The 57,671-nt window shown below is 31.6% G+C and carries 60 protein-coding genes and 3 tRNA genes (1 of these 63 running past the window's edge); 37 read left to right on the top strand and 26 right to left on the bottom strand.

The features are described 5' to 3' along the window. From ABMY20_RS11640 to ABMY20_RS11625, 4 genes are all read left to right on the top strand, one after another. Window positions 1-122: the 3' portion of a DEAD/DEAH box helicase gene (locus ABMY20_RS11640; protein WP_349265352.1), read on the top strand. The gene continues 1,111 nt to the left of window position 1, outside the view; 122 of the gene's 1,233 nt are visible here — the last part of the coding sequence; its start codon lies off the left edge, out of view; the stop codon is at window positions 120-122. 80 nt (window positions 123-202) lie between these two features. After that, a complete protein-coding gene (locus tag ABMY20_RS11635; RefSeq protein WP_047788311.1) occupies window positions 203-532 on the top strand; it encodes a metalloregulator ArsR/SmtB family transcription factor in 330 nt (109 codons plus the stop codon). 50 nt (window positions 533-582) lie between these two features. Next, window positions 583-1,053: a DUF6428 family protein gene (locus ABMY20_RS11630; protein ID WP_073182529.1), complete on the top strand. Its 471-nt coding sequence runs from the start codon at window positions 583-585 to the stop codon at window positions 1,051-1,053. A gap of 1 nt (window position 1,054) precedes the next feature. Further along, complete coding sequence (locus tag ABMY20_RS11625; protein WP_349265374.1) at window positions 1,055-1,681, top strand: protein-tyrosine-phosphatase; 627 nt, start codon at window positions 1,055-1,057, stop codon at window positions 1,679-1,681. Here ABMY20_RS11625 and rsmG read toward each other — a convergent pair. After that, the gene (gene rsmG / locus ABMY20_RS11620) at window positions 1,678-2,307 is read right to left on the bottom strand and encodes a 16S rRNA (guanine(527)-N(7))-methyltransferase RsmG (protein WP_047788308.1); all 630 of its coding nucleotides are present in this window, start codon (window positions 2,305-2,307) and stop codon (window positions 1,678-1,680) included. The genes ABMY20_RS11625 and rsmG overlap by 4 nt on opposite strands. 298 nt (window positions 2,308-2,605) lie before the next feature. Between rsmG and ABMY20_RS11615 the strand changes: the two genes are divergently transcribed. Further along, window positions 2,606-3,697: an acyl-CoA desaturase gene (locus ABMY20_RS11615; RefSeq protein WP_349265351.1), complete on the top strand. Its 1,092-nt coding sequence runs from the start codon at window positions 2,606-2,608 to the stop codon at window positions 3,695-3,697. Window positions 3,698-3,721: 24 nt separating this feature from the next. After that, entirely contained in the window at window positions 3,722-4,909 is a 1,188-nt protein-coding gene (locus ABMY20_RS11610) for a pyridoxal phosphate-dependent aminotransferase (RefSeq protein WP_173359302.1), read from the top strand. Window positions 4,910-5,301: 392 nt separating this feature from the next. Here ABMY20_RS11610 and ABMY20_RS11605 read toward each other — a convergent pair whose 3' ends face one another. Continuing rightward, a complete protein-coding gene (locus ABMY20_RS11605) occupies window positions 5,302-5,781 on the bottom strand; it encodes a retropepsin-like aspartic protease (protein ID WP_073182508.1) in 480 nt (159 codons plus the stop codon). A 36-nt stretch (window positions 5,782-5,817) separates the two neighbouring features. Here ABMY20_RS11605 and ABMY20_RS11600 point away from each other — a divergent pair, with 36 nt between their 5' ends. Together ABMY20_RS11600 and ABMY20_RS11595 are read left to right on the top strand one after the other, a co-directional pair. Beyond that, window positions 5,818-6,582, top strand: coding sequence for a TatD family hydrolase (locus ABMY20_RS11600; protein WP_073182507.1), 765 nt, complete (start codon window positions 5,818-5,820; stop codon window positions 6,580-6,582). Next, a complete protein-coding gene (locus ABMY20_RS11595) occupies window positions 6,575-7,069 on the top strand; it encodes a methylated-DNA--[protein]-cysteine S-methyltransferase (RefSeq protein WP_239178456.1) in 495 nt (164 codons plus the stop codon). Before ABMY20_RS11600 ends, ABMY20_RS11595 begins: the two co-directional genes overlap by 8 nt. A 55-nt stretch (window positions 7,070-7,124) precedes the next feature. Here the strand turns inward: ABMY20_RS11595 and ABMY20_RS11590 are convergent, their stop codons facing one another. Next, window positions 7,125-7,571 (bottom strand): nucleoside deaminase, encoded by a 447-nt coding sequence (locus ABMY20_RS11590; RefSeq protein ID WP_125344123.1) that lies wholly within the window; start codon window positions 7,569-7,571, stop codon window positions 7,125-7,127. Between the two features lie 94 nt (window positions 7,572-7,665). Between ABMY20_RS11590 and ABMY20_RS11585 the strand changes: the two genes are divergently transcribed. Continuing rightward, window positions 7,666-8,433, top strand: a complete 768-nt coding sequence (locus ABMY20_RS11585; RefSeq protein ID WP_349265350.1) for a UDP-2,3-diacylglucosamine diphosphatase — start codon at window positions 7,666-7,668, stop codon at window positions 8,431-8,433. A 44-nt stretch (window positions 8,434-8,477) separates the two neighbouring features. On the opposite strand, the gene ABMY20_RS11580 is transcribed toward ABMY20_RS11585, so the two are convergent. The 3 genes from ABMY20_RS11580 to ABMY20_RS11570 all read right to left on the bottom strand — a co-directional run bounded on the left by ABMY20_RS11580 (window position 8,478) and on the right by ABMY20_RS11570 (window position 16,105). Beyond that, window positions 8,478-11,342, bottom strand: a complete 2,865-nt coding sequence (locus tag ABMY20_RS11580) for a TonB-dependent receptor (RefSeq protein ID WP_349265349.1) — start codon at window positions 11,340-11,342, stop codon at window positions 8,478-8,480. A gap of 430 nt (window positions 11,343-11,772) precedes the next feature. Continuing rightward, window positions 11,773-13,122: a RagB/SusD family nutrient uptake outer membrane protein gene (locus ABMY20_RS11575; protein ID WP_349265348.1), complete on the bottom strand. Its 1,350-nt coding sequence runs from the start codon at window positions 13,120-13,122 to the stop codon at window positions 11,773-11,775. 19 nt (window positions 13,123-13,141) lie between these two features. Continuing rightward, window positions 13,142-16,105, bottom strand: coding sequence for a SusC/RagA family TonB-linked outer membrane protein (locus tag ABMY20_RS11570; protein ID WP_349265347.1), 2,964 nt, complete (start codon window positions 16,103-16,105; stop codon window positions 13,142-13,144). Between the two features lie 227 nt (window positions 16,106-16,332). Here ABMY20_RS11570 and ABMY20_RS11565 point away from each other — a divergent pair, with 227 nt between their 5' ends. From ABMY20_RS11565 to ABMY20_RS11515, 11 genes are all read left to right on the top strand, one after another. Then, the gene (locus ABMY20_RS11565; protein ID WP_047788275.1) at window positions 16,333-17,322 is read left to right on the top strand and encodes an AAA family ATPase; all 990 of its coding nucleotides are present in this window, start codon (window positions 16,333-16,335) and stop codon (window positions 17,320-17,322) included. Between the two features lie 75 nt (window positions 17,323-17,397). Then, window positions 17,398-18,264: a DUF58 domain-containing protein gene (locus ABMY20_RS11560; RefSeq protein WP_173359296.1), complete on the top strand. Its 867-nt coding sequence runs from the start codon at window positions 17,398-17,400 to the stop codon at window positions 18,262-18,264. Between the two features lie 9 nt (window positions 18,265-18,273). Continuing rightward, window positions 18,274-19,191, top strand: a complete 918-nt coding sequence (locus ABMY20_RS11555) for a hypothetical protein (RefSeq protein ID WP_173359295.1) — start codon at window positions 18,274-18,276, stop codon at window positions 19,189-19,191. After that, window positions 19,178-20,185: a VWA domain-containing protein gene (locus ABMY20_RS11550; protein ID WP_047788272.1), complete on the top strand. Its 1,008-nt coding sequence runs from the start codon at window positions 19,178-19,180 to the stop codon at window positions 20,183-20,185. Before ABMY20_RS11555 ends, ABMY20_RS11550 begins: the two co-directional genes overlap by 14 nt. A gap of 5 nt (window positions 20,186-20,190) precedes the next feature. Beyond that, window positions 20,191-21,228, top strand: coding sequence for a VWA domain-containing protein (locus ABMY20_RS11545; protein WP_172644826.1), 1,038 nt, complete (start codon window positions 20,191-20,193; stop codon window positions 21,226-21,228). Between the two features lie 8 nt (window positions 21,229-21,236). After that, the gene (locus ABMY20_RS11540; RefSeq protein WP_047788270.1) at window positions 21,237-22,061 is read left to right on the top strand and encodes a tetratricopeptide repeat protein; all 825 of its coding nucleotides are present in this window, start codon (window positions 21,237-21,239) and stop codon (window positions 22,059-22,061) included. A 51-nt stretch (window positions 22,062-22,112) separates the two neighbouring features. Next, window positions 22,113-23,876 carry a BatD family protein gene (locus ABMY20_RS11535; protein ID WP_073182500.1) on the top strand — a complete coding sequence of 588 codons (1,764 nt, stop codon included), beginning with the start codon at window positions 22,113-22,115 and terminating at the stop codon, window positions 23,874-23,876. Next, on the top strand, window positions 23,876-24,628 hold the full coding sequence (locus ABMY20_RS11530; RefSeq protein ID WP_253055466.1) for a CDC27 family protein: 753 nt from the start codon (window positions 23,876-23,878) through the stop codon (window positions 24,626-24,628). Before ABMY20_RS11535 ends, ABMY20_RS11530 begins: the two co-directional genes overlap by 1 nt. A 54-nt stretch (window positions 24,629-24,682) precedes the next feature. Next, window positions 24,683-24,982 carry a hypothetical protein gene (locus ABMY20_RS11525; protein ID WP_253055467.1) on the top strand — a complete coding sequence of 100 codons (300 nt, stop codon included), beginning with the start codon at window positions 24,683-24,685 and terminating at the stop codon, window positions 24,980-24,982. A gap of 183 nt (window positions 24,983-25,165) precedes the next feature. Further along, entirely contained in the window at window positions 25,166-26,746 is a 1,581-nt protein-coding gene (locus ABMY20_RS11520; protein ID WP_047788266.1) for a SulP family inorganic anion transporter, read from the top strand. Window positions 26,747-26,801: 55 nt separating this feature from the next. Next, window positions 26,802-27,431 carry a carbonic anhydrase family protein gene (locus ABMY20_RS11515; RefSeq protein WP_159610825.1) on the top strand — a complete coding sequence of 210 codons (630 nt, stop codon included), beginning with the start codon at window positions 26,802-26,804 and terminating at the stop codon, window positions 27,429-27,431. A 280-nt stretch (window positions 27,432-27,711) separates the two neighbouring features. On the opposite strand, the gene ABMY20_RS11510 is transcribed toward ABMY20_RS11515, so the two are convergent. Continuing rightward, on the bottom strand, window positions 27,712-30,012 hold the full coding sequence (locus ABMY20_RS11510) for a M20/M25/M40 family metallo-hydrolase (RefSeq protein ID WP_349265346.1): 2,301 nt from the start codon (window positions 30,010-30,012) through the stop codon (window positions 27,712-27,714). Between the two features lie 100 nt (window positions 30,013-30,112). Between ABMY20_RS11510 and ABMY20_RS11505 the strand changes: the two genes are divergently transcribed. After that, the gene (locus ABMY20_RS11505; protein WP_159610817.1) at window positions 30,113-30,580 is read left to right on the top strand and encodes a CBS domain-containing protein; all 468 of its coding nucleotides are present in this window, start codon (window positions 30,113-30,115) and stop codon (window positions 30,578-30,580) included. Here ABMY20_RS11505 and ABMY20_RS11500 read toward each other — a convergent pair whose 3' ends face one another. Further along, window positions 30,581-30,931 carry a hypothetical protein gene (locus ABMY20_RS11500; protein ID WP_073182750.1) on the bottom strand — a complete coding sequence of 117 codons (351 nt, stop codon included), beginning with the start codon at window positions 30,929-30,931 and terminating at the stop codon, window positions 30,581-30,583. Continuing rightward, on the bottom strand, window positions 30,921-31,463 hold the full coding sequence (locus ABMY20_RS11495; protein WP_349265345.1) for a GNAT family N-acetyltransferase: 543 nt from the start codon (window positions 31,461-31,463) through the stop codon (window positions 30,921-30,923). The genes ABMY20_RS11500 and ABMY20_RS11495 overlap by 11 nt, the downstream gene beginning before the upstream one ends. 167 nt (window positions 31,464-31,630) lie before the next feature. On the opposite strand from ABMY20_RS11495, the gene ssb reads away from it, so the two are divergent. The 3 genes from ssb (at window position 31,631) to ABMY20_RS11480 (ending at window position 35,833) form a co-directional block, all read left to right on the top strand. Then, window positions 31,631-31,966 carry a single-stranded DNA-binding protein gene (ssb, locus tag ABMY20_RS11490; protein WP_349265344.1) on the top strand — a complete coding sequence of 112 codons (336 nt, stop codon included), beginning with the start codon at window positions 31,631-31,633 and terminating at the stop codon, window positions 31,964-31,966. A gap of 180 nt (window positions 31,967-32,146) precedes the next feature. Beyond that, window positions 32,147-32,878 carry an energy transducer TonB gene (locus ABMY20_RS11485; RefSeq protein ID WP_073182492.1) on the top strand — a complete coding sequence of 244 codons (732 nt, stop codon included), beginning with the start codon at window positions 32,147-32,149 and terminating at the stop codon, window positions 32,876-32,878. 18 nt (window positions 32,879-32,896) lie between these two features. After that, on the top strand, window positions 32,897-35,833 hold the full coding sequence (locus tag ABMY20_RS11480; protein WP_349265343.1) for a TonB-dependent receptor plug domain-containing protein: 2,937 nt from the start codon (window positions 32,897-32,899) through the stop codon (window positions 35,831-35,833). Window positions 35,834-35,890: 57 nt separating this feature from the next. On the opposite strand, the gene ABMY20_RS11475 is transcribed toward ABMY20_RS11480, so the two are convergent. From ABMY20_RS11475 to ABMY20_RS11450, 6 genes are all read right to left on the bottom strand, one after another. Further along, the gene (locus ABMY20_RS11475) at window positions 35,891-38,014 is read right to left on the bottom strand and encodes a Tex family protein (protein WP_349265342.1); all 2,124 of its coding nucleotides are present in this window, start codon (window positions 38,012-38,014) and stop codon (window positions 35,891-35,893) included. 263 nt (window positions 38,015-38,277) lie between these two features. After that, window positions 38,278-39,705: a pyruvate kinase gene (gene pyk / locus ABMY20_RS11470; protein ID WP_239178438.1), complete on the bottom strand. Its 1,428-nt coding sequence runs from the start codon at window positions 39,703-39,705 to the stop codon at window positions 38,278-38,280. 3 nt (window positions 39,706-39,708) lie between these two features. Beyond that, a complete protein-coding gene (locus tag ABMY20_RS11465) occupies window positions 39,709-40,179 on the bottom strand; it encodes an IPExxxVDY family protein (RefSeq protein ID WP_047788248.1) in 471 nt (156 codons plus the stop codon). Between the two features lie 84 nt (window positions 40,180-40,263). Continuing rightward, window positions 40,264-41,001 carry a ribonuclease III gene (gene rnc / locus ABMY20_RS11460; protein ID WP_047788247.1) on the bottom strand — a complete coding sequence of 246 codons (738 nt, stop codon included), beginning with the start codon at window positions 40,999-41,001 and terminating at the stop codon, window positions 40,264-40,266. 6 nt (window positions 41,002-41,007) lie between these two features. After that, entirely contained in the window at window positions 41,008-42,258 is a 1,251-nt protein-coding gene (gene fabF / locus ABMY20_RS11455) for a beta-ketoacyl-ACP synthase II (protein ID WP_159509347.1), read from the bottom strand. Window positions 42,259-42,264: 6 nt separating this feature from the next. Beyond that, complete coding sequence (locus ABMY20_RS11450) at window positions 42,265-42,501, bottom strand: acyl carrier protein (protein ID WP_028891431.1); 237 nt, start codon at window positions 42,499-42,501, stop codon at window positions 42,265-42,267. A gap of 180 nt (window positions 42,502-42,681) precedes the next feature. Between ABMY20_RS11450 and ABMY20_RS11445 the strand changes: the two genes are divergently transcribed. Together ABMY20_RS11445 and ABMY20_RS11440 are read left to right on the top strand one after the other, a co-directional pair. Then, window positions 42,682-43,251, top strand: a complete 570-nt coding sequence (locus tag ABMY20_RS11445) for a phosphoribosylglycinamide formyltransferase (protein WP_349265341.1) — start codon at window positions 42,682-42,684, stop codon at window positions 43,249-43,251. Next, a complete protein-coding gene (locus ABMY20_RS11440) occupies window positions 43,244-43,882 on the top strand; it encodes a ribonuclease H family protein (RefSeq protein ID WP_349265340.1) in 639 nt (212 codons plus the stop codon). Before ABMY20_RS11445 ends, ABMY20_RS11440 begins: the two co-directional genes overlap by 8 nt. 56 nt (window positions 43,883-43,938) lie before the next feature. On the opposite strand, the gene ABMY20_RS11435 is transcribed toward ABMY20_RS11440, so the two are convergent. Then, the gene (locus ABMY20_RS11435) at window positions 43,939-44,286 is read right to left on the bottom strand and encodes a nicotinic acid mononucleotide adenyltransferase (protein WP_047788243.1); all 348 of its coding nucleotides are present in this window, start codon (window positions 44,284-44,286) and stop codon (window positions 43,939-43,941) included. 161 nt (window positions 44,287-44,447) lie between these two features. On the opposite strand from ABMY20_RS11435, the gene ABMY20_RS11430 reads away from it, so the two are divergent. From ABMY20_RS11430 to ABMY20_RS11420, 3 genes are all read left to right on the top strand, one after another. Next, on the top strand, window positions 44,448-44,648 hold the full coding sequence (locus tag ABMY20_RS11430; RefSeq protein ID WP_047788376.1) for a dodecin family protein: 201 nt from the start codon (window positions 44,448-44,450) through the stop codon (window positions 44,646-44,648). Between the two features lie 78 nt (window positions 44,649-44,726). Next, window positions 44,727-45,080, top strand: coding sequence for a DUF1304 domain-containing protein (locus ABMY20_RS11425; RefSeq protein WP_047788242.1), 354 nt, complete (start codon window positions 44,727-44,729; stop codon window positions 45,078-45,080). Between the two features lie 57 nt (window positions 45,081-45,137). Further along, complete coding sequence (locus tag ABMY20_RS11420; RefSeq protein ID WP_047788241.1) at window positions 45,138-45,944, top strand: mechanosensitive ion channel domain-containing protein; 807 nt, start codon at window positions 45,138-45,140, stop codon at window positions 45,942-45,944. Here ABMY20_RS11420 and tsaB read toward each other — a convergent pair. The 10 genes from tsaB to cyoE form a co-directional block, all read right to left on the bottom strand. After that, window positions 45,941-46,615, bottom strand: coding sequence for a tRNA (adenosine(37)-N6)-threonylcarbamoyltransferase complex dimerization subunit type 1 TsaB (gene tsaB, locus ABMY20_RS11415; protein ID WP_349265339.1), 675 nt, complete (start codon window positions 46,613-46,615; stop codon window positions 45,941-45,943). The two genes, ABMY20_RS11420 and tsaB, sit on opposite strands and share 4 nt — an antisense overlap. A gap of 98 nt (window positions 46,616-46,713) precedes the next feature. After that, a complete protein-coding gene (locus tag ABMY20_RS11410) occupies window positions 46,714-48,042 on the bottom strand; it encodes a TolC family protein (protein WP_047788239.1) in 1,329 nt (442 codons plus the stop codon). Between the two features lie 197 nt (window positions 48,043-48,239). After that, the gene (locus tag ABMY20_RS11405) at window positions 48,240-48,452 is read right to left on the bottom strand and encodes a hypothetical protein (RefSeq protein ID WP_047788238.1); all 213 of its coding nucleotides are present in this window, start codon (window positions 48,450-48,452) and stop codon (window positions 48,240-48,242) included. Then, window positions 48,445-48,969 (bottom strand): DUF420 domain-containing protein, encoded by a 525-nt coding sequence (locus ABMY20_RS11400; protein ID WP_349265338.1) that lies wholly within the window; start codon window positions 48,967-48,969, stop codon window positions 48,445-48,447. Before ABMY20_RS11400 ends, ABMY20_RS11405 begins: the two co-directional genes overlap by 8 nt. A 1-nt stretch (window position 48,970) precedes the next feature. Next, window positions 48,971-49,618, bottom strand: coding sequence for an SCO family protein (locus ABMY20_RS11395; RefSeq protein ID WP_047788236.1), 648 nt, complete (start codon window positions 49,616-49,618; stop codon window positions 48,971-48,973). Window positions 49,619-49,629: 11 nt separating this feature from the next. After that, window positions 49,630-50,277 (bottom strand): hypothetical protein, encoded by a 648-nt coding sequence (locus ABMY20_RS11390; RefSeq protein ID WP_047788235.1) that lies wholly within the window; start codon window positions 50,275-50,277, stop codon window positions 49,630-49,632. Between the two features lie 60 nt (window positions 50,278-50,337). Beyond that, entirely contained in the window at window positions 50,338-50,676 is a 339-nt protein-coding gene (locus ABMY20_RS11385) for a cytochrome C oxidase subunit IV family protein (protein WP_047788234.1), read from the bottom strand. A 20-nt stretch (window positions 50,677-50,696) separates the two neighbouring features. Continuing rightward, window positions 50,697-51,680, bottom strand: a complete 984-nt coding sequence (locus ABMY20_RS11380; protein WP_047788233.1) for a cytochrome c oxidase subunit 3 — start codon at window positions 51,678-51,680, stop codon at window positions 50,697-50,699. Between the two features lie 56 nt (window positions 51,681-51,736). Then, entirely contained in the window at window positions 51,737-52,321 is a 585-nt protein-coding gene (locus tag ABMY20_RS11375) for a cytochrome c oxidase subunit 3 (protein WP_047788232.1), read from the bottom strand. Then, window positions 52,321-53,259, bottom strand: coding sequence for a heme o synthase (gene cyoE, locus ABMY20_RS11370; protein WP_349265337.1), 939 nt, complete (start codon window positions 53,257-53,259; stop codon window positions 52,321-52,323). Before cyoE ends, ABMY20_RS11375 begins: the two co-directional genes overlap by 1 nt. Before the next feature lie 137 nt (window positions 53,260-53,396). Here cyoE and ABMY20_RS11365 point away from each other — a divergent pair. The 8 genes from ABMY20_RS11365 (at window position 53,397) to ABMY20_RS11330 (ending at window position 57,466) form a co-directional block, all read left to right on the top strand. After that, a tRNA-Gly gene (locus ABMY20_RS11365) sits at window positions 53,397-53,468 on the top strand. 23 nt (window positions 53,469-53,491) lie between these two features. Then, window positions 53,492-53,580: transfer RNA gene (locus tag ABMY20_RS11360), tRNA-Leu, on the top strand. Window positions 53,581-53,641: 61 nt separating this feature from the next. Then, a tRNA-Leu gene (locus ABMY20_RS11355) sits at window positions 53,642-53,727 on the top strand. A gap of 108 nt (window positions 53,728-53,835) precedes the next feature. Then, on the top strand, window positions 53,836-54,543 hold the full coding sequence (locus ABMY20_RS11350; protein ID WP_349265336.1) for a DUF547 domain-containing protein: 708 nt from the start codon (window positions 53,836-53,838) through the stop codon (window positions 54,541-54,543). A 73-nt stretch (window positions 54,544-54,616) separates the two neighbouring features. Then, the gene (locus ABMY20_RS11345; protein ID WP_047788229.1) at window positions 54,617-54,952 is read left to right on the top strand and encodes an arsenosugar biosynthesis-associated peroxidase-like protein; all 336 of its coding nucleotides are present in this window, start codon (window positions 54,617-54,619) and stop codon (window positions 54,950-54,952) included. 162 nt (window positions 54,953-55,114) lie between these two features. After that, the gene (gene arsS, locus ABMY20_RS11340) at window positions 55,115-56,170 is read left to right on the top strand and encodes an arsenosugar biosynthesis radical SAM (seleno)protein ArsS (protein ID WP_253055792.1); all 1,056 of its coding nucleotides are present in this window, start codon (window positions 55,115-55,117) and stop codon (window positions 56,168-56,170) included. Between the two features lie 152 nt (window positions 56,171-56,322). After that, the gene (locus tag ABMY20_RS11335) at window positions 56,323-56,838 is read left to right on the top strand and encodes a rhodanese-like domain-containing protein (RefSeq protein WP_047788227.1); all 516 of its coding nucleotides are present in this window, start codon (window positions 56,323-56,325) and stop codon (window positions 56,836-56,838) included. After that, a complete protein-coding gene (locus ABMY20_RS11330; protein ID WP_047788226.1) occupies window positions 56,831-57,466 on the top strand; it encodes a TIGR04282 family arsenosugar biosynthesis glycosyltransferase in 636 nt (211 codons plus the stop codon). The genes ABMY20_RS11335 and ABMY20_RS11330 overlap by 8 nt, the downstream gene beginning before the upstream one ends. Window positions 57,467-57,671: the final 205 nt, after the last annotated feature.

Genomic DNA, 57,671 nt, shown 5'->3' with positions numbered 1-57,671 from the left:
TAGAAGACCATCCATTCCCTCTAGCTAAACCAAAGAAGAAAAAACAACCCAATACCATTAGCAAACATAAAAAAGGAAGAAAATCAGAAGCTTCTAAAAAGAAGAAAAAACGCTGGTATTAAACTTTTTATAAAAAATTTAACTTTTAAAGTTTTGTAAAAACCATTACTTAATCGTAATATTGCAATTAAATATTTAATAAATGGGATTAACTAAATCTGAAATTTTTTCTGAAGAGCAAAACCAATTGGCCTCTATTGCGAAAGTATTAGGACACCCTGCTCGTATTGCCATTTTACAACATTTATTCAAACTGAATTCTTGTGTTTGTGGTGATTTAGTAAATGAAATAGGTTTAGCGCAACCTACTATTTCGCAACATTTAAAAGAATTAAAAAAAATAGGAATTATTAAAGGAACTATTGAAGGCACAAGTGTTTGTTATTGCATAAATCCAGCTAAATGGCAAGAAACAAAAACTTTATTATCTTCATTTTTAAATCTTGACATAAAAGACATGTCGTGCTGCTAAAAAAATTTAAACTTATTAATCGTAATATTGCAATATAAAAATATATTAAAATGAATTTATCTGAAATAAAAAAACATCTAGAAAACTTAAAAACTATTGCCTTTCAACTTCCTGATGGTAGTTTGGTCCCTAACCATTTTCATGTGACGGAAGTTGGTAGAGTTACTAAAAACTTTATCGATTGTGGTGGAGTGGTAAGAAATGAAGAAGTGGTTAACTTTCAGCTTTGGAACGCAAATGATTATGATCATCGATTACACCCTGAGAAACTAATATCTATTATAGAATTATCTGAAAAGACATTAAACATTTCACCTAACTTAGAAATTGAAGTGGAATATCAAGGAAGTACGATTGGTAAATACGGGCTAGATTTTGACGGAACCTACTTTTTACTAACAACAAAACAAACAGATTGTTTGGCGAAAGATAACTGCGGAATTCCACAAGAAAAACCAAGAGTAAAGCTATCTGACTTACAAAAACAAACTACTTGTGAACCTAACTCTGGATGCTGCTAATATGAAAACACAAACCTCAACACTATTTACTGAAATACAACAAACTCTTTCAAGTTTACCAACTGTTTCGGAAGAGCGAAAACAAGTTTTACAACCGCTTATAAGTTACATTCAAGAAAAACTGGATAATAAAGGACTTATAAACCTGAATTTTATTTGTACTCATAATTCAAGAAGAAGTCATTTGTCGCAAGTATGGGCACAAACGATGACTTTTTATTATCAAATACCAAATGTAAACGCATACTCTGGCGGTACAGAAGCTACAGAGATGAACGAAATAGTAGTAAACACTTTGGTTGATAACGGATTTCAAATTCAACAATTATCTGATGGAACAAATCCTATATACGCGGTAAAATATGCTGATAACGCATCACCTATTATAGGTTTTTCTAAAAAGTATGATAATGGCTTTAATCCAAGCTCAGCTTTTTGCGCTATCATGACTTGTTCACAAGCCGATGAGGGTTGTCCATTCATTGCTGGTGCTGATAAAAGAGTACCTGTTACTTATGAAGACCCTAAACTACATGATGGTACACCTTTAGAAAAAGAGAAATACTTAGAGCGTAGCCTACAAATTGCTGCTGAAATGCACTATGTTTTTTCTTCTGTAAAAGCTTAACCTTTATATTTCATAGGTAAATGCACCACTTTTTTAGTTTCGAAGAAATCTTCTTCAAAAAAGTCTGGTAAATCATAAATGGTGGCTTTAGGAAAGTTCGCAAGTTCTTCCGTAAGGTCACCACCTTTTAAATATAAAATTCCGTTTTTAAGTGCATGATTTTGTTTTTTATGCACTTTATTTTTCACCCAACGGTGAAATGTTTCCATTTGCGCTACTGCTCTACTTACTATAAAATCGTACGTATCATCAACTTCTTCAACACGCCCATGAGTTGTTTTCACATTCTGTAAACCTAAACCTTCAGCAACTTCATTTACTACTTTAATTTTCTTTCCGATAGAATCTACCAAATGAAATTGGGTTTCAGGAAATAAAATAGCTAACGGAATTCCTGGAAAACCTCCTCCTGTACCTACATCCATCACTTTGGCTCCAGCTTTAAACTCCATCACCTTTGCAATTCCTAACGAATGTAATACGTGACGTAAATACAACTCATCAATATCTTTACGAGAAACTACATTAATTTTTAAGTTCCAGTCTTCATACAATTCTTGCAACTTAGAAAATTGCTCTAATTGTGTTTCCGATAAATTGTCAAAGTATTTTTTTACAAGTTTCAAACCAATCTGTATTTAAATTAAGCACTTACTTTTTTAGGTAACCTATTGAGACATATTAATCAGTACAAAATACTACCTACTATAAAATTTCTTCTCTTTTGGTATTACAACAGACTCTGTCTATTCAATAATTCCTCTATAGGAGGATTCCATGAAGTGATTTTTTCCGTTGCAAAAATAAAAAACTAATTGGTATTGTTAATTTTTCTGCAAAAGATATTAATCTAGTTAAAAAGTTAAGCTTTAGCAATAACCGTGAACCAAAAACGTTTATTTTTGCGGTACAAACAAACAATAAATGAAGACAGTAAACTTCTCAAGAATAGACAAAGCCAAGTTTTTTAGAACTCTGAATAAAAGAGTTAACACTTACTTTAAAGAAAACAACATTAAGCGTACAGGTAACTGGAAACTATATTCAAAAGCTATCATTATGTTAGCTACTTTTATCATTCCATTCATATTAATTTTAACTGTTGATATGTCGCAATGGATAAAATTAGCTCTTGCTATTGTAATGGGTATTGGAATGGCTGGAGTAGGAATGAATGTGATGCACGATGCCAATCACGAATCTTTTTCTAGTAAAAAATGGGTAAATAAGCTTTTTGGAAGCAGTATTTATATTTTAGCAGGTAACGTGTATAACTGGAAAGTACAACACAATGTATTACACCATACTTATACTAACATTCAAGATCATGATGAAGATATGGATGCTGGTAGAATTATCCGTTTTTCAAAACACACACAATGGTTATGGATTCATAAATTCCAAAAATATTATTCAATCTTTTTATACGGATTGTTAACGATTAACTGGGCAATTACTACTGATTTTAAACAAATGCACAGTTACTTAAAGCGAAAGTTATCGTATGGAGAATTTCCAAATCCAGCTAAAGAATGGACAAAACTAGTAGTTTCGAAAGTTATTTATTATTCACTTTGGATTGTATTACCAATTGCAGTAATGAATGTTGCTTGGTGGAAAGTATTAATCGGATTTTTTGTAATGCACTATACTGCAGGAATCATTTTAAGCGTGGTTTTCCAATTAGCACACATTGTTCCTAAAACAGAAACTCCTTTACCAGATGAAGATGGTAATATGAAAAACACTTGGGCTATTCACCAATTATATACTACAGCAAATTTTGCTCCTAAAAATTGGTTTATTAACTTTTACACAGGTGGATTAAATCATCAAGTAGAGCATCACATTTTCCCAAATATTTCTCATATTCACTATAATAAATTAGCTCAAATTGTAAAAGAAACTGCTAAGGAATTTAACCTTCCTTATAATGAGTATAAAACTACACGTAAAGCAGTTATAGAGCATTTTAGACACTTAGCTGAATTAGGAAAAAAACCGCAATTAGCATAAATCAACATACAACATAACAACACAATGTCAAACGCATTATCAAACAGAATTCAAAGTTTACCAGTATCGCAAACTTTAGCAATGGCTGCTAAAGCGAGAGAATTAAAAGCTCAAGGTAAAGACATCATTAGTTTAAGTTTAGGAGAACCAGATTTTAACACTCCTGATTTTATTAAAAATGCTGCAATTGAAGCTATTAATCAAGATTATAACTCTTACACTCCAGTTGACGGGTATGTAGAGTTAAAAGAAGCTATTTGCGAGAAGTTTAAACGTGATAATAACTTAACTTATGCTCCAAACCAAGTAGTTGTTTCTACAGGAGCAAAACAATCTATTGCTAACGTAGCTCAGGTGTTATTAAACCCTGGTGATGAAGTATTATTACCGGCTCCATATTGGGTAAGTTATTCTGCAATTGCAACTTTGTGTGAGGCTAAGTTTACCGAAATTCCTTCTTCTATTGAAAACGATTTCAAAATCACTCCAGAACAATTAGAAGCCGCTATTTCACCAAAAACAAAAATGATTTTCTTTAATTCGCCAAACAACCCAAGTGGAACAATTTATAGCGAGGAAGAATACAGAGCATTGGCTAACGTATTAGAGAAGCATCCGGATATTTATATTTTATCTGACGAAATATATGAGCACATTAACTACGGAATAAAACCTTTTAGTTTTGCTGCTATTGAAAGTATGTACGATCGTACCATTACCGTGAACGGTTTAGCGAAAGCTTTTGCAATGACAGGATGGAGAATTGGTTACATTGGTGCTCCTGAGTGGATTGCTAAGGCTTGTACTAAAATGCAAGGTCAAATTACTTCAGGAACTAACTGTATTGCACAACGTGCTGCAATTACAGCTGTAAAAGCATCGCCAGAAAAAGTACAGTACATGGTAGATGAGTTTAAAAATCGTAGAGATTTAGTGTTACAGTTATTAGGAGAAATTGATGGATTTAAATTAAACGTACCTGAAGGTGCTTTTTACGTATTTCCAGACATTTCTTATTTCTTCGGAAAAACTATCCAAGGAAAAGAAATTAAAAATGCAAATGATTTTTCTATGCTATTATTAGAAAAAGCAAATGTAGCTACTGTAACTGGTGAAGCTTTTGGTGCACCAAACTGTGTTCGTTTATCATATGCTGCTTCTGAATTACAATTACGTGAAGCAATTAAAAGAATAAAAGAAGTTTTAAGCTAATTAATTTAAACAATTAAACATAAAAAAATCCGTAAGATGTTTCTTACGGATTTTTTTATGTTATTTTTTAATTAGATTCTTCGTTTTTATTTTTTTTAAAGAAAGTAACAATATATAAAACAATAATTGACAAAGGCAAAAATGTTGTTTTTAATCTCTGATAAGTAAAAAACTCATCATACTGCTTATTATAGATAAGGGAAGAAAGCTCCCACACATAAATAAGCAAACCAAATATTACCCAAACTAAAACAAAATAGTTAAAAAACAATTTATTTCTTTTCATAGCTATCACAGTATTTTATTATAAAAATATTCAAAATATCTTTATAGTTTTCATTCTAGTATTGAATCTATTTACATTATAAAAATTTATACATAGAGCCACAACATTAGAAAGGAACTTTTAATTTCCTTACTTTTTTCTTTTTAAGCTTCTTTAAATACAATGCCTTCTTGTTATAATCAATAAAGGCTTTTCCTTCCTCTAAAATATCTGCCCCTATAATTCCGTCTACCTCATCAGCATCGTGTTGTTTTAAAGCTGTATTTACATGTGTTAAGTCAAACAATACTAAATCACACTCATTCGCTTTCCACTTTCCTATTTTAAGAGAATTATTTCCAGACTTGTGTGTTTCCATATCCGTCGCTCCTGCTCCTGCAGCTTTTACTTCACTTTCTTCAGAAATAAGCTTGAAACGCTCTATTAAATCTAATCCAACACACGAATTAGAAGCGCCTGTATCTAAAATAAACCTTCCTTTAACACCATTTATCTCCGCATCTAACTCTAAATGATTTGTAATCATTTTTTTGAGTTTTATTTTAATGTATTTCTTTTTTCGTAATACTTTTTTCAAACTTGCCATTTCTTGTACTTTTGTCTCGTAAAGATACGGCAATAAATGATTACAGATACACATACCCACTTATATTCAAGTCAGTTTGACGAAGACAGAAATGAAATGATACAACGTGCTAAAGAAGCTGGAGTTTCTCGTTTCTTTATTCCTGCGATTGATAGTTCTTATACTGAACGTATGTTTGACTTGGAAAAAAACTATCCGAAAGATGTGTTTTTAATGATGGGGTTACATCCAACTTCAGTAAAAGAAAACTATCAAGAAGAATTAGTTCATGTAAAAGAATGGTTAGACCAACGTGATTTTTATGCGATTGGTGAAATTGGTATCGATTTGTATTGGGATAAATCATTTTTACCACAACAACAAGAAGCTTTTCGTACTCAAATTCAGTGGGCAAAAGAGAAAAAACTACCGATTGTTATCCATTGTCGTGATGCTTTTGATGAGATTTTTGAAGTACTAGAAACTGAAAAAGGAGATGATTTATATGGAATTTTTCACTGTTTTACAGGAACTTTAGAGCAAGCTGAAAAAGCAATTTCCTACAATATGAAATTAGGAATTGGTGGTGTAGCGACATTTAAAAATGGAAAAATTGACAAGTTTTTAAACCAAATAGACATTAAACACATTGTCTTAGAAACCGATTCGCCATACTTAGCACCTACTCCATACCGAGGAAAACGTAATGAAAGCAGCTACATTACTAATGTTGTGGATAAGTTAGTAGATATTTATGGATTGACTTTCGATGAAATTTCGGAAATTACAACACAGAACTCTAAAGACGTTTTTGGTGTCTAACTTACAAACCACATATTATAAAACTCCTATCGGGATCGCCAAAATTGAAGGTAATGAAAACGGAGTCCAGTCGATTTCAGTATTGGATGAAAATGCTTTGCCTACAATTAGCTTTCATAAAAAGACTCCATCATGTTTACAAAATTGTGTTATGCAATTGGATGAGTATTTTGCTGGAAAAAGAACAGATTTTGATCTACAATTGAATCCACAAGGAACAAGCTTTCAACAATCGGTTTGGAATGAATTATTAAACATTCCTTTTGGAAGAACTAGAACCTACTTAGAACAAACCAAACAATTAGGTGATGTAAAAGCAATTCGTGCTGTAGCTTCTGCTAACGGTAAAAACCCTATTTGGATCGTTATTCCGTGTCACAGAGTTGTAGGTTCTGATGGCTCGTTAACAGGGTATGCAGGCGGTGTTTGGCGTAAAAAATGGCTATTGGAGCACGAAAGCGGAGCAAAACAACAAACATTATTTTAAGTTATCAATCAATTCCCATTGATGAGATTCCTAAACAAGTTCGGAATAACTATCGTCAATTTAAATTGCGTTTTTCAATAAAAAATTTCTTCAACAAAAAACCGCATTCCTCTTCTAAAACCCCTGATATTACTTTTGTTTTTGGATGTAGTTTTGTTTTCAATACACTAAAACCAAGTTTTGGTTCACTTGCTCCGTATACTATTTTGCCTATTTGCGTCCAGTAACTTGCTCCTGCACACATTTGACAAGGTTCTAATGTAACATACAAAGTGCAGTCCTTTAAATATTTTCCACCTAGAAAATCTGCCGCAGCTGTAAAAGCTTGCATTTCGGCATGCGCTGTAACATCGTTTAACAGCTCAGTTAAATTATGCGCTCTAGCAATAATTTGATTATTAAAAACGATTACTGCACCTACAGGAACTTCTCCTTTATCAAAAGCTAACTCTGCTTCTTGTAAGGCTTTTTTCATAAAGTAAGTATCATCAAACGGATTCATATACGTGGATTCATGTAAGTTCTTAAACAAATGTAGCCAAAATTTGTTTGTGCTAACTCTAAGTAAAATACTTATTTTTACCAAAATTTACGATTTGATTTCAATCAACACTTCTGAGAATAAAAAAGTCTATTTTGCTTCCGATCAACATTTAGGAGCTCCAACTTCTAAGGCTAGTTTTCCTCGTGAACAAAAATTTGTTGCATGGTTAAACGAAGTTAAAAAAGATGCTGAGGCTATCTTTATTTTAGGTGATTTATTCGATTTTTGGTTTGAATATAAAACTGTCGTTCCTAAAGGCTTTGTTCGCGTTTTAGGTAAACTTGCTGAACTAAAAGATAGTGGTATCCCGATTTACTTTTTTGTTGGGAACCACGACTTATGGATGCGTGATTATTTTGAAAAAGAATTAAATATTCCTGTGTATCATTCTCCTCAAGAATTTAAAATCAACGATAAATTGTTTTTAATTGGTCATGGTGATGGATTAGGACCTGGGGATAAAGGATATAAACGCATGAAAAAAGTGTTTACATTTCCGCTATTTCAATGGATGTTTCGTTGGTTGCATCCAGATTTAGGTGTGCGATTAGGACAATATATGTCCGTAAAAAACAAACTGATTTCTGGTGATGAGGATGCTAAATTTTTAGGTGAAGATAATGAGTGGTTAGTACAGTATTGTAAGCGCAAACTAGAAACTAAACACCACGATTATTTTGTTTTTGGACACAGGCATCTTCCTCTAGAAATTCAACTTAAAGACAATAGTGTTTACCTTAACACTGGTGATTGGATTCAGTATTATACCTATGCTGTTTTTGAGAATGATAAGTTAGTTTTAAAAAAATATAACTCATAAAAAAACACCTCGAAAAGGTGCTTTTTTTATGGTTTATCCTAGTATTAATCTAATACAAAACGTAATCTAGCAAACAAATGTCTACCATTAGTTCCGAACTGTACAGAACGTCTTGAGTAGATAAAACGTCCACTAGACCTAAAAGCAGGATCGTTCTCATCTGGATAAACATCAAATAAATTATTTGCTCCTAATGTTAAACTTAGAGTCTTATTAAAATTATACCCAAAAGAAAGGTCTGTTAATACTTTTCCTCCAAATGTTGTATCTACATTAGGACTGTCATTATTAGTTGCTTCTTCAACTTCTCCAAAATAACTGTTTCTTAAAAAGATATTCCATTTATCATTAACATTTAAATTATGTGATAAATTCCCTTTTGTTGTAGGAACTGCAGACTCTAAATAAATTCTACTTGTTGGGTCAAAATAAACATCAGACAATCCAGCGTTTTCTATAGCAGTTGGAATATTCACTCCTTCTACATTCGTTTTCGAAAATGTAAATGCTAAAGTATTAGTTAACTTCATATTATCAGAAAGATCTGCTTTGTGATCTACAACAATATCTACTCCTTTTGTTTGAGTATCTACAGCATTTGCAAAAAATGCTGCTTGTGTAGCATTTGCTTGTTGGAACAATCTTTCTAACTCAGCGTCTCCATTATCATCAAAACTTCCTGTTAATATTACTCTGTCATCAATATTTATTATATATCCATCAACTGTAAACTTTAAGTTTGCACTTGGCACTTTTGCTGTAAATCCTGCCGAAAACCCAAAAGAAGTTTCTTCTTTTAATTTACCTATTCCTAAAATCCTTGCAACTCTCGAAGTGTTTGAAAACACCCCAACTTCATTTGGTATACCATCTACAAACAAGGTACTGGTTGAACTGTAAGATATTTGATGTAATGATGGTGCTCTAAACCCTGTTTGTAAACTAGCTCTTAAATTAAAGTTCTTAGAAGCTTTTACCCTAGATGCTATTTTTACATTTAAAGTACCTCCAAAATCTGAGAAATTCTCATAACGTACGGCTCCACTTAATAAAAAAGACTCTGTAAAATCTGCTTCTACATCTATGTAACCAGCTATAGAATTTCTAAATGAGTTTACTTCATTTTCTGGTTTAAATCCGGGAAACACTTGAATACCCCCTGGTCTTGAGTTACCAAAAAAATCTTCAGGAACCATTGAGTTAGGGTCTGTCGGATCATGTACATTACCTAATGTATTGTATTGCGCGTAGGATGCTTCCTCTCCTGCTACGATACCATAATTTTCTAAACGATATTCAGCACCAAAAGCTATATTTAAACCAGACATTACGTCTTCGTAAAACTTACTAAGATCAATATTTGTTGTGTTTTCACTTGAATAAAACCCACCTGAATTCGCTTCAAAAGGCGTTGAATTACCTAAAGATGCATTACTTGAATTGCTTATCAAATAGTTAAATTCATTTCTACCAAATGTATTTGAAAAATCTACATTCCAATCACCTAACTTTCCTTTTATTCCAACCGCATACGATTTGTCTTGAATGTTAGAATTTATTTCTGGTAAGAATCCATTCATATATGCTGGAGTGTATGCTCTAGATTGATTTGGCAACCTATAAAAACCTGCCGCATTACCATTTTTATAACTTAAGCCAGCATTACCATAAATAAACGTTTCATTTCCTAACGGGATTTCCATGTTCGCAAAAAATTGCGCTCCTCTTACCTTAGATTGCCCAACTCTCATATTAAAATCACTTCTTTTTAAGCCACGAGCTAACAATTCTGATTCAGTAACATCAGCTCCTAGAATTGTTCGCAACTCTTCTTTTGTTTCAGTACCACTTAATGTAATACCCGCATCACCAGCATAATTAAAAATATCATCTAAATCATCATCTAATAGATTTGAAACATTATACCCATCTGCAGCTGCAACTCTTTCAATAGAGTTATATGCATTAAATATTGAACCTTCCCATTCTTGCATTCTATTAGTCCATCCTCTAAAATCAAAGTTTCCAGTAAAATTTATAAACCCACCATCTTTACCAATTGGCACCCCATAATTTAATCCCAAGTTTAATTTTTCTCCATCTATCTCTCTTTCTGGACTACTTTCACTTGTAAAATTAGCACCTGTTGTTAGGTTAACTTCTAACTTATTTGTAGATTTTTTTAGGACAATATTTATGATTCCTGCAATAGCATCAGAACCGTATTGAGCGGCAGCACCATCTCTAAGAATTTCTATTCTTTCAATAGCCATTGAAGGAATTGTTGTCATATCTGTACCCACTGAACCTCTACCAAAAGTACCATTTACATTTACTAAAGCTGTTTTGTGACGCCTCTTCCCATTAATTAACACTAACACTTGATCTGGACCTAATCCTCTTAATGCTGCTGGCGCAATATGATCTGTACCATCTGAAATTGATTGAGGATTAGAGTTAAAAGAGGGAGCTGCATAATTTAAAATTTCTGTCACTGTAACTTGTGGTGCTGACTCTGTTAGTTTGGAAACATCTAACACATCAATAGCCACGGGAGAATCTATTGCGACCCTTCCTTTATTACGAGAACCTACAATTACTACCTCTTCTAAGGACTCACTTGACTCTTCAATTACAATTGTAAGATAAGAATCATCTGTAACTATTAATTCTTTCGTTCTAAAGCCCACTGAAGAAACTATAACAGTAGCAGGTAATTTACTTACTTTTAAAAAATATTCTCCATTATCATTAGTAGTTATACCATTAGTAGTTCCTTTTTCTATTACGTTTACAAAAGGCAAACCTATTCCATTAGTATCTGTAATTTTTCCTTTTATCGTTTGACCAATTATTGATGTAACCGACATCAATAAAACACAAACAAGTAGTTTTATTTTTTGCTTCATAACTGTATTTATTTTATTTTTTTATGTTAAAAAAGTTAATTTACTATAAACATACTAATATTTACAACTCACAACAAGAATATATATAAATAAATCATTCACAACACATTAAGAAAAAAGAATATTCATTAAAACCAATAAGAAACCTATGTATTTCAATAAAAATTCAACCTTCTTAAAACTATCATATATTTAGAATTTCTTCATCCTAATTTCTTTTAAAAACATTTGTTATCTTTTACTACTATTTTAATCCATCACACGAACACTTTTTATAAAATAGTTGGATATAAACACATAACTTTTTTGGTAATTGAATTTACATCCTATTTATTATTTTTTATAAATGAAGAAATAGCTCATAAAAAAAGACACCTTAATAAGGTGCCTTTTCATTATCAAATATCACAATTAAAAACAAACTATATTGTTAATTAGCATTCTCACTAAATGGTGTTGGAAAGGCATCAATAATATTATCTCCTGATCTATCTAGTGGGATATAGGTCGAATTCAATCTATTTAAACGCCTTAAATCAATCCATCGATGTCCCTCCCCTAGTAAAGAGTATCTTCTTTGTTTTAAAACTTCTTCTACTAACTCGCTATCTGAAGTTCCTCCAGAGTAATCTAGCAAACCTGCAGCATTTCTAACAATATTGATAGCAGTAATAGCCTCTGTATTGTTTGTACCTATATTAGCTTCAGCATACATTAAAATCAGTTCTTCATTCCTGACAAGATACACAGGATCTGTATTGCTTTTATACACAGAGATTTGATGGGTCCCTGTAAGACCATCATGAGAACCTGAGGTATCTAACAATGAAGATTTGCTAGACACACGAAGGTCACCTGTCTCTCCATCAGCTATCCATGAATTATGTACAACAAATTCATTTCCTTTTTGCTTTACATAAAACAAATCGTTTTTAATATCATTTCCTGTTAATCCAAAAACATGTGATACACCAAACGACATAGATTTATTTAAGTCAAAGAAAGATTCATTTAAAAAAGTTAACACTTCTGCCTTGTTGTTTTGATATAGTGCAACCCGTGCAGAAATTGCTCTATTAAACTTTAAAAAACCGCTTGGTAAGAGGGGTAACCTCTTACTTGAATCTGATGGATCCATAGGTTTTAAATCATTATACCCTGGACTAAATAGAAATAGAAAATTACTAGAGGACGCTTCTAAATCGCTTTTAGCTTCATTTAATAAATTTTTTATTGCAACTAAAGCTTCATCATAACCTACAAAAGAACCTAAGTTATTTGGATCTTCTACATCTAATCTAATTCCATTTGTATATTGCCTATTTGCTACCATTAAAAGAGCGTATGCCTTTATTGTCTTAGCATATCCATAATAAGAGCTTTTTTCTTCCTCAGAAAATCCAGCATTTGAGTTTTCTACAGCTGTAATTAAAACATTAGCTGCTTTAACAATTCTATACCAAGCCGCAAAAGAACGAGTTGTTAAAAACCCATTATTATCTAAAGGCCCTTTTAAAATCTCCCCTGTATATCTTGGGTCTGCTGTTGATAAATCGTAGTACTCTCTCGCTAAATAGCTTACCGTTTCATAATGAAAATCTAAATCACTTCTCATTACAGCCTCTAAACCAACTGCCAAAGCTTCGACATCAGCTGCGGAGGCACCATCTGTATACGAATCCAATGTTGGTGCATTTTGATTAGGTAATTCCTCTAATTCACAACTTTGAATAAAAGAAACAAAAACGATTAATATTAATTTATAGAATATATTTTTCATGATAATTTATTTTAGGAGATTAAAAGTTAACTTTTAGATGAAAATTAACAAACTTAGATGCAGGGTAAGGGGTTACTTCTACATTATTAGCTAATACATTATTTCCAAAGTTTGATGCTTCAGGATCATAACTATTATAATCAAAAATGTTGATTAAGTTTCTGCCTGATATCCCTACTTTTACTTTCTCTGCTCCTTTAAAAACCTCATCATTAAATGTATAAAAAAGACCTACTTCTCTTAATCGAAGATATCCTGCGTCTTCTATTAGAGGCTTAGTATTTCTAACATTTGCTTGCGCCAACCTATAAGGTCCATTGGTGAGCGTACCTGTAGGATCTAAATCAGTATCATCAAAATCCCACGTAGTTCCAGCATTATCATATAAAAAAGTTGTTAAATTAATACCGTCTCCTCCTTTTTTCCAGTGCCATAAAAATGATAAATCGAAGTTTTTATAACGTATGTTGTTTTGCCATGACATTTGAAAATCTGGTTCTGCATTACCATAAACAGCAAATCCATCTCCATCAGGATCAATTACAGCTATTTCTTCTGGAGTAAGTCCGCTAGGATAAGTCCCTACAATTTGCGTAGCACTCTTACCCTCTTGTATTAAAAAAGTTCCTAAGAAAGCTGCAAAACCTCCTTCTGTAAAGGCAGGAACGTCTAACTTATTAATTTTAGATTTGTTTTTCCACCATTTAAAGTTTGCATTCCAAGAAAAATCTTCTTTTTCAATAAAGTTCGCATTTAAGCCTAATTCTATACCTGTATTTTCAAGCTCTCCTCCATTTTTAATTTTTCTAGTAAAACCAGATGATGTTGGAAAATTTTCTTGAATAAGTAGATCGCTTATTTTTTTGTTGTATACCGTAGCCTCTAATGTAAACCTATTATCAAATAGGCCTAAATCTAATCCATATTCTAATTCTTTTTGACGTTCTGGACCTATGGCAGGGTCTCCTTTAAAAGTTCCAGGAGCAAAACCAGAGACACCTCCTATAAATTGTGGTGCAGCCAAAGTAAATTGATCATTAAAGTTAGGGAATCTTCCTGCTTCTCCATAGGCAATCCTAGGTTTTAAGCTAGTAATTTCTTTTATATTCCAAAAACTAAACTTATGTAAATTAATTGCTAAGTTTGCTTTAGGGTAATAATACATCTTATCTGAAATACCATTATTGGTTGACTTATCTCCTCTAATACCAATAGTACCAATTATTTTATCGTCATAATTTATTTCTTCCTGCACAAAAAACCCTGTATCTCTCTGAAGCCTAACAACTTGCTGAGACGATAAATTTTCCGCCAACGATAAACTTGTTAATGAGGTATTGAAACCTGTTCCTACACTAATAACAGTGTTACGGTCAAAATCTTGAAAAAAGGTTCCTGTTTGAGTTGTGAACTGTAACCCATTATTTAAACTTAAATTATGAACTAAAAAGGCAGATAAGTTATAATTAGTATTTCTCGTCGTTCCAGATATTGAAGCTCCTTTTAAAGTAGATCTATCTCTAAAATAAGTTAACTCTCTAGGGAAAATACTTGTTGTACGAAGTGTGTATTGATCAAACCCCGCTTCAAGCACTAGCTTAAGTCTATTTTTTTCTCCGTTAAGAATTTTGATATTAGACTTAGCACTACCAATAAACCTATTTACGTTTTCTCTATTAGTAGTTAGTGCTATTGTTTCTAATACATTTGAACCAGCACCTCCAAAAGGATAGACTCCATCTGTAGGAGATAAGTTTTCCCATGGATAAGTAAAAGCTAGGGCGTACCCTATAGTTCTATTGGCATTACCGTTATTAAAAAAACCTCTATCTGCTTGAGAGCTTATATAATTTGACGTGACATATAAATCTAACCAATCTGTAAATTTTTGACCTATATTTAAACGAGCCGCTGCTTTTTCATAGCCTGTATTTTCAACTAATCCAGGTTCATCTTTATAAGTTACTCCAAAAAAGTAATCGCTTCTTTCTGAACCTCCTGATGTTGTAAACCTTGTTGTTGTAGAAATTCTAGTATGATCAAATAGCTCTGCTTCATAGTCTCTTAGTTTTGCATTCGCTGGTCCTCCTAAAGCAACAACCTCTGAATCATCCCAGTCTCTTAAACCTAATAATCTTGTTGGACTTCTCAAGCCTACAGTTTGTGAAAAGGATACTCTAGGTTTACCTTCTTTACCTCTTTTTGTTGTAATAATAACAACACCTCCTGCCGCTCTTGATCCGTAGAGAGCTGCCGCTGAGGCACCTTTCAGTATTTCTACAGTCTCTATATCTTCAGGGTCAATATCTGCAATCCTATTAGAAGCGTCATCCTGATTTGATGAAGGATTACCACCTCCAGCAGCTTCACTTACAATGTTATTTCCAGAAGAAATTGATGAGTTGTCAACATACACACCATCTACCACAAATAACGGTTGTTGATCTCCAAAAATAGAAGTAACACCTCTTAATCTCATAGAAATTCCTCCCCCTGGAGCCCCTGAATTCGCTTTTATCTCTGCTCCAGTGAACTTTCCTGATAATGCACTATCAAAACCCGATTGTGATGTGACTTGTGTTAATTCAGCAGCTGAAATTGTCGAAACTGTGTTCGCTAAATTAGATCTTTTCGTTGTAGTTGCTAACCCCGAAATCACTACTTCTTCTAAAACATCAGAATCTTCTCGTAGTGTTACCTGTAAAAAAGTATTCGTATCTGCAATATTTCTTTCTACTGTAACAAACCCCAATGAAGATATTGTTACTACTGCTGGTAGTTTTTTTATATTTAAACTAAATTCACCATTCTCATTAGAAGTGGTACCATTTGTTGTTCCTTTCTCTATAATATTTGCAAAAGGAATACTTTCTCCATTTACATCCACAATTTTTCCTTTTATTGTTTGCCCGTAAACAAAACCAGAAAACAGAAAAATAAGTGCGTTAATTAGCAACGTTTTGCTAAAAGACATTTTCTTCATAAAATTTAAGTTTAAAGTTAGTAGAAGCTAAATTTCATTTTTTTTATTCATAAAAACAAATTATAAACAACTTATTTTCAAACACATAAAGCACATAGTCAAAAACTTAACTTTAAAGAACCACACCTTTTAGCTTGTAAATACAAGGTTTAACCAACTTTTAACAACTAAAAAAACACTATTATTGTAGCTTTGTTTCATAAAAATTCTAATTTATTTCAATTACTATGGATATAGACGTAAGAGCCATCAATGAAAAAATAGAAAGAGAAAGTGCTTTTGTAGACTTGTTAACTACAGAAATGAACAAAGTAATTGTAGGTCAGAAATACATGATTGAACGATTACTCATCGGTCTTTTAGGAAATGGACATATTTTATTAGAAGGTGTACCTGGTTTAGCAAAAACCTTAGCTATTAACACACTTTCTAAAGCTGTTGACGGAAGTTTTAGTCGCGTTCAATTTACTCCAGATTTATTACCTGCCGATGTAGTAGGTACTATGATATACAATGTAAAAGAAAACGATTTTTCTATTAAAAAAGGACCAATTTTTGCCAATTTTGTACTAGCCGATGAGATTAACCGTGCTCCTGCTAAAGTACAGTCTGCCTTACTAGAAGCTATGCAAGAGCGTCAAATTACCATTGGAGATGAAACTTTTAAATTGGATGAACCATTCTTGGTAATGGCTACTCAAAACCCGGTAGAACAAGAAGGAACATACCCACTTCCTGAGGCACAAGTAGACCGTTTTATGCTAAAAACTGTAATTGATTATCCAAAATTACAAGACGAACAACTTATTATGCGTCAAAACTTAAACGGTGGCTTTCAAAAAGTAAATCCTGTAATTTCAATAGAACAAATCATTAAAGCTCGTAATGTAGTTAACGAAGTTTATATGGATGAAAAAATAGAAAAATACATCTTGGATATTATTTTCGCAACTCGTTACCCTGAAAAATATAATTTAGAAAAATTAAAACCTCTTATTAGCTTTGGATCTTCTCCACGTGGTAGTATTGCATTGGCTAAAGCTGCAAAATGCTACGCCTTTATTAAACGAAGAGGATATGTGATTCCTGAAGATGTTCGAGCAGTCGTAAACGATGTGTTACGTCATAGAATTGGTATTACTTACGAAGCTGAAGCTGAAAATATTACTTCAATAGATATTATTAACTCTATTATTAACGAAGTACAAGTGCCTTAATCAATTATCAATGAGCAATTATCAGCCAAAAATACTTTACTGATTATTGATAACTGTTAACTGACAATTGAAAACATGGATACAAAAGAGTTACTAAAAAAAGTTCGAAAAATAGAAATAAAGACACGTAGGTTGTCTAATCATATTTTTGGAGGAGAATACCACTCTACCTTTAAAGGTAGAGGTATGACTTTCTCTGAAGTACGTCAATATCAATACGGAGATGATATTAGAGCAATTGACTGGAATGTAACTGCTCGCTATAACGAACCCTATGTAAAAGTTTTTGAGGAAGAGCGTGAGCTTACCATGATGTTGGTAGTCGATATTTCTGGCTCTGAATTTTTTGGTACTTCTGAACAATTTAAAAAAGATACCGTAACAGAAATTGCCGCAACACTAGCCTTTTCTGCAATTCAAAACAACGATAAAGTTGGTTTAATCCTGTTCTCTGATCAAGTTGAACTATACATTCCTCCTAAAAAAGGAAAAAGTCACGTATTACGAATTATTCGTGAGCTTATTGAATTTCAACCAAAAAGTAGACAAACCAATATTAGTGAAGCTCTCAAATTTTTATCCAACATCATGAAAAAGAAAGCAATTGTTTTTATGCTTTCTGACTTTATGGATGATAATTACGAGCGTACACTAAAAATTGTTGGTAATAAACATGATGTTACTGGTATTCGTGTATATGACAAACATGATGAAGAAATTCCTAATTTAGGAATGGTTCCTATGATAGATGCTGAAACAGGAAAAACACAGCTAGTTAACACTAGTTCTAAATCTGTTAGAACTCATTACAGGGCAAATGCTTTACGTTTGTCTAATTATTTTGAAACCACTTTTACCAAGAGTGGTGCAGGAACTATCAACACTAGAGTTGACGAAAGTTATGTACGAAAGCTATTAGGTTATTTTAAACGAAAAGGATAAGAACAAACAATGAAACACAAACTACTTTACATATGCTTGTTTTTAACTTCTTTTGCCTTTGCACAACAACCTCAGGTAAAAGCAGAAATTGACACCACAAATATTAGAATTGGTGAGCAGTTTCTATATAAAATATCTGTTGACGAAACTGAGAATGTTATCATTCCAAAACTAGAAAACTTAAAAGGATTGGAAGTTATTGATACATTAAAAATTGACACTATTGAAAACAAGCTCATTCGAAAATACATTTTAACAGGGTTTGATAGTGGTGCATTTTACATTCCTCAACAACAAATATTTATTAGAAATCAAGCTTATTTAACCGATAGTTTATTGGTTAATGTAGCTACTGTCCCTATCGACACTACGAAGGTTAAAAAGTTTCCAATTAAGGGAATTAAAGGAGAACCTTATCAGCTTGATGATTTCAAACAATACATTTGGTGGATCATAATAGCTATTCTTGTCATAGTGTTATTACTTTATTTCTTTGTTTTCAAAAAGAAAAAAGAACAAGAAGAAAAAGTTATTATCCCTTTATTACCTCCTTATGAAGAAGCTATGCAAAAACTGGAGGAACTGGACAAAAAACTATTATGGCAAAATAATCAGGTTAAAAAATATTATAGTGAATTAACAGACATTGTAAGAGGTTATATTGAACGAGAGCTACATGTTCCAGCCCTGGAAAGCACTACTGATGAATTAATTGACGTTTTAAAAGACTTCAATGACACAAAGTCAATAGAAACTTCGAGAGAAATTATTGATAAATTAAAAGGTCTTTTACAAGAATCTGACCTAGTAAAATTTGCGAAATCAAAACCTTTATCTCACGAAATAGAGGAAGACCGAAAAGACGCAAAGCTTATTATAGATAATTTAAAACCTAAAAAACAAGAAGAAGATGATGAAGTGGAATAATTTCGAGTTTCATAGTCCCGAGTTTTTATGGTTGCTAGTATTAATTCCTTTATTAGCTTTTTGGAGTTTTTATACTCGAAAAAAAAATGGTGCTCAACTTAGAATGCCAAGTACTAAAGGTTTTAAAATACAAGGCTCTATTTTACCCAAACTCAAACCCATACTGCCACTCTTAAGACTACTGGCATTAACCTGCTTAATAGTTGCTTTAGCACGCCCTAGAAATGTAGCTGTTAGTAAGAAAACAAAAACAAATAGAGGTATTGATATCGTAATGGCTGTTGATGTTTCGGCTAGTATGCTAGCAAAAGACCTTAAACCAAACCGATTAGAGGCCTTAAAAAGAGTAGCTACCGATTTTATAAACCGACGCCCTAATGATCGTATTGGTATCGTAGTATATGCAGGAGAAAGTTTTACACAAACTCCAATTACCAGTGATAAATCTATTGTAAAAAGAACAATTTCAGAAATTAAATGGGGACAGTTAGAAGGAGGAACTGCTATTGGAATGGGCCTAGGTTCTGCTGTTAATAGACTAAAAGATAGTAAAGCCAAAAGTAAAGTTATTATCTTATTGACAGACGGTGTAAACAATGCTGGTTTTGTTGATCCTAAAACAGCTACTGATTTAGCAAAAGGAAACGGAATTAAGGTTTATACTATCGGAATTGGAACTAACGGAATGGCTCCTTTTCCATGGGCTAAAGACCCAAGAACAGGAAAAATTTCATTTAAAAATCAACCTGTTGAAATTGACGAAGATTTGCTAAAGCACATTGCCAGCGAAACTAGTGGTAAATATTTTAGAGCAACTAATAACACCAAGTTAAAAGAAATTTATGACGAGATTGACAAGTTAGAAAAAACTAAAATCGAAGAGTTCAAGTATTATAATTACTCTGAAAAATATCGTTTTTTAGTTTTCTTAGCAGGGATATTTTTACTTTTAGAATTCACCCTAAAAAACACGTTATTTAAAAGTTTTATTTAAGCAAGATGTACAAACTAGAAGAACCAATATATTTTTATCTTTTTGCAATTATTCCTGTAATAATTGTGGTTTTCCTATTAGTTTTATGGTGGAAAAAACGAACTCAAAAAAAGTTTGCTAACCCGTTGCTTTTATCTAAAATAGCACCAAATACATCAACCTTTAAATCGGTACTAAAACTTGTTTTCTTTTTGGTAGGATTATCATTTTTAATTCTATCATTAGTTAATCCTAAAATGGGAACAAAACTAAAAACCGTGAAAAGAGAAGGTGTTGATGTGGTGTTTGCTTTAGACGTTTCTAAAAGTATGTTAGCAGAAGATATTGCACCTAATAGATTAGAAAAAGCAAAACAAATTATATCTAAAACTATTGACAAGTTAGGAAGTGATAGAGTTGGTATTATTATCTATGCAGGTAATGCATATCCCCTACTCCCTATTACTACCGACCATGCTGCAGCAAAAATGTTTTTGCAAAATGCAAACCCAGACATGGTTTCAAGTCAAGGTACAGCCATTAATGAAGCTTTAAATTTGGCAAATACTTATTATGATAACGACGAACAAACAAATCGTTTTTTAATAATTATTTCAGATGGTGAAGATCATCAAGAAGAAACTAAACAAGTTGCCCAAAACATCGCTAACGAAGGTGTTAAAGTATATACCGTAGGTGTAGGAACCGAAAAAGGAGGTCCAATACCTATCAAATTAAATGGCGCGCTTATTGGTTATAAAAAAGACAGAATGGGAGAAACAGTAATTACCCAAAGAAAACCTGATGTTTTACAAGGAATTGCTGATGCTTCTGACGGACAATATTTTGATGGTAATAAAACTGAAAATCCAGTAGAAGCCATTGAGAAGATTATTGGAAACGCACAAAAAAATGAATTTGAAACAAAACAGTTTTCTGATTATAAAGACCAATTTCAATGGTTTGTAGGTATTGGACTATTGTTTTTGATTCTAGATATGTTTTTGTTTGATAAGAAAACCAAATGGTTGAAGAAAGTAGATTTATTTAACGAAGAATCTTAATATGTAGTATGAAAAGTTTACAAAATTTAATATTCATTATAGTCCTTACTGTTTCTACGGCGGTCAATGCACAGCAAGACACACTTAAACTACAACGTGAAGCACGTGCTTTGTTACGAGAAGGAAACAAGTTATACAATAAACAAAAGTTTAGTGATGCTGCTATTGCTTACCGGAAAGCTTTAGGTAAGAATAGTAAGTATGAAAAAGCAAGTTATAATTTTGGTAATACTTTATACCAAGAAAAGAAATACAAAGAAGCTGTAGAACAGTTTAAAGTAACCACTGAAACTTCAAAAGACAAGATGGCTCAGGCTGAAGCATATCATAACATTGGTAACGCAATGATGGAGCAAAAACAGTATGAACAAGCAGTTGAAGCTTTTAAAAATTCCTTACGTAGAAACCCAAATGACGATGAAACACGTTATAATTTAGCTGTTGCTCAAAAAGAAGCTAAAAAGCAACAACAAAATCAAAAAGATAACAAGGATAAAAATAAAGACGAAAAAAATAAAGATCAGAAAGATCAGCAGAAAAAAAACGACAAAGACAAACAAAACGATAAAAATAAAGATCAAAAAGGAGACGATAAGGATAAAAAAGATGATCAAAAAGATCAGAAAAATGACGATCAAAAAGATCAACAAAAACCTAATCAAGACCAAAAAGACAAACAAAATCAAAAACCTAAACCTCAACAAGGTAAGATGACTCCTGAACAAATGAAACAATTGTTAGAGAGTTTAAACAATGAGGAAAACAAGACGCAGAAAAAAATGAATGCGAAAAAATCAAAAGGAAGAAAAGTAAAACAAGAAAAAGACTGGTAATTTTACAGTTTTTAAAATCTTATTTATTTTTAGACAATTTTGAAAATTAACATGAAGTTAAAAATATACATATCGTTATTAGTTAGTTTTATAACATTTACCATTCATGCACAAGATGCTGCATTAACGGCCACCGTTAGTAAAAATAAGTTAGGTGTAAACCAACGATTACGTATTGAGTTTTCAATAAACAAACAAGGAGCCGATAATTTCAAAGCACCAAGCTTCACAAACTTTAAAATAGTTGGTGGTCCTAGTCAATCAGTAAGTCAATCTTGGATTAACGGTAAGGTTTCCTTTAATCAATCATACACTTACATTTTACAACCTAAGAGAAAAGGAGAATTTAACATTCCTTCTGCGAGTATTGAAATTGATGGAAAGACACTCACCTCTAACCCTATAAAAGTTATCGTTCTAGATGCTGTAGACATCCCTAAAAACCCGAACGATCCTAATTACATTGCAGAACAGAACATTCATTTAGTTGCTGAAGTTTCCAAATCTCAACCTTATGTTGGTGAAGGTATTTATGTAGAATATCGATTATATTTTAGCGATAATGTTGGAATTTACGATAATGCCATAACAGAAGCTCCACAATACAATGGTTTCTGGAACCAAGAAATTAAACGTAACGGAATGCCTGTTAAAACTGGAACATACAATGGAGAGCAATATCGTTATGCTGTATTACACAAAGCTTTATTAATTCCAACAACATCTGGTAAGCTAACAATAGACCCTATGAAGATGGATATTGTTGTAGCAGTTCCTACTGGAAGAGCTGACTTTTTTGGAAACGTAATTACACGTCAAGTCCGTAAAGAATTCTCTTCTGCTAAGAAAATAGTTAATGCTCAGGCCTTACCTATGAATAACAAACCAAAAGACTTTACTGGTGCTGTTGGTCAGTTTTCATTCGATGTTTCTTTAAGCAAGAATACCTTAAAGGCTAACGAATCATCGCAAATTAAGGTTTCTGTGAAAGGAAAAGGAAATTTAAAACTTTTTGAACTCCCAAAAATTGAAACCCCTAAAGAACTAGAGGTTTATCAACCAGAAAGAAAAGAAAGCGTTCGTATTACTGGAACAGGACTATCTGGATCCATTACAGATAATTACACTGTTGTTCCGGAATTCAAAGGAAAATATAGAATTCCAAAAACTAGCTTTTCTTACTTTAACCCAAAAGAAAAAGTGTATCAAACCATCACTACAGATGATTTATATGTTGATGTTTTGGAAGGAAAAGAAATTCCGACAGATTCAGATACTAATGCAGTTGCTAAACAAGACGTAAAAGTTACGGGTAGCGATTTCAGATACATCCAAACATCTACTAACTTACAACCTATAAAAACTGAAGATTTCTTTAAATCTACATTATTTTATATTCTTTTGTTGCTTCCTATTTTAACAATTCCTATTGGAATTATTATTCAGAAAAAGAGAGAGGAACGTAATAGTGATGTGCTAGGAAACAAGCTACGAAAGGCTGACAAACTCGCCAAGAAATACTTATCGGAAGCACAAAAACAATTAGGAAATAAAGAAGCTTTTTATGAAGCCTTAGAAAGAGCTTTACATAATTACTTGAAGGCTAAACTAGGCGTAGAAACTTCTGATATAAGTCGTGAAAAAATTACTGATTTATTAGCTAATAAAAATGTTAGCAAAGAAACTATTAGCAACTTTATTGAAGTATTTAACAATTGTGATTTTGCTAGATATACTCCAATTACCAATACACAAATGAAGGAAGAATATGAAAAAGCAAAACAAGTAATAACGCAATTAGACAGACAGTTATAATGAGAAATTTAGTTATATATTTATTCTTATTTGTGTCAATTAGTATGTTGGCACAAAATGCCAATGATTTATTTTTAAGTGCTAATTCTTTATATAAAGAAGGAAAGTACGAAGAAGCTATTAAATTATATGAGCAAATAGAAAATGAAAACCTAGCTTCATCTGAAGTTTATTACAACTTAGCTAACTGTTACTATAAACTCAATAAAATAGCTCCTACTATTTATAATTACGAAAAAGCATTACAGTTAAACCCTTTAAACGAGGATGCAAAAAACAACTTAGTTATAGCAAAACGTTTAACTCTTGATAGAGTTGAGGCATTGCCAAAATCAGTATTTCAGAAGCTCAATGAAAACTATTTACAAAAGTTTACTTATAATACGTGGGCTGTAATTACTATTGTATTTTCTTTTATGGCTTCTATTTTATTTTTACTGTTTTATTTTTCCTATACTCCAAGTAAAAAAAGAACCTACTTTACAACTAGTATTATCTCATTTCTACTTTTAACATCCTCTTTAGCTATAACATACATTCAATATAACCAAGCCCAAAACAATATTGAGGCCATTATTTATAGCGAAGAAGTTTCTGTTAAAAATGAACCTACTAATAATTCTAATGAGATTTTTACACTACACGAAGGAACTAAAGTTAATATATTAGACTCTGTAGATAATTGGAAAAAATTAAAGTTAACTGACGGTAAAATTGGATGGGTAAAAACTAAAACTTTAAAAGAACTATAACATTTTTCTTCAAAAATTTAATTACTTTTACCAGTGAACAAATAAAAAAGTATCTTGAAATCCAAAATAGCCATCTTTTTCATCGTCTTATTCACAGGCATAATTATTACGCCCTCGATTATTACGTTAGTTGATAAAGATCAAGATATTACTATTTTTTTAAATCTTAGCGAAGAAGAAGAAAATACTAAACACGTTAAAGTAGCTGAATTAAAAGCTCATCCTAACGAAGACTACACTTCTTTTTTATATAAGAAAATTCAAAAAAAGAAAAACGTTCGTTTTCTGTCTAAAAACTACGTTTCACAATATCCAAAAATTCTTACCCCTCCTCCAGAATTACTTATTGCATAATAACACAGGTAAATCACATCATATAAGGTGATTAGCTAAAAAAATGAAAAATATTTCAATGTACAGTAATAGTACTATTACTTTCCTTGATATATTTTAAGTTTCTATTGCTAATAAATCAATCATTTTTAAAATTAAAACACACTCTAAAATTTTATTTAGAGTTTAACAAACACATATATCATGTTTAAAACTATTAAAAGCGACTTGCCCGCAAGTATTGTCGTATTCTTTGTTGCCTTACCTTTATGTTTAGGTATTGCTTTGGCTAGTGGAGCTCCTCTTTTTTCTGGTGTAATTGCAGGAATTGTAGGAGGTATTGTAGTAGGTGCCTTGAGTGGCTCTAAAATAGGAGTTAGCGGTCCTGCAGCTGGTTTAGCTGCTATTGTATTAACTGCTATTGGTAATTTAGGTGGTTATGAAAACTTCTTAGTTGCAGTTGTACTAGGTGGAATTATCCAAATTCTTTTTGGTATTCTTAAGGCTGGTGTAATTGGCTATTATTTTCCATCATCTGTAATTAAAGGAATGCTTACTGGTATTGGTATTATTATTATCTTAAAGCAAATTCCTCATTTTTTCGGATATGACGCTGAACCAGAAGGTGCTGATAGTTTTATTGAACCTTCAGGAGAGAATACTTTTTCAGCTCTTTTAAGTATTACTGACAATATCACTATAGGATCAATGATTATTGGTTTTATTGGATTAGCAATATTAATTCTCTGGGATAGAGTTTTAAGTAAAAAAGGGAAAATATTTCAGTTAATTCAAGGACCATTAGTAGCAGTTGTTATGGGAATTGTCTTTTTTACTCTAACACAAGGAAATGAAACATTGGCAATACAAGCATCTCATTTAGTAAGCGTACCTATTCCTGAAAGTTTTGATTCTTTCTTAGGGCAATTTACCTTTCCTAATTTTAGTGCTATTGCCAACTACGAAGTTTGGGTAACCGCATTTACAATTGCACTAGTAGCCAGTTTAGAAACGCTACTTTGTGTTGAAGCTACTGACAAATTAGATCCTGAAAAAAATGTAACCCCAACAAACAGAGAATTACTAGCACAGGGAACAGGAAATATTTTATCTGGTATAATTGGAGGGCTACCTATTACTCAAGTAATTGTAAGAAGTTCTGCAAATATTCAATCAGGAGGTAAATCTAAAATGTCTGCGATTATACATGGTTTCTTCTTATTAATTTCAGTAATACTAATACCTACTTTATTAAATAAAATTCCATTATCTGTATTAGCAGCTATATTATTAGTAGTAGGTTATAAATTAGCCAAACCAAGTTTATTTAAGCAAATGTTTATTTTAGGATGGAAACAGTTCATTCCTTTTATTGTAACAGTTTTAGGTATTGTTTTTACTGATTTACTTACAGGAATTTCTTTAGGATTAGCTGTCGGTGTTTTTGTTATTTTGATAAAAAGTTACCAAAACTCTCACTTCTTACATATTGAGGATAAAAGCAACGGAATACACAAGATAAAAATGACACTTGCAGAAGAGGTTACTTTCTTTAACAAAGGAGCTATTTTAAAAGAATTAGATAGCTTACCTGAAAACACTCATTTAGAATTAGATGTAAGAAAAACTAGATACTTAGATAACGACATTATCGAAATTTTAGAAGACTTTGCTTTTAAAGCTAAAGAAAGAAATATTAATATTAAACTTATTTCAGAACGTGGTATTGTAGAAAACCCAGAAAGTTTTATTAAGTTTTTTAAACTTAGGCCAAAAGCAGCATAAACTTTTTAACTTCGTAAATTCTTAAAACGACATAAATAATCTTATAAAAAATATAATGAAAGCACATACTAAAGAAACACAAGCCACTATGACACCTGAAAAGTCATTACAATATTTAAAAGAAGGAAACTTAAGATTTCAAAATAACTTAAAAGCTAATCGTAATTTATTAGAGCAAGTCAACGATACTAGAGAAGGGCAATTTCCTTTTGCTACTATTTTAAGTTGTATTGATTCTAGAGTTTCAGCCGAATTAGTTTTTGATCAAGGTTTAGGTGATATTTTTAGCGCAAGAATTGCCGGTAATTTTGTAAACGAAGATATTTTAGGTAGTATGGAGTTTGCTTGTAAATTAGCTGGCACAAAATTAATCGTTGTGTTAGGACATACTAGTTGTGGGGCTGTTAAAGGAGCTTGTGACAATGCTCAGTTAGGTAACTTAACCAACATGTTAGGTAAAATTAAACCTGCTGTTGAAGCTGTCACTGAACCTAAAGACGAAAGCTTAAGAAACTCATCTAATATAGAGTTTGTAAATAACGTTGCCGAAAAGAATGTACATTTAACTATCGACCGAATTTTAAACGAAAGTGAAGTTTTAGCTGAAATGCATAACAACGGTGAAATCATGATTGTTGGAGCTATGTACGACATTAAAGATGGGGCTGTTACTTTTTTTGAATAAAGAACACCAATTTTAAATTATATTATAAAGAGAATCTAAACTTAGTTTTAGGTTCTCTTTTTTCATTAATGAATTTATTTAGAATTAATTAAAACAAATTGTTTACAAATAAATATCACTTTAAAATTTTAATTAAAAAACAAAACACTAAGAAAACTTACAAAAAAGACCTTGACGTTTTTACAAAAACATCAAGGTGTTTTTCAAAAAAGGTATAAGTCTTTTATAACTACCCTAAAAACAATGCTTTTTTAGATAGCGTAAGAAAACTTTTATTGGTTTATAATTTAAGTTTTCGAGTACAAATAATCGCATCGTTAACCACAAAAGGCATTGGCATCATTATTTCACTTCTAGGTCGTATAGTAAACTTAGGATGCGATAATAAATCATTAGATATTTCATTAATTAGAATATCAGGTTGGGTGTTTTTATCAATTGTAAAAGAAATAGTCAAATCTTTATCAGTATTTGCCATTTGATAAATTAATAGCGTTCCTTTATCGGCTGTAAAAGCTTTTCCTTTATCGTACAAAGTTCCGTTAACAGTAAAATTAGTTAACTCTATTTGAGTATTTGTATACAACTCATATTTATCAATGTTTCGCGTAGGCGTAATTGTGAATGAAACATTTCGAAAATTATTATTAGTTGTATCTTGATTAATTTTAATATTAGAAATACGAATGTTTTTATTTTCTGCTTTTTTATAATAGTTAAAAGAAGTATTGTATTTACTTTTTCCAGCCATTAAATCGGCACCACCTTGTTTAGATTCATCGTTAAAATATTGTTTCGTGTATCCATCTAATGTTTTATTATGACTAGCCCAATACGAGGTGTTAGTGTCAGAATTTTGAATAAAAACTAAGCTATTAGGCTTTTTCTTTTCTATTGAAAAACCACTATCAAAAGTTGCATAACCAAAAAATAATAACGCAAGAAAACCAGTTAATGTTTGCCATCCGTTTTTAGTTTTTTCCTGATAAAAAACAGGAAGCATCAACCCGAAAAGAAACACTAAAAGTATGGCTGAAATAAATAATGTTTTTAAACCTAGCGCTACAGGAAATAACTGAATCATAGGAGCAATCATATAAATTGTAGGAATAGATATAATTGCAAATAATGCAGCTCTAGATGCTTTGTTAATATTCATAAACAGTAATATTGCTAAAATGAATAAAGAAGCAAAAACAGGAATAATAAAGAAACCCGCTCCTGGTAAATTCATGTAAATTATAACATTTATAACCAATCCAAAAGTTATGGGAGCAATTAGTAAATTGATAGCTTTGGCTTCTTTTAGCTTATTATATACCTTAAAAAGAATCCAAAGATTTAAAAGAACAAAAGCAATAATGTATTTATATCCGTTATAAGTAAAACCATGAAGTATATCTGTATATTGTGGATGGATAATCAACAATAATTGCCATAATCCGTATGAAATAGCGATGCACAATACTAAAGATACTAGATAAGGAATAAAACCTTTTAAAAGACCTATTACAGTCATCTTCTTCTTGTATATACCTACTACAACCAGTACTATAAATAACAAAAAGGCAATGATTAGCATTGGCAGCACCCAAGAAAACGGGTACGTTAGTAACTTAGTAAAAGGAAAGTTTACATAAATGTAATCAGTGTCACTGTTTAAGTTCGTTAAATCAGCATTTGCAAAATAGTTTAACGAAGTGGTAAAATAATCTGCTTGATGTAAGAGTGTTTCTCTATTTAATCTTTCGTAGGAATCTTGTTCGGTGTGATAGTCAAAATGATCATCAATAAAAGCAAAATTAAACCCGTTAATATTCCCTTTTTCTCTAAAAACAGTTAAATCCGTATCGTTAGGAAGCTTTTTATATACACCATACATTAAAGAGTTGGCAGCTGGATAATTTGGGTTTGCATTTAAAAACTCAGTTAATAACGTTTTGTTTTTCCCGTTAGTCTCCATCAACATATAACTAGAACCACCGCTACCACGAGCTTCAAAATTTAGCACTAACCCAACATCTTTTGCCCAAGGATGATTTTCAACAAAAGCTTGTGCGCCTAAAAGTCCTAATTCTTCAGCATCTGAAAAAAGTATGATAATATCGTTTTTAGGCGTCTTATTTGCGGCTAGGTAAGCTCTTATACCTTCTAAAATAGTTACTACGCCAGAGCCAGCGTCACTTGCTCCTAGTGATGAGTGAGGGTTGGAATCGTAATGGGTTAACAGCAATAAAGCTTTGCCGTTTTCGGTTCCTTTAATTTTAGCAATAATATTTTCTGTAGTAGTTGCTGCCCTCCATTTTTTATTAATAGCAGTTTGATATTGAATTTCAGGTTCTAAATTCAGTTTTTGTAACTCTTGAACTAGATAATTTTGTACATTTTTGTGTTCTTCAGAACCTGTATGATGCGGTTTTTGAGAGATGCTTTTTAAATGATAGAGTGCATTATCTATTGAAAACTCAGTAGCACTAATTTCTTTTTTTGAAGAAGTTGCACTTGGAAGTATAGTGTAAAAACTCCAGTAAACGGTTAAAATAATAATGAGAACTGCCAGGTAATTTCTTGATGATTTCATAGTAGGACTTTAGTATTTATAAAAGTAAGTAATTTATTTTTTAAGAAGAAAAAACATAATCAATTAAAAATCAGTATATTTAATAGCAAATTTTAAGATTATGGCAATTAAAAGTTTTCAAGGAAAGAGATCGAGTACACCACAAGAAGAGAAGGTGCCAATGCTAGTATCAGATTATATGAGCACAAAGTTAATTACATTTAAAGAAGAACAACCTATTGAAGATGCGATAGATATACTTATTAAGCATAAAATATCGGGAGGACCTGTTGTTAATGAAAAAAATGAATTGGTAGGAATTATTTCAGAAGGTGATTGTATAAAACAAATATCAGAAAGCAGGTATTATAACTCACCAACAGGTAAGAACAACACAGTTGGAAAAGCCATGGTGAAAGAAGTTGAAACGATTGATGGTAATATGAATATTTTAGATGCTGCCAATAAATTTTTAAAATCACGTAGAAGACGTTTCCCTATTGTTCAAAATGGTAAGCTAGCAGGACAAATCAGTCAAAAAGATGTGCTTATTGCAGCCATGAAATTAAAAGGAAACACATGGAAATAATTAATCTTGTTTTACCAATAAATAAATTTCATTATCCAACTCTAAATATCCTTGATCATATACATAAAAATAGGTGTTACCTGTTTTTGTTGTATAAAGAGATGTAATAAACTTAAAGTCAAAACCTCTATCAAATAATTTACGACGGGTTACTTTAGTTTTACCAGAAGTATTTAATTCGGAAAGAATTTTATAGTTTTTTCGTAAGCGGTTGTTGGTGTTTCGTATCAGGTTTTTACTTTCTTTATTAACTTTATTATTAAAGGCGTTTCGGCAGTAATCGGAACAGAATTTTTTATCAATTCTTCCAATTACTTTCTCACCACACTCTAAACATTTTTTATTTTCCATAATCTGATTTTTTAAGTTCGTACCAGTTAACATCTACACCCTTATAACCAAACTGGTTTATAAACTGTAATCCTATTTTTTGTAGAATTTTGTTAGAACCAATATTTTCTACATCAGCTGCACCATAAATAATATCATAATTCATTTCTTTAAAGCCGAAGTCTAAACAAGCAAAAGCAGATTCGGAAGCATAACCTTTACCCCAAAAACGCGGAATAAAACGATAACCAATATCAATAAAATTAGTAAAACCATTTAATGCTTCTTTTTCTCCCGTGTTGAGTTTTAATCCAGACCATCCTATGAATTCTCCTGATGCTTTTTCAAAAGCGGCAAACCTACCAATACCCCTTTCTTTATATTGTTCTTCAAAAAAGGTTATAATGTCTTCAGCTTGTTTGTAAGTTGTTATAGGATTCTTTCCTAAATATTTATGCACTTCAGGACTAGAATCTAACTCAAAAACCCCTTCTGTTTCACTTTCTCTAAACTCTCTTAAAATTAAGCGTTCGGTTTCTAAATAAAATTTCATGCTAAATGTTTGTTTTCAAAGGTATAAAATATAATTAAACGATTACATTCAATTACAAACGAAAACAAATGTTTACTAATCGTTTTTAATTTGCATGCTGTATCATCTTTGCAGAGTCAATTCGTTTGAATGGCAAATTCTTAACTATTTAACATTAAAAAAATATTATGAACGCACTAAAAAACAGAGTACAGTTAATAGGTAATTTAGGAAACACTCCAGAAATCATCACTTTAGATTCTGGAAAGAAACTAGCAAAATTTGCTATTGCAACTAATGAGGCTTATAAAAATGCACAAGGAGAAAAGATAACCGATACCCAATGGCATAATATTGTTGCTTGGAATAAAACAGCAGAAATAATAGAAAAATACCTAGAAAAAGGAAAAGAAGTAATGATTGAAGGTAGATTGACTTCTCGCTCTTTTGAAGATAAAGAAGGTAATAAACGTTATATAACAGAAGTAGTTTGTAATGAATTATTAATGTTAGGGAGCAAGTAAAACGACTAAAACATTGATAATCAATATCAAAAAAAATAAAGGTAAATGTAGCTATTTTTTTTAAAAAAATGCTTAATAATATTTTTAAAACATGTAATTTTGCCGGCCGTTCCCCCGATGATATCTAATTCGTAAGAATACTCTTAATCCTTATTATTTTAATAATATATAATTATTTATATGAGAAAGTATTTTTTAGTGATTTTTTTGTTGTCATCTTTAAGTTTTTATGCTCAAAAAGAAGTGTGTGAATCTCCAGATGATTCTTTTATGGATGTAAATAGTATAACAAAGTGTACTATAGAACCTGTAAAAAACTCAAAGAAAAAGGCAGATAGACAAATTAAAGTTAAAATATCAGCAAGCAAAAGATATCTTAAAAAAAGAGTCCTTAAAAAAAAGGCACAAGCTATAAATTCAGTTAGTACTTTAAATGTTAACGAGGTTTCAACTACACAACCTGTAGATATTGAAAATAAAAACCTAACATCAGGGTATGAAAATAATTTAACAAGAATAACAGAAATGTTATCTAAAGAAGAGTTATCAAAAGCAACTAAACTTTATTATACAGAAAAAATACCTTCTTTTGATAAATGTAAAAATACCAAGAAAAAAGAGAGACTTGATTGTTTTAATTTAGAGATGGTTAATCACATTAATAAACATTTTCGCTATCCAGGAGAAGCTGTAAGAAACCAAATTCAAGGAGAAGTTTGGATTCGTTTCGTTATAGATAGAGATGGTTATGTAACAAATATTAAAACTTTAGGCCCTGACGGAGGAGAAATTCTTAATGAAGAAGCAAAACGAGTGGTATCTATGCTACCTCGCTTCGAACCAGGGAAAAATAATGGAAAACGTGTACCTGTAAAATATGGTTTTCCAATAAACTTTTCATTAGAAGAATAAAAATCAATTAAATTTAAAATGTTAAAAAAACAATTAGTAATGATTGTTTTTACCTTGGCTATGCTATCAAGTTATGCTCAGGTAAAAATATCAGGTTCTGTGTATGATGAATATTTAGAACCGTTTTACAATGCAAAAATTTCAAATGGAGAAACATTTGTTGTTTCAGATGAAGAAGGAAATTTCTCAATCGTTTTACCGAGCAATACGTTACCTCAAACAATAACAATTTCTGCTTTTGGGTTTAATACAGAAGAGGTTTCAATTGTTTCTTTCGAGAAAAAAGTAAATGTTGTTTTAAAAGAAAACTTGTTATTAGACCAAGTCGTTATATCAGCTTCTAGAACACCAGAAAAAATTATTGAATCTCCTGTTACCATAGAAAGATTAGGGTTAACCGATATTAAAAAGAGTAGCTCAAATTCATTTTATGATGCCTTGGTAAACTTAAAAGGTGTTGATGCTAGAGAAATTAGTTATGGATACAAATCTATAAACACTAGAGGATTTGCTGATTTTAATAATTCAAGGTTTGTTCAGTTAGTAGATGGTATGGATACAGCAGCACCAGCTTTAAATACTAGTGCTGGTAATTTATCTGGTGTATCAGAACTAGACATTTTAAGTGTAGAGATACTACCAGGAGCATCTTCAGCATTATATGGTGCCAATGCTTATAATGGTATTATGATAATGGATACCAAAAATCCTTTTAATCATACAGGAATAAGTGTTTTAGCAAAAGGAGGAATGACCAGTCAAGAAGCAGCAGGAAACAGTCCTTTTTATGATGTAAGTACTCGAATGGCCTATAAGTTTAGTGATGCTTTCGCTGCAAAAGTAAACTTCTCTTATTTTGAAGCAGAAGAATGGCATGCTACCGACAATAGAAACAAAAGAATTGACACCAACGAAATTATTAATGGAAGTTTTGATGCTCCTTTAAGCTTAGATTATGATGGTGTAAATATGTATGGAGATGAAGATTTTGCTGATTTAGCTAGCTCAACTCCTGTGCTTGTATATTTAGGGTATTTAGATGCTTCATCACTAGATGAAGATTCTACATTAAACTTCCCTGTAGGAACACATATTAGTAGAAAAGGGTATTCAGAAAGAGAATTAGTTAAAGATTACAAATCTAAAAACTTAAAATTTTCAACCTCTTTACATTATAGACCCTTTAAAGATGAATCATTAGAAATTCAATTGGCTACAAGAATAGCAATGGGAGATAATATGTTTCAAGGAGCTGCTTCAAGGTTTGCGCAACGTAACTATTATATTGGACAATCTAAATTAGAAATAAAAGGAGATAATTTCTTTGTAAGAGGTTATTATACACGTAATGACGCTGGTGATACTTACGATTTAACAAGAACAGCTCAAAGACTAAATTCTTTAGCTGATGCTAAGATTCCTGTTTTATCTGGTACAACTTACAGACCAAGCTGGGGAGATTATTATGCAATACAGTATATGGATTTAGTTAATAATAACTCATCTTTAATAGGAGCTTCAGGTAATCCTTTTAATGTAAGTGATGTTGATTCAAGAGTTATAGCAATGTCTAGAGAATTTGCAGATCAATATAGGTTAAACCCAGGTACTGCTGAATTTACTAATGGGTTTAATTCAATTACATCAACCTTAATAACTGAAGGAGGTAGTAAAATTTACGATAAAAGTGCTTATGCGCATGTAGATGCAAACTACAACTTTAGAAGCTTACTTAATGATTGGGCAGATGTTCAAGTAGGAGGTTCTTATAGAAACTATAATCCAGAATCAAAAGGAACAATATTTAATGATGCTAACGAAGAAATTAGTATTGAAGAATATGGTTTTTATACTCAACTTCAAAAGAAATTTTTAAATGACAGATTAAAGTTTACAGGTTCTATCCGTTACGATAAATCTGAGAATTTTTCTCCAAACTATTCTCCAAGATTAGCGCTTAATTATGCTTTAGGAGAAGAAAAACTACATATAATTAGGGCATCTTATCAAACAGGTTTTAGAAACCCAACAATTCAAGAACAATATATGTTTTTGCCTTCTGCAAGAAAAACTACTATAGGTTCTACAGCAGATAACCTAAGAAGAATAGGCATCCCTACTGTTAGTAGATATGAAGATCCTACTACGGGTAATACTGTAACAGAAAATTCTATTACGACAGGAGATGATATAATTAATAATGCTTTATTAACAAGGTCTGTATATGATTTAGATTTTATTAACGATAAAGGACAAAATATTAAATCTGATTATAAAGAGATACAACCAGAAGAGGTAAAAACATTTGAATTAGGTTATAGAAGCCTTTTAAACATTAATGATACTAATTTAGATATAGATTTTAACGCTTTTTATAGTATCCATAATGACTTTGTATTCTTTCAAGATGTAGTAGTGCCTAATATTGGAAATGTTATAGCAACAGGACAATTAGACCCTTTAGCTGCTGAAGCAGTTAGAACGGGAAGTGTAACAGAGTTTAACTTAATAACCAATGCTAAATCTAAGATAAACTCTTATGGTGTGGGTATAGGGCTTAACACAAAGCTATTTAGAAACTTTAATATAGGTGCAAATTATAACTTCACAGATTTTGAAATGAAAGAAGATTTAGATTTTGGATCTTTTGAACCTAACTTTAACACACCAAAACATAGTGTTAAAATCCAGTTTGGTAATGAAAAGCTTTTCAAAAATTTTGGATTTAACATCAATGCACGATGGAGAGATAAATACAGATGGGTGTCTACTTTTGTAAAGGGAGATGTAAAAGCAAGAACTGTTTTAGATGCACAATTAAATTATCGTGTACCTAGTTTAAAATCGAAGTTTAAAATAGGTGGAACAAATTTATTTGGAGAAGAATATCAACATGCTCCTGGTTTAGGAAACATAGGTAGTTTGTATTATCTTTCTTGGATTATTAATAACTAAAATAATAGTATTTTACATACAAAAAACGAGCTAATTTAATTAGCTCGTTTTTTTTAGTTAAAAACTCATACTTAATTGAATACGTTTTCTTGTAATATCTACCTCCAATACCTTAACTTGAACGTGTTGATGTAAACTTACATGTTCGTTAACATCTTTTACAAAAGAATCAGAAAGGTTAGAAACATGTACCAAACCACTTTCTTTAATACCTATATCAACAAAGCAACCAAAATTTGTAATGTTATTTACAATTCCGGGTAGTACCATGCCTGTTTGTACATCATCTATTGTTTTAATATGTTCGTTAAAACTAAAAGCTTTGGCTTTTTCACGAGGGTCTAATCCTGGTTTTTCTAACTCTTTTACAATATCTTGTAGCGTAGGTAACCCGTAAGAATCGGTTACATATTGCTGGAGCTTAATTTGTTTTAAAACAGAAGAATTACCAATCAAATCATCTACTTTTTTACCAACGTCTTTGGCTATTTGTTTTACTAAAGCATAGCGCTCTGGATGTACAGCAGAATCATCTAGTGGATTATCGCTGTTTTTAATTCGTAGGAACCCAGCAGATTGCTCAAATGCTTTTCCTCCCAAACGAGGGACTTTCTTTATTGTTGTTCTATTGGAAAAAGCTCCATTTTCATTTCTGTAATTCACTATGTTTTCAGCCAATTTAGGGCCAATACCAGAAACATAACTTAACAGAGAAGCACTAGCAGTGTTAATGTTAACACCTACTTTGTTTACACAATGTTCTACTACAGTGTCTAATGATTTTTTTAGTTGTGTTTGGTCTACATCATGTTGATATTGCCCAACCCCAATCGATTTTGCTTCTATCTTTACCAGTTCAGCTAAAGGGTCAGCTAATCTACGACCGATTGAAACAGCTCCACGAACAGTTACATCATAATTAGGGAACTCATCTCGTGCAATTTTAGAAGCCGAATAAATAGAAGCACCAGCTTCACTTACAACAAATACTTCTACGGGATTTTTAAAATATACACTTTTTACCAATCGTTCAGTTTCTCTTGAAGCGGTTCCGTTACCTATAGCAATAGCTTCTATTTTATAAGCATTAGCTAAAGAGCTAAGTTTATTTATTGCTTCTTTTGATTGATGTTGAGGTGCGTGTGGAAAAATAGTTTCGTTATGTAATAAATCTCCTTGAGCACTTAAACAAACCACTTTACACCCTGTTCTAAATCCTGGATCAATAGCTAAAATTCGTTTTTCACCAAGAGGAGAGCCTAATAGTAATTGTTGAAGGTTTTTAGCAAATACCTTAATGGCACTTTCATCTGCCTTTTCTTTAGCTATAGACAAAGCTTCATTTGATAATGCAGGAAAAAGCAAACGCTTATAAGCATCAGCAATAGCTAATTCAATTTGTTCAGCACATTCGTTATGCGAACGAATAATTCTGTCTTCTATTTTTTGAATAGCTCGTTCATCATCAATACTAATTTTTACACGAATAAAACCTTCTTTTTCGGCGCGCAAAATAGCTAACAATCTATGTGAAGGAATGCGATTTAGATTTTCTTCCCAGTCAAAATAATCTTTAAATTTTTGAGCAGCTTCGTCTTCTTTTTTAGTTTTGACAACTTTAGTTGTAATGGTTGCAAAACGCTCTAATTGGTAACGAATGTTATTACGGACATCCGTTCGTTCGTTAATCCATTCAGAAATAATATGACGGGCACCTTCTAAAGCATCGTCTATTTGTTCTACTTCGTTCGAAAGGTATTTTGAAGCAGTAAATTCCAAATCGTTTACTCGCTGACTCATAATCATCTTCGCCAACGGTTCTAACCCGTTTTTACGAGCTGTTTCTGCTTTGGTTTTACGTTTCTTTTTATAAGGAAGGTATAAATCTTCTAGTGTAGTTAAGTCTTCTGTCTTTTCAATTTTTGCTTTTAACTCATTGGTTAAAACTTCTTGCTCTTCTAAAGCTTTTAAAATGGCTGCTTTCCGTTTCTCTATTGCTTCAAATTGTTCTTTAAGTTGTACTATATGGCCTATTTCAACTTCATCTAAATTACCTGTTTTTTCTTTTCGGTAACGGGATATAAAAGGAATGGTACAATCTTCATTTAATAATTCAATCGTATTTTGAATTGATTTTTGTGAGATTTGCGTACGAGAGGTTATATAGGAGATAAGTTGCATTGAAAATTATTTTAAATAAAAAACCTCGCATGAATAGCGAGGTTTCAAATATAGTAAAAGGTTAATTTATCTTGTGAATTTTCTTAGTTCATATGTATTAGATTTAACCCCATTCTTCTTATCATTGGTAAGAGTATAACTCCTAACTGAAAAATATATAAATCAATAACTGAATAAAAAAAATCAATTGTAGATCTTTCAAAATTTAAAACAAAAAGCCCAACTTTTAAAGTTGAGCTTTTGTATAATTTTATTGCCTTTATTTAGTCAATATGAGAAACACGTAATGTGTTTACCATACCTTTTGCTTTTACAGGCATTGATGATAAGTTTATCATAAAATCTCCTGTTTTTACATAGCCTTTTTCTTTAGCTATTTCGTTAATATCTTCAATAGTATCATCGGTACTTAGTTCTCTATCGTAAAAATAGGCTCTAACACCCCACAGAAGGTTTAACTTTCCTAAGATTCTTTTCTCAGATGAAAACGCTAGTACGTGTGATTTTGGTCTCCAAGCAGAAATTTGAAAAGCAGTATATCCACTATTAGTTAAAGTCGATATTGCTGCCGCATTAATATCATCTGCCATAAGAGCTGCATGATGGCATACAGATTTAGTTATAAATCTTTTGGTACGGATGTGAGGTGGCTCTTGCGGAACTTTTATTAAATCTGAAAATTCTACACTTCCAATAATTTCTGTCATTTTTTGAATAACTCTTATTGGGTGTTTTCCTACTGAAGTTTCCCCTGAAAGCATTACAGCATCTGCACCATCCATAATAGAGTTTGCTACATCATTTACCTCTGCTCTTGTTGGTACAGAGTTTTCAATCATGGTTTCCATCATTTGAGTAGCAATAATTACCGGAATTCTTGCTTGCTTAGCTCTACGGACTAACATTTTTTGAATTAATGGTACATCTTGCATTGGTACTTCAACTCCTAAATCACCACGCGCTACCATTAAACCGTCGCAATACGGGATTAAAGCATCTATATTTTCAACAGCTTCAGGTTTTTCTATTTTTGCTATTACAGGAACTCTATAACGTGATTTCTGTTTAATGATATCACGTAAAATACGTAAGTCTTCAGGTGTTCGTACAAATGAAAGAGCTATCCAATCTACTTCTTGCTCTAATGCGAAAACTACATCTTTTTTATCCTTTTCTGTTAAAGCTGGTAAAGAAATTTTAGTGTTTGGAAGATTAACTCCTTTTTTAGATTTTAATGCTCCTCCTACTATTACTTTGGTAATAACTTCATTTTCTTTATTTGTTGCTGTTACTTCAAACATCAGTTTACCATCATCAACTAAAATCTTCTCTCCTACTTTTACATCTTTTGGAAAATGCTGATAGGTCATAAAAGCTTTCTCTTGTGTTCCTTCACATTTTTCGGTGGTAAAAGTAAACGTATCACCTGCTTTTAATTCTACTCCCTCTTGCATTACACCAACTCTAAGCTTTGGCCCTTGTAAATCTGCTAATATTGCTACGTTATAACCTCTTTCATCATTTATTTCACGTATTTGACGTATGCGTTCTTTTACTACTTCATAATCGGCATGTGAAAAATTAATTCTAAAAACATTTACACCAGCTGCTGCCATATTGGCCAAAATTTCTTTTGTATTTGTTGCTGGTCCTAATGTTGCTACAATTTTTGTTTTCTTGTTGTGTGGCATATATTAAAAAATTAAAAAATCTTTCGATTTTAATGAGTCTACCTCTATTTCATAAGAGGTTATTATTTGAGGGATTTTTTTTATTATATCTATAATCTTTACAATTGAGTTATGATCAAAATCTCCTTCTAGTTTTAAGAAAAAGTCAACCTTCTTCTTTTCTGGTATCAAACGTGTAATTGAATCACTTTGATTAAAAAGGCTTATTGATTCTGCTTCAAGAGTTGACTTATATACATTTGCTATTAAAAACCAATCTTGATATAATTTCGTATTAGTATACTCATATATTGCATAAGATGATTGATTTCCTTTTGTAACAAAATCTAAATCATAAGTTGCTCTATTAAATTTAATTTGTAAAAATTTATTTAGTAAATACGCTAATTTATACTCACTTAGAGTTGTATGAATTCCAATTAATCTATAATTATAATTAGAAAACTCATTTATATTCACCTCGTAAATAGGCATAAAAACAATTATTTGCTTTTGCTAAATTAAGAAATGTATAGAAAATACTATGTAAAATTTATGAAAACGTTTATTGTTTATACGTTAAGATTTTAGCATTTGTTTTTGCATTGCAAAATAAACCCTTTTAGCAGCAATTTCTTCTGCTTTTTTCTTAGAGGTAGCTCTTCCCTTAGCTACAATACTACCATCAATACTTACGCGTACACTAAAATGTTTTTTACTCTGGTTACCTGAGTCTTCGTATGATTCAAACTTATACTTTTTCTTCTGCTTTTGACACCATTCTATAACAAAACCTTTATAACTAGATATTTTACCTTCTAATCTTTCAATATCTACATAAGGCATTATTACTTGCTCGTAAATAAACTGGTGGCAATAATTGTATCCTCTATCTAAGTAAATTGCACCTACCAGAGCTTCAAAAATATTTCCGTGAATATTATTGCTAACGTGCTCTTTAGAAATATTACTCTTTATAAATCTAATCAACTCTAGATCTTTACCTAAGCTATTTAAATGCTCTCTACTTACTATTTTAGATCGCATTTGTGTTAAATACCCTTCATCTCCTTCAGGTACTTTTTTAAATAAATAGGAAGCAATTACAGTTCCTAAAATAGCGTCACCTAAAAACTCTAACCGTTCGTAGTTTATTGGATGCCCTTTACTATCTACTAATTTTAAAGATCTGTGCGTAAATGCTTTTTTATAATACGATAACTTAATTGGTTTAAAATTAAGCAGCTCTTTTAATTCGTAGTAGAAGTTTTCATCCTCTTTGTTTTGGGGTTTAACAATTCTACGAAGAAAATTCATAAAAGATTAATCTAGTTTTCTAAAGGCTATACAAGCATTATGCCCACCGAAACCAAATGTGTTGCTCATAGCAACTTTAATATCTCTTTTTTGAGCATTATTCAACGTTAGGTTTAATTCTGGATTGATGTTTTCATCAACATTAACATGATTAATTGTTGGAGGAACAACACCATGTTCCATTGCTAATAATGATGCTATTGCTTCAATAGCACCTGCAGCCCCCAACAAGTGTCCAGTCATAGACTTTGTTGAGTTAATATTAATGTTCTTTGCATGATCTCCAAAAACTTCAGATATTGCTTTTAATTCAGCAACATCTCCTAAAGGTGTTGAAGTCCCATGTGTATTAATATGATCTACATCTTCAGGTTTTATACCTGCATTTTCTAAGCAGTTTTTCATTACTGCAATTACACCTATTCCATCTGGGTGAGGTGCTGTCATATGGTAAGCATCTGACGATAACCCTCCACCAATAACTTCAGCGTAAATCTTTGCTCCTCTAGCCTTAGCATGTTCATACTCTTCTAAAACTATAGCTCCTGCACCTTCTCCTAAAACGAATCCATCACGTTCAGCATCAAATGGTCTTGAAGCTGTTTCTGGACTTTCATTTCTAGTAGATAGGGCGTGCATAGCGTTAAAACCACCCATACCTGCAATTGTAACAGCAGCTTCACTTCCCCCTGTTACAACTACATCACAATGACCTAGTCGAATATAGTTCAAAGCATCAATCATAGCATTTGCAGACGATGCACAAGCAGATACCGTAGTATAGTTAGGCCCCATAAATCCATTTTTAATAGAAATATTCCCAGGGGCAATATCTGCAATCATTTTTGGAATAAAAAAAGGATTGAAACGAGGAGATCCATCTCCTTCAGCATAATTTAACACCTCATTTTGAAACGTTTCCAATCCTCCAATACCAGCTCCCCAAATAACACCAACTCTTAATTTGTTAACATCATCTAGATTTAGCTTAGCATCAGCAATTGCTTCATCTGAAGCAACCATCGCATATTGCGTAAACTTATCCATTTTACGCGCCTCTTTTCTGTTTATAAAATCGGTCGCGTTGAAATCTTTAAGCTCACATGCGAAACGAGTTTTGAACTTGGCAGCATCAAAATACGTTATAGGTGCTGCTCCGCTAACTCCGTTAACCAAGCTATTCCAATACTCTTCTTTATTGTTTCCTATTGGCGTTAATGCGCCAAGTCCAGTTACTACAACTCGTTTTAATTGCATATAATCTTATTTTTTTGCGTCTTCAATATAGCTAATCGCTTGACCTACAGTACCAATGTTTTCTGCCTGATCATCTGGAATTTGAATATCAAATTCTTTTTCGAATTCCATGATTAACTCAACCGTATCTAAAGAATCTGCTCCTAAATCGTTTGTGAAGCTTGCTTCGTTAGTTACTTCGTTATCGTCTACTCCTAATTTGTCTACGATAATTGCTTTTACTCTTGATGCAATGTCTGACATAATTTGTTTGTTTTAAAATTTAAAATCGAGGCAAAAATACAAATCTTAGTTATTAATTCTAATTTTTGCTCAAAAATGTGATGTCTAAAATAAAAAAAATACCTGAATATTTTGCTACATACACCACCATTGTTAATAATTATTCTTTTTTTTGTAGTAACAAAACAACTAAATTTTAACATGAAACGCATCGTTATTTTTGCTTCTGGTTCGGGTTCTAATGCCGAAAACATCATAAAACACTTCAATTCAACTAAAACTGCAATTGTTACTCATGTGCTTTCTAACAACCAACGTGCCAAAGTTTTTGACCGTTGTGAACGACTAAACATTGATGCATCTTTATTTGATAGAGAAAGCTTTAGTAAAGATGACACTGTTTTAAACTTTTTACTCGCTGAAGCTGATATTATTGTATTAGCTGGTTTTTTATGGCGTATTCCTTCTAAAATTGTGGAAGCTTTCGCTAATAAAATAATCAATATACACCCAGCATTGTTACCAAAATATGGAGGAAAAGGAATGTACGGAATGAACGTACATAATGCTGTAAAAGAAAATAATGAAACTGAAACAGGTATTACTATACATTACGTGAATGAAAATTATGACGAAGGTGCTATTATCTTCCAAGCTAAAACAACTATTTCATTTGATGATACTCCAGAGACTATAGCAAAGAAAGTTCATGAATTAGAATATAAACATTTCCCAAAGGTTATAGAAGAGGTTATTTTACACAATGAGTAAGAAGAAAAAATATTATGTAGTTTGGAAGGGAAAAAAAACAGGTGTTTTTTCATCTTGGGATACTTGTAAAAAGCAAATTAATGGTTTTACTGGTGCACAATACAAAGCTTTTGCTGATAAAAACGAAGCTGAATTAGCCTTAAAAAAAAGCTATAATGACTATAAAGGAAAAGATACTAAAAAAATAAGCCTTTCCGCAAAAGAAAAAGCCAAATACGGTTCTCCCATCTTAGAAAGTATTTCTGTTGACGCTGCTTGTGCCGGAAACCCTGGCTTAATGGAATATAGAGGGGTATTAACTCATAACAAGAAAGAAATATTTAAAATGGGACCATTTAATAACGGCACTAATAATATTGGTGAGTTCTTAGCTCTTGTACATGGAATTGCTTTGTTAAAAAGTAAAAATATGGATTCTCTCCCTATTTATTCTGACTCTAAAATCGCTATGAGTTGGGTTAAAAATAAGCAATGCAGAACCAATATTACATTTGATAGTTCTAATAAAGAAATTTTAGATTTAATTAGACGTGCTGAAAAATGGTTGGAAGAGAATTCTTATAAAAACCCGTTATTAAAGTGGGAAACTAAGGCTTGGGGTGAAATTCCTGCTGATTTTGGTAGAAAATAAAAAAACCGAGTATCTAAAATACTCGGTCTAATTTTCTTATTCTGCAAAATATTAACTTATTTCACTGCCATTTTGGTCTCTTCCTTCCAAGTTTGTACGCTTGCTATGGCATTGTCTTTAAAATCAATTTCTTTTAACCCATCTTCTTTCCACATAAACCATTTACCTACTTTTTTTCCTGCTTCATAATGGCCTATAGTTACTTTATTTCCTTTTTTATCAAAAGAAGTCCAAGTACCTGTTAACTTTTTATCTTTGAAAAAACCTTGCTCTTTAATAGTGCCATCTTTATAAAAATAAGTAGCTTTTACTAAGTCTCCTTCAACTTCATATTTTGGTTCCACGTCTTGAGCTTGCATAAATGAAACCGACAACATACAAACTGCTATTATTAATTTTTTCATAATGTAAATCTTTTAAAGTTAATACCTCTTAACACAAATATACAAAAAATTTACATATTAAAAACATTTACATAACATTAAATTAACATTAGATGTTTCATCTACATAAAAACATTATTAAAAGCTTATATTTACATGTATTAATCTTTAAAAAAATTATTATGGCAGTAATGAAAGTTATTGAAATTTTAGCAAACTCTGAAAAAAGCTGGGAAGATGCTACTAGAAAAGCAATTAAACAAGCTTCTAAATCGGTAAAAGGAATTAAATCTGCTTTTGTACAATCACAAAGTGTGGTTGTTAATGATGATGAAGTAACTGAGTTTAGAGTAAACCTAAAAGTAACTTTTGAAGTAAATTAACATCTATATAAACTAGTCACTTACCATATGCGGTTTTAGTAGTTGCTCGAGCAGCATATTTCATCTTTATTAATTATCATGAACATTATACAATATTCTCTTTTAACTCTAGTAGCTATTATTCATTTATATATTCTTGTACTAGAGATGCTTTTATGGACCAAACCTAAAGGAATAAAAACCTTTGGTTTAAAATCAAAAGATTTTGCTGAGGAAACAAAAGTATTAGCCGCTAATCAAGGGTTATACAACGGTTTTCTTGCAGCTGGTTTAACTTGGTCTATTTTATCACAAAAAATTGATGTGGGAATATTTTTCTTGATTTGTGTTTTTATTGCTGGTCTTTATGGTTCTTTTTCTACAAAAAAACCTCGTATTTTTGTCATTCAGTCTATTCCTGCTTTATTAGGTTTAATCAGTTTAATACTATAAAAATCTAACCGCTACTTATTAAAAATCATTTATTAACAACTAAAATTTACCATAAAAATGGAAAAGTATTTTGAAAAATTTCAAGATTTAATAATGACATACGCTCCGAAAGCGATTATGGCTATTATTATTTACATTGTAGGTTCTTACATTATTGGACTACTACTTAAAGCTACAAGAAAAATAATGATTAAAAGAGAAGTAGACATTACGCTACAAAAGTTCTTAGTTAATTTACTACATTGGACTTTAAAAATCCTTTTAATAATCACAGTAATAGCAAAATTGGGTGTTGAAACCACATCTTTTGCTGCTATTTTAGCCTCAGCTGGTTTGGCTGTTGGTCTTGCTTTACAAGGTTCTTTAGGTAATTTTGCTGGCGGTGTTTTAATTATGCTTTTTAAACCTTTTAAGATTGGAGATTTAATAGAGGCTCAAGGTGAAATTGGTGTTGTAAAAGAAATAGAAATATTTACTACCAAGCTTACGGGCTTATCTAACAAAGAAATAATTATACCTAATGGTTCTTTATCTAATGGAAACATTGTTAATTACTCTGCCGAAGGTACACGTAGAGTAGATTTAACCTTTGGTGTTTCTTACGATGCTGATATTAAACAAACCAAAGAAATATTAATGAATGTTATTACCTCGCACCCAAAAGTATTAAAAGACCCTGCTCCTACAGTAAATGTATCTGAATTGGCAGATAGTTCTGTAAATTTTGCTGTGAGACCTTGGTCTAAAACAGAAGATTATTGGGCTGTATACTTTGATATAACTGAAAACACAAAAATAGCCTTAGATAATGCTGGAATTGAAATTCCTTACCCTCACTCAGTAGAAATCCACAAAGAGGGTTAACGTTTTTTTTCAGGCGTAACTACAAAATCTTTTAAATAAAAAGGTTCAAAATAAGCGACATCTTCGATGTCGTTTTTTTTGTACTTATCTAAACTTAACTGAACCATTTCTTTTGCAGAAGGAAACTCTCCATCAATAAAAACTGCATTTTCGTTCACAATTACTCCTTTACACTTTTCTGCTCCATCACCTATAAAGTATACCTTCCCTTTAGATAAATATTCTTCAAAAGAACTTTCATTTATGATTTCTGCTTTTATATCTCTTACCTGTTCGTATTTAGAATTATATACAGCTGCATATACTTCCATACGACGTGCGTCTAACATCGGGACAATAACTCCTTCCTTTACAGAAACTTTATGAGCTAATGATTGTAATGTTTCAATAGATATTAAAGACTTGTCAAAAGCAAAACATAATCCTTTTGCTGCTGAAACTCCAATACGTAGTCCTGTATAAGAACCAGGACCTTTACTTACTGCAACAGCATCAATATCATTAAAAGAAAGCTTTGCTTTTTTCATTACTTGTTGAATAAATGGATGCAGCTTTTCAGCATGTGAATAATTTCCATCATTTAACTCTTGTAAAGCTAAAAGCTCTCCTTTTATTGCTACGCTAACCGAACAGTTTTTTGTTGCTGTTTCTATGTGTAAGATTGTTGCCAAATCTGAAAATTTATTTTTGGCAAAGATACATTATAAAGAAAAACCTCATTAGTAAAATTCTAACAAGGCTTTTTCAACAATAAATAAATTTTTCTTAGCTAGTCAACAATTGACTCCCCGTAATAAAATTTTAATACTTTAGTTTTAAATACATAATCGTATTTAGCCCTAATCATTGCTCCTTCTGCATTTACTAATCGATTACGTACTTGATCAAAATCAAATTGAGTCATTGACCCATAGTCATAACTAACTTGTGCATTTTTAAAGGCTTCTTTTTGAGCCTCTAATGATACTTGTGCTGCTTCATATGTTTTAGCAGCTGCTTTAGCATCTAAAAAAGCTCTTTCAATTTCTTGTTGCAACTGTAATTTTTGACTTTCCAATCTAAATTCACTAATTGAATTATTTACAATAGATCGTTCAACATTAGCATCATTTCTAAACCCATTAAAAATTGGAATATTAACGCTAAATCCTAGGCTAAAACCTAAATTACCATCTAACTGATCTAAAAGCCTACCTGCTGGAGCTGAAGGATCTAAAAAATACCTATAATTTGTGTTGGCTCCTAAAGAAGCATTGATAGTAGGATAATATCCTGATTTAGCAATTTCAACACCTAATTTAGTGCTTTCAACATCTAATTTAGCTCTTTCTATATCTGGCCAAACAGTTAATGCTTTTTCATATACCACATTTGCGTTATCATATAATAATGCTGCTGAAGGAGACCCTACTTCAATATCTGCTACATTAAAATCTTTAGAAGGAATTTGTAATAATTGACTTAATCTTAATAAAGCTATACTCAAAGTATTTTCTTGTAGTACTACATTTTGAACATCATTTGCAGCCGTAGATTCAACGTTTAATAAATCTCCTTTGGGTATTACTCCTCCTTCAAACTGAGCTCTTGCTCTTTCAATTTGCTTTTTACTGATTTCTGCTTGCACCTTAGCTACTGATAAATTTTCTTTAGCAAATAATACATTTAAATACTCATTAACTACATTAAGTGAAATATCATTTTCTACTTTGGCTAAATCTAGTTTACTCCCTTCTACTCCTAATACTGCTTGCTTTTTTTGATTTAAGTTTTTAAAACCATTAAAAACCGTATAACTAGCATTTACACCTAACGCCCCTCCAAATAGGGTTGTATTTTCTGTTCTGTTTTGAGATACAGGGTCAAATGAAGACCCAGTAGAAAGGTTTCCTGATGTTGAAGCATTTATACTTGGTAAAAAATTAGCTTTATTACTTTTAACATCTGCTTCAGCAATCTCAATATTTAAGCGGTTTTGCTTAACTGTTATATTATTTTTTAATGCGTAATCTACACACTCTTTAAGTGTCCATTGTTTTTGTGAAAAAACAGCTACAGAAGTAAAAATAGCTGCAAATAATGCAATTTTAGTTTTCAAAAGATCAATATTTTTTATTTAAACTCAGTTAGTTGATATTTCTAAAAGTAGAAATATATCGCTTTTCTATTAATTACAAAAGCTAGCAAACAATTTTATAACTTAATATGTAAATATGGTAAGTTATTTTATTTATTGCTACTATGTGACGATTAAAACAAAAAAATGTTACAAAAAATTCTTGATTTTTAGGAAAACTAATTTTTTGCTTTCTTTTTGTGACGATAAATAAAGTAAAATAAAAGTCCGACTAATATATATGGAAACACCATTAAATAAGTTATTCCATTATTTACTCCTTCAGCAATAGTTTCATTTCCTCCTTCTATCACTGCCTTACACATTGCACATTGTGCTGAAGTATTGAAAGAAAAACCAAGTAATATTAAAAATATAATCTTTTTAAACATAATAAGGTGATATCATTAAATAAACAACTACTCCAGTAACCGCTACATATAACCATAAGGGAAATGTAATTTTTGCTATTTTTTTATGTTCAGGAAAATTACCCAAACGAGCTCTCATAAAAGTTATCAATACAAATGGAATAATGATTATTGACAATAATATATGAGTAATTAAGATGAAAAAATACACATATTTAATTATTCCTTCTCCTCCAAATTTAGTAGAATCTGAAGTCATGTGATATGCTACATACATCACTAAGAATAGTGCTGAACAAACAATAGCTGTGGTATTTAGCTGTTCATGTAATTTTATTTTTCCGTTTTTGATTGCAACTACTGAAGCGACGAGCAACATAGCCGTAAAACCATTTATACTAGCATAAATAGGCGGTAAAAAAGACAATGGTTCTACATTAGGTATTTTAATTCCAAATAGAGCAGCTACTGCTATAGGGATTACGATAGAAACTATAGTAATAAATTTTTTATATTTTTTTTCTTCTATTGCACTCATGTTACTCTTTCAGTAATAACTTAATATCTTCTTTTAACTCACTAATTTGGTTTCCGAAATTATGTTCATCTAAGGCTCTGTAATACATAATTGGATTTCCATGTTCATCATATCTTGAACGGATATATCCATCTTTATCTACTAATGCAAACAAACCAGAATGTTCAAATCCACCATGGCTAGCTTCTCCTTTCCCTGCATACAGCTTAAAACCTTCATTTGACAAATTATATACAATATCCTCTGGTTTTCCAGTAAGTAAATGCCAGTTTCTATGGTTTATACCATTATTCTTAGCATATTCTTTCAATTGGTGTGGTGTGTCAATTTCTGGAGTAATTGAAAATGATGCTATACCAAAATTAGGATTCCCCATAAATTCATTTTGAATTTCTACCATTTGTGCATTCATTAAAGGACAGATAGTAGGACAAGTGGCAAAAAAGAACTCAACTACATATACTTTTCCTTCGTAGTCCTTATTGGTGATTGTTTCACCGTCTTGATTGATAAATTCGAAGTCGGGTACTTTATTAAATTTATGCAGATTTGCTGTTTGAAAATGTGCTATAATCTTAGGAATTGCATAAATACCAAAAAGCAATACTATTAGTGAAATACCTATGTATGAATAATTTTGTTTTTTCATGTGAGTCTTCCTTAAATTTCTCTATCTGCGTTATTCTTTTTTAATGCCAAACGATATTCAGCCAATACTACCTTAACATCATCTTTCATTTTATTGTTTAATTCAGCTACAGACTTCATATTATAACCAAACAACTTTCCTCCTAAACTATCTTCATCATCTGTTCTGCCTCTTAAGCTCCCATTTTTATCAATTATAAAAGCTTTTGAAGAATGTAAATTTCTATCTAATGATTGGTTTGTTTTAAAGCTATCATACAGTACCTCAATTTCAGCATCACTAGCAAAGATAAAGTTCCATTTTATCATATTGGTATAAACTCCTATTTCCTTCTGAAGTTTTTCTACTTCTTCTTTTGCTTCTTTAGAAGCAATAACAACTAGCTGAAAGTCTTTGAATCCATAAAATGGTTTATAGATTTTTTCATTGAGATTAAATAATTCTCCTTTTGCGTCTTGTACATTACTTCCTATAAAGGTAACTATTGATATTCTCTTATCAAACTGATCTTTATTACTAATTGATGAGACATCAATTACATTTTCTGTTAGTACAGGTAACTTAGCAAAGTTATTAATTCCTAATGACAAAAATATATAAAACAATAGCGGCACAATAAACAGTGCAAATAACACTATGTTTCTTTTCGTTTTATTCATTTTTAATGTTCTTATATAAAAAAAGGTGGTTTACACCACCTTTTAACTGTTTTTATACGATTACCATTTTACTAATGGTGATAATGTTTCAAATAAGTAATCACCTTCAATTAAAACGAGTGTAACTAAATAGCAAATTAAGAAAACTCCCGTCCAAACTATAGAACGCCTAAGCCATGGCTTTTCTCCTTCTAAATGCATAAAAGCCCATGCTATATAATATGCTTTTACGATTGTTAATATTATAAATATCCAGTTTAACCAACTAGTACCCCAACCATGTAGGTGTAAAGATGCTGGTTTAATAATACCTAATACTACCTCTACTGTTGTAACTATTGTTAAGATTGCTAAAACAACCCAAATTCTTTTTGTATTTGATTCGTGTGCGTGACCCATTTTTACTATTGTTTTTTTAATTATACTAAGTAGAAGAAAGTAAATACAAATACCCAAACTAAATCTACAAAGTGCCAATATAAACCTACCTTCTCAACCATTTCGTAGTGTCCTCTACGTTCGTAGGTACCTAATACAACGTTAAAGAAAATAATGATATTTAAAATAATACCTGAAAATACGTGAAATCCGTGAAATCCTGTAATAAAGAAAAAGAAATCAGCAAAGATAGGATTTCCATACTCATTTTCTATTAAGTTAGCACCTTCAACAACTTTTGTAGCTGTAGCTAACTTTGCAATACTTTCTTCTCTTGACAAAACAATTTTTTGTTTCGTTTCAGGATTAATTTTTTCAATTCTTATTAATAAAGATGGATCTGCTTTAAAAGCTTCTTGTACCTGAGCTACTGAATACTGAGAAATAGTTGCTTCATTTTGAAACCATAAACCATTTTCTCTGGTGTGTTGTATTCTTTCATCTTTTCTATCGTTATGAACAAAATCTGCTAATGCAATTTGATGACCATCTTTTACAAACTGTAAAATATGATTATCTGCAGACTTTACAGCTCCATAAGAACCATTAATAAAGTTTTTCCATTCCCAAGCCTGTGACCCAACGAAAATAATACCAAAAACGATAGTAGCAAACATATACCAAGCTACTTTTTTCTTTTGCATTTTATGACCTGCATCTACAGCTAACACCATTGTTACCGACGATACAATTAAAATAAATGTCATTAATGCTACATAGTACATCGGTGCATGTACACCGTGTAATCCAGGAAAGTGTGTAAATACCTCATCAGCAATAGGCCAAGAATCAATAAATTTAAAACGTGTTAAACCATACGCTGCTAAAAAGCCCGAAAAAGTTAATGCATCTGATACGATGAAAAACCACATCATCATTTTACCATAACTAGCTCCAAATGGTTTTACACCACCTCCGCCCCAGGTCTCTTTGTTGTCAGAATTTACAGCAATATTTGCTCCCATAAATCTCTTATTGTTAATTTTTGTTAAATCAGTGCGCCAAAATTACGCATTTTTCATCATCTAATAAAATAGAAAAAGAAAAATAGATAAATCCATAGCACATCAACGAAATGCCAAAAGATTGCACCTAGTTCAAATCCAAGCATATCAGCTGAAGAATACTTCTTTTTAAAATGATTATAAATAACGACAAAAAGCACTATTACACCCGCTAATAGGTGTAAAACATGCATAAACGTAATTCCTATAATAAATGATGTAGACACTGTGCTTTCAGGACCTGTAAAGTAAAGCCCTACAGCTTTTAGCTCGTTAAACCCTACATATTGATACCATACAAAACCTAACCCTAAGACTAAAGTAATTAGTAATAAAGTAAACGAAGCTTGTATATTATCTTTTTTTAATAGTTTTTGAGAAAAAAACAGCGTAACACTACTCAACACTATTAATACAGTACTTATGTAAAAAGCTTGAGGTAAATCAAACGTCACCCAATCTTCACGGTTCATACTAACAACATAAGCACTTGTTAACCCTGCAAAAAACATTACCATACTAATCATGGAAATCCACAACATAGGTTTTGCCGATTTACGTTTTGCTACTTTTAACTCTTCTTGTAACGTTTGTTCACTCATTAGTGTAAAAATTTATCTACCACATAAATAATGGGTACAATTGTAATGTAAAAAACACTCGCTAACATTAACTTACGAGCATCTGTATTTTTTTCTGTTTTGTATAACTGTATCGCGTAATACAACATCAACACTCCTAATAATAAAATAATTACTGCTGTTATAGGATATATATAAAAATCTCCCGTCACCTTTAATACAGGCGCAATCGACATTAAAATCATAATACATGTATAAAAGATAATCTGAACAACAGCTCCTTTGTCTTTCTTATCCATTGGAAGCATATGCAACCCTGCTTTATTGTACTCCTCAAACTGAAGCCACCCAATAGCCCAAAAGTGTGGAAATTGCCAAAAAAACTGAATCATAAATAAAAACCCTGCTTCTATACCAAATTTTCCTGTTGCAGCTACCCAACCTAACATAAAAGGAATAGCCCCAGGAATAGCCCCTACAAAAACAGCCAAAGGTGTTAGAGCTTTTAACGGTGTGTAAGCACTAGTATATAAAAAGATAGAAATTGCGCCAAATAAGGCACATTTAGGATCGATTACGTATAATATAGCAATACCAGCAACAGTAAATAGTGTAGCAATAATTAAAGCTACAGTTGCTGACATTCTTCCAGAAGGTAAAGGACGGTTTTTAGTACGTTGCATTACGGCGTCAATATCCTTTTCTATTACTTGGTTAAAAGTATTTGACGCTCCAACCATTAAATATCCTCCTAAAGCTAATAAAATTATTGTAGTGTAATTAATCGATTCTGCCCCTAATAAATATCCAGTGATAGAAGTAAAAACCACACTAATAGACAACCCAACTTTCGTTAACTGTTTAAAGTCTTTAACTATTGATTTTATGGAAGTTTTAGTATGTACAGATGAAACAGAATCCACTTCTAATTTTAAAAAATTTCTGCAAAGATATTCCATTCTTATTGAACAACCATAAAATTTTATTGGAATTAAAATTAAAAAAAAATGAAAACTGCTTTGTAATTAAAAAAATGGTGTTATATTTGCACCCGCATTCGCAGTAATGCACGTTCATTAAAATAAAAAATGACTACGCGAAAGTAGCTCAGGGGTAGAGCATCACCTTGCCAAGGTGAGGGTCGCGGGTTCAAATCCCGTCTTTCGCTCAATCCTTTTTATAAAAGAGTATGCTGAAGTGGTGGAATTGGTAGACACGTTGGACTTAAAATCCAATGAGCCGTAATGCTCGTGCGGGTTCAAGTCCCGCCTTCAGTACCAAGAAACCTCACTTATATGAGTGAGGTTTCATTTTAAAAGTAGTCATTAACAAAGCACATACGCTGAAGTGGTGGAATTGGTAGACACGTTGGACTTAAAATCCAATGGGCCGTAATGCCCGTGCGGGTTCAAGTCCCGCCTTCAGTACAAAAGCCTTAACATTTATTTGTTAAGGCTTTTTTTGTATCAAACTTTTAAAAACATCCTCTGTAATGTTCCCTCAAAACCTACGTCTAAACTTTAAAATCGAAAATCATGCGAAATATATTTTTACTGTTAAGTTTAGCTTTCTTCTTAAATTCTACTGCTCAAACCAACACTTTTGATGCGTTACTAAAAAAACATGTAAATACAAAAGGAAACGTTAACTACAAAGGGTTTAAACAAGACAAAGCTAAACTTCAAGCTTATTTAAATGAGTTAGCAAACATAAAACCTCAAAAATCTTGGTCAGCTTCAAAAGCTAAAGCCTTTTGGGCAAACGCATATAATGCGTACACCATTCAACTAATTTTGGACAATTATCCTCTTAAAAGCATTATGAATATTAAAAAGAAAGGTAAAGACGCATGGAGTATTCCTTTTGCTAAAGTTGGCGGTAAAACCTATACCTTAAATCAAATTGAACATGAAATTTTACGTAAAAAATATAGCGACCCAAAAATTCATGTCGCTGTAAACTGCGCATCAGGCTCTTGTCCTCAATTACCAAATTATGCCTTCACAGAAAAAAATTATGAATCAAAAACTACTCTTTTAATGAAAAAGTTTATCAATGATTCTTCAAGAAATAAAATCTCAGAAAATAACATCCAATTATCTAAAATATTCGAATGGTTTCAAGGAGATTTCACAAAAAAAGGAGACTTAATCAATTTTCTGAATCAATACTCAAATGTAAAAATTAATCAAAAAGCAAAGGTTAGTTATTTAAAATACGATTGGTCTTTAAATGGAAAATAATCTCATTACCCTTTTGTAAAACAGCAGTGAAAACAATTTGGTATTTTTACTTTTTTAATAGAAATGAAATAACATGTCAAAAACATACTACGATCCAGCCGACTTACGAAAGTTTAGTAAAATAACAGAATGGAGTGAAGAATTAGGAAACAAGTTCTTTGATTATTACGGAAAAGTCTTTGAAGAAGGAGCTCTAACCGCACGTGAAAAAAGCTTAATCGCTTTAGCTGTTGCACATACTGAACAATGCCCTTATTGTATTGATGCATACACTAAAGACGGATTACAACGAGGTATTACTAAAGAGGAAATGATGGAAGCCATTCATGTAGGAGCTGCCATTAAAAGTGGAGCAACTTTAGTACACGGGGTTCAAATGATGAATAAAGTCAATAAATTAGAAATGTAAGCAGAAAACTAATTTTGAAAATCAAAATTATGTGAATCGCTTATCCCGAGCATTAGTTTCAATCAAAGTGTATTTTGATTGAAACTACATTAGGAACTAGTCAAAGGATATTAAACACTAAAAAAGATGAGAAGCTGACCTTATTTCAGCTTTATAGAAAGGATAATGAAAAAATCTTTAAAATCTAGAAACAACGATTTAGCTAACACGCAACGCCAGCTTGAAATCATCTCAAACGGAATTTTTGCTGATGGTGAATTACCTACGTTTGCCAAAAAACTCAAAGAGACCAATCAGTTTCCATTACGTCCTAAAAAATTAGAAATTCTTCAAATTAATTTAGGGTACATGTGTAATCAAGTTTGTGCACATTGCCATGTTGATGCTGGTCCTGACCGAAAAGAAATTATGACCACAGAAACCATGGAGCAATGTTTAGATGTGATTCGAAAAACTGGAGCACACACCCTGGATTTAACGGGTGGAGCTCCTGAAATGAATCCGAATTTTCGATGGTTTGTAGAAGAAGCTTCCAAAGCAGGAATTAAAGATTTTATTGTGCGCTCTAACTTAACTATTATTAGAGCGAATAAAAAGTATTACGATTTACCCGAGTTTTTTAAAAAGCACAATGTACATGTAGTTTCTTCTATGCCTCACTGGACTCGTGGAAAAACCGACAAACAACGCGGTGATGGTGTTTTCGACAAATCTATTGAAGCTTTAAAAATGCTAAATGCTGTGGGATATGGAATTGAAGGAACTGGCTTACAACTAGATTTAGTCTATAATCCATCAGGAGCTTTCTTACCAGGAGACCAAGCAGCTTTGGAAGCTGATTTTAAAAAAGCTTTGAAAGAAGATTTTGATATTATTTTCAATTCACTTTTTGCTATTACCAATTTACCTATCAGTCGATTTTTAGATTACTTAATTGCTTCCGAAAATTATGAAGATTATATGTATTCGTTAGTAGAAGCCTACAATCCTATGGCAGTAGAAAATGTAATGTGTACCAACACACTATCGGTAAGTTGGGACGGATATTTATATGATTGCGATTTCAATCAAATGCTAAATCTAAAAGTAGCAAGCAAATCACAGCACATTTCTGAATACAACGAAGCACTGTTGCAAAACAGAAATATCATTATCAATCAACACTGTTATGGTTGCACTGCTGGTGCAGGAAGTAGTTGTCAAGGTACAGTAGCATAGCCCAATGAATTAATGAAACAATGAAGTTATGTAAAAGTAAAATAATGTCACATCGAGTGGTTTTTCTGACATTTTGGAAGAAAAATTGTATCGAGATATAATCACTTTAATTCTCTATAGATTTTATCAAACACCGTGAATGTTTTTTAGATATGAAAAACCTCTTCTTTCTCATATTATTAATATCCGTAAATTCTTTTTCTCAAAAGAACCTAGAACAGTTATTGAAAAAATATAATACTGAAAGTGTTCCGTATATTTCTGTTAGTGAACTACAAAAAGAAAAGCCTTTCGACTCCGCTCAAGGTGACAACACAATTATACTCGACGCTCGTGAACCTAGAGAATTCAAAGTCAGTCATCTTAAAAATGCTATTTGTGTCGGTTATGATCTTTTTAATTTAGAAAACACCTTAGCAAAACTTCCTAAAAACAAGAATACCAAAATTGTAGTATATTGTTCTTTAGGAATTCGTTCAGAAGACATTGCCGAAAAACTACAAAAAGAAGGTTTTATCAACATTTTTAACCTATATGGTGGTATTTTCGAATGGAAAAACCAAGGAAACACAATCGTTAACCTACAAAACAAACCTACAGAAAAAGTCCATGCTTTCAATAAAGAATGGAGTAAATGGTTACACAAAGGAGAAAAAATATATGAATAATCAAAATGAAGTGTCATTTCGAGAGCAGTCGAGAAATCTTCTTCTAATATTTACTAGAAACCCAGAATTAGGTAAAGTAAAAACACGTTTAGCTAAAACAATTGGAGACGAAGCTGCGTTAGATATTTATAAATTCTTATTAGAACACACAAAACAAGTTACCCAAAATTTAACTTGCGATAAAGCTGTATACTACTCGGTAAAAGTTCACGAAAATGATATTTGGAATGCTCCAGTATATCAAAAGCACCTGCAAGAAGGAAACGATTTAGGTATACGAATGCACAACGCTTTTCAACAAGCATTTTCTACTGGATATGAAAAAGTTGTAATTATTGGTAGTGATCTACCTGATTTAACTTCCGAGCACATCAATGAAGCTTTTGAAAAATTGAATTCTAATGATGTAGTTATGGGACCTGCAGAAGATGGTGGTTATTACCTATTAGGCATGAAAAAACTCCATGCTAATATTTTTCAAAATAAAGACTGGGGAACCTCAACTGTTAGAAAAGATACCTTAAACGATTTACAAAACGAATCAGTACATTTGTTAGAAACCTTAAATGATGTAGATGTTTTTGACGACATCAAAAACAACCCAGTATTCAATCAATTTTTAAACTAACCGTCATTACAAGGGAGTATACGAACGAAGTAATCTGCCTATCTCGAAGTCATAACTTAAAGATTGCTTCGCTATCGCTCGCAATTGTAAAGGTTAACTAATTCGTTGACAAAATCTTATATTTTGTTATGCGTATAAATACAGATGATTTAACTCTAGTTCGAAGCTATTTACAGAAGTATCAATTTTTGATAAGTGAGTACGA

The sequence above is a fragment of the Tenacibaculum sp. SSH1-16 genome (assembly GCF_040104435.1).
Classification (GTDB): domain Bacteria; phylum Bacteroidota; class Bacteroidia; order Flavobacteriales; family Flavobacteriaceae; genus Polaribacter; species Polaribacter mesophilus.
Note: the sequence above shows the minus strand (reverse complement) of the source record. Positions and strands in the feature narration are given on the sequence as shown.

Coding starts and splice junctions, on each gene's coding strand:
- ABMY20_RS11330 (WP_047788226.1), top strand. CDS start 56,831: ATGAATAATCAAAATGAAGTGTCATTTCGAGAGCAGTCGAGAAATCTT.
- ABMY20_RS11590 (WP_125344123.1), bottom strand. CDS start 7,571: ATGAATCCGTTTGATGATACTTACTTTATGAAAAAAGCCTTACAAGAA.
- ABMY20_RS11515 (WP_159610825.1), top strand. CDS start 26,802: ATGAAAGCACATACTAAAGAAACACAAGCCACTATGACACCTGAAAAG.
- ABMY20_RS11335 (WP_047788227.1), top strand. CDS start 56,323: ATGAAAAACCTCTTCTTTCTCATATTATTAATATCCGTAAATTCTTTT.
- ABMY20_RS11610 (WP_173359302.1), top strand. CDS start 3,722: ATGTCAAACGCATTATCAAACAGAATTCAAAGTTTACCAGTATCGCAA.
- ssb (WP_349265344.1), top strand. CDS start 31,631: ATGAACGCACTAAAAAACAGAGTACAGTTAATAGGTAATTTAGGAAAC.
- ABMY20_RS11520 (WP_047788266.1), top strand. CDS start 25,166: ATGTTTAAAACTATTAAAAGCGACTTGCCCGCAAGTATTGTCGTATTC.
- ABMY20_RS11605 (WP_073182508.1), bottom strand. CDS start 5,781: ATGGCAAGTTTGAAAAAAGTATTACGAAAAAAGAAATACATTAAAATA.
- ABMY20_RS11545 (WP_172644826.1), top strand. CDS start 20,191: ATGTACAAACTAGAAGAACCAATATATTTTTATCTTTTTGCAATTATT.
- ABMY20_RS11480 (WP_349265343.1), top strand. CDS start 32,897: ATGTTAAAAAAACAATTAGTAATGATTGTTTTTACCTTGGCTATGCTA.
- ABMY20_RS11375 (WP_047788232.1), bottom strand. CDS start 52,321: ATGAGTGAACAAACGTTACAAGAAGAGTTAAAAGTAGCAAAACGTAAA.
- ABMY20_RS11625 (WP_349265374.1), top strand. CDS start 1,055: ATGAAAACACAAACCTCAACACTATTTACTGAAATACAACAAACTCTT.
- ABMY20_RS11500 (WP_073182750.1), bottom strand. CDS start 30,931: ATGGAAAATAAAAAATGTTTAGAGTGTGGTGAGAAAGTAATTGGAAGA.
- ABMY20_RS11380 (WP_047788233.1), bottom strand. CDS start 51,680: ATGGGAGCAAATATTGCTGTAAATTCTGACAACAAAGAGACCTGGGGC.
- ABMY20_RS11350 (WP_349265336.1), top strand. CDS start 53,836: ATGCGAAATATATTTTTACTGTTAAGTTTAGCTTTCTTCTTAAATTCT.
- ABMY20_RS11475 (WP_349265342.1), bottom strand. CDS start 38,014: ATGCAACTTATCTCCTATATAACCTCTCGTACGCAAATCTCACAAAAA.
- ABMY20_RS11385 (WP_047788234.1), bottom strand. CDS start 50,676: ATGGGTCACGCACACGAATCAAATACAAAAAGAATTTGGGTTGTTTTA.
- ABMY20_RS11430 (WP_047788376.1), top strand. CDS start 44,448: ATGGCAGTAATGAAAGTTATTGAAATTTTAGCAAACTCTGAAAAAAGC.
- ABMY20_RS11570 (WP_349265347.1), bottom strand. CDS start 16,105: ATGAAGAAAATGTCTTTTAGCAAAACGTTGCTAATTAACGCACTTATT.
- ABMY20_RS11575 (WP_349265348.1), bottom strand. CDS start 13,122: ATGAAAAATATATTCTATAAATTAATATTAATCGTTTTTGTTTCTTTT.
- ABMY20_RS11405 (WP_047788238.1), bottom strand. CDS start 48,452: ATGTTTAAAAAGATTATATTTTTAATATTACTTGGTTTTTCTTTCAAT.
- ABMY20_RS11565 (WP_047788275.1), top strand. CDS start 16,333: ATGGATATAGACGTAAGAGCCATCAATGAAAAAATAGAAAGAGAAAGT.
- ABMY20_RS11535 (WP_073182500.1), top strand. CDS start 22,113: ATGAAGTTAAAAATATACATATCGTTATTAGTTAGTTTTATAACATTT.
- ABMY20_RS11400 (WP_349265338.1), bottom strand. CDS start 48,969: ATGAGTGCAATAGAAGAAAAAAAATATAAAAAATTTATTACTATAGTT.
- ABMY20_RS11495 (WP_349265345.1), bottom strand. CDS start 31,463: ATGAAATTTTATTTAGAAACCGAACGCTTAATTTTAAGAGAGTTTAGA.
- ABMY20_RS11440 (WP_349265340.1), top strand. CDS start 43,244: ATGAGTAAGAAGAAAAAATATTATGTAGTTTGGAAGGGAAAAAAAACA.
- ABMY20_RS11560 (WP_173359296.1), top strand. CDS start 17,398: ATGGATACAAAAGAGTTACTAAAAAAAGTTCGAAAAATAGAAATAAAG.
- ABMY20_RS11450 (WP_028891431.1), bottom strand. CDS start 42,501: ATGTCAGACATTGCATCAAGAGTAAAAGCAATTATCGTAGACAAATTA.
- fabF (WP_159509347.1), bottom strand. CDS start 42,258: ATGCAATTAAAACGAGTTGTAGTAACTGGACTTGGCGCATTAACGCCA.
- ABMY20_RS11635 (WP_047788311.1), top strand. CDS start 203: ATGGGATTAACTAAATCTGAAATTTTTTCTGAAGAGCAAAACCAATTG.
- rnc (WP_047788247.1), bottom strand. CDS start 41,001: ATGAATTTTCTTCGTAGAATTGTTAAACCCCAAAACAAAGAGGATGAA.
- ABMY20_RS11505 (WP_159610817.1), top strand. CDS start 30,113: ATGGCAATTAAAAGTTTTCAAGGAAAGAGATCGAGTACACCACAAGAA.
- pyk (WP_239178438.1), bottom strand. CDS start 39,705: ATGCCACACAACAAGAAAACAAAAATTGTAGCAACATTAGGACCAGCA.
- cyoE (WP_349265337.1), bottom strand. CDS start 53,259: ATGGAATATCTTTGCAGAAATTTTTTAAAATTAGAAGTGGATTCTGTT.
- ABMY20_RS11615 (WP_349265351.1), top strand. CDS start 2,606: ATGAAGACAGTAAACTTCTCAAGAATAGACAAAGCCAAGTTTTTTAGA.
- ABMY20_RS11555 (WP_173359295.1), top strand. CDS start 18,274: ATGAAACACAAACTACTTTACATATGCTTGTTTTTAACTTCTTTTGCC.
- ABMY20_RS11435 (WP_047788243.1), bottom strand. CDS start 44,286: ATGAAAAAATTAATAATAGCAGTTTGTATGTTGTCGGTTTCATTTATG.
- ABMY20_RS11485 (WP_073182492.1), top strand. CDS start 32,147: ATGAGAAAGTATTTTTTAGTGATTTTTTTGTTGTCATCTTTAAGTTTT.
- ABMY20_RS11580 (WP_349265349.1), bottom strand. CDS start 11,342: ATGAAGCAAAAAATAAAACTACTTGTTTGTGTTTTATTGATGTCGGTT.
- ABMY20_RS11630 (WP_073182529.1), top strand. CDS start 583: ATGAATTTATCTGAAATAAAAAAACATCTAGAAAACTTAAAAACTATT.
- ABMY20_RS11395 (WP_047788236.1), bottom strand. CDS start 49,618: ATGAAAAAACAAAATTATTCATACATAGGTATTTCACTAATAGTATTG.
- ABMY20_RS11465 (WP_047788248.1), bottom strand. CDS start 40,179: ATGCCTATTTACGAGGTGAATATAAATGAGTTTTCTAATTATAATTAT.
- ABMY20_RS11445 (WP_349265341.1), top strand. CDS start 42,682: ATGAAACGCATCGTTATTTTTGCTTCTGGTTCGGGTTCTAATGCCGAA.
- ABMY20_RS11425 (WP_047788242.1), top strand. CDS start 44,727: ATGAACATTATACAATATTCTCTTTTAACTCTAGTAGCTATTATTCAT.
- ABMY20_RS11540 (WP_047788270.1), top strand. CDS start 21,237: ATGAAAAGTTTACAAAATTTAATATTCATTATAGTCCTTACTGTTTCT.
- ABMY20_RS11600 (WP_073182507.1), top strand. CDS start 5,818: ATGATTACAGATACACATACCCACTTATATTCAAGTCAGTTTGACGAA.
- ABMY20_RS11550 (WP_047788272.1), top strand. CDS start 19,178: ATGAAGTGGAATAATTTCGAGTTTCATAGTCCCGAGTTTTTATGGTTG.
- ABMY20_RS11345 (WP_047788229.1), top strand. CDS start 54,617: ATGTCAAAAACATACTACGATCCAGCCGACTTACGAAAGTTTAGTAAA.
- ABMY20_RS11530 (WP_253055466.1), top strand. CDS start 23,876: ATGAGAAATTTAGTTATATATTTATTCTTATTTGTGTCAATTAGTATG.
- ABMY20_RS11420 (WP_047788241.1), top strand. CDS start 45,138: ATGGAAAAGTATTTTGAAAAATTTCAAGATTTAATAATGACATACGCT.
- ABMY20_RS11510 (WP_349265346.1), bottom strand. CDS start 30,012: ATGAAATCATCAAGAAATTACCTGGCAGTTCTCATTATTATTTTAACC.
- ABMY20_RS11390 (WP_047788235.1), bottom strand. CDS start 50,277: ATGAATAAAACGAAAAGAAACATAGTGTTATTTGCACTGTTTATTGTG.